General features: G+C 49.7%; 52 protein-coding genes, 1 tRNA gene and 1 pseudogene (2 of these 54 cut by a window edge). 31 read left to right on the plus strand and 23 right to left on the minus strand.

Annotated elements, in window-relative coordinates; all coding sequences use genetic code 11:
- Nucleotides 1-945 carry the 3' portion of a malonyl-ACP O-methyltransferase BioC gene (bioC, locus tag ACG1BZ_RS01970; protein ID WP_413664191.1) on the plus strand. Its footprint begins 600 nt before the window's first position, so only the last 945 of its 1,545 coding nucleotides appear in the window; its start codon lies off the left edge, out of view; the stop codon is at nucleotides 943-945.
- A gap of 46 nt (nucleotides 946-991) precedes the next feature.
- Here bioC and ACG1BZ_RS01975 read toward each other — a convergent pair whose 3' ends face one another.
- The gene (locus ACG1BZ_RS01975) at nucleotides 992-1,531 is read right to left on the minus strand and encodes a L,D-transpeptidase family protein (RefSeq protein ID WP_413664192.1); all 540 of its coding nucleotides are present in this window, start codon (nucleotides 1,529-1,531) and stop codon (nucleotides 992-994) included.
- Between the two features lie 181 nt (nucleotides 1,532-1,712).
- Here ACG1BZ_RS01975 and bioD point away from each other — a divergent pair, with 181 nt between their 5' ends.
- Entirely contained in the window at nucleotides 1,713-2,411 is a 699-nt protein-coding gene (bioD, locus tag ACG1BZ_RS01980) for a dethiobiotin synthase (protein ID WP_413664193.1), read from the plus strand.
- Between the two features lie 65 nt (nucleotides 2,412-2,476).
- On the opposite strand, the gene ACG1BZ_RS01985 is transcribed toward bioD, so the two are convergent.
- Nucleotides 2,477-3,076 (minus strand): 3'-5' exonuclease, encoded by a 600-nt coding sequence (locus tag ACG1BZ_RS01985; protein ID WP_413664194.1) that lies wholly within the window; start codon nucleotides 3,074-3,076, stop codon nucleotides 2,477-2,479.
- Between the two features lie 212 nt (nucleotides 3,077-3,288).
- Here ACG1BZ_RS01985 and ACG1BZ_RS01990 point away from each other — a divergent pair, with 212 nt between their 5' ends.
- From ACG1BZ_RS01990 to ACG1BZ_RS02020, 7 genes are all read left to right on the plus strand, one after another.
- Entirely contained in the window at nucleotides 3,289-4,320 is a 1,032-nt protein-coding gene (locus ACG1BZ_RS01990; RefSeq protein ID WP_413664195.1) for an amino acid--tRNA ligase-related protein, read from the plus strand.
- On the plus strand, nucleotides 4,317-5,207 hold the full coding sequence (locus ACG1BZ_RS01995; RefSeq protein WP_413664196.1) for a hypothetical protein: 891 nt from the start codon (nucleotides 4,317-4,319) through the stop codon (nucleotides 5,205-5,207). Before ACG1BZ_RS01990 ends, ACG1BZ_RS01995 begins: the two co-directional genes overlap by 4 nt.
- 83 nt (nucleotides 5,208-5,290) lie before the next feature.
- A complete protein-coding gene (locus ACG1BZ_RS02000) occupies nucleotides 5,291-6,298 on the plus strand; it encodes a S66 peptidase family protein (protein WP_413664197.1) in 1,008 nt (335 codons plus the stop codon).
- 142 nt (nucleotides 6,299-6,440) lie between these two features.
- Complete coding sequence (locus ACG1BZ_RS02005) at nucleotides 6,441-6,755, plus strand: hypothetical protein (protein WP_413664198.1); 315 nt, start codon at nucleotides 6,441-6,443, stop codon at nucleotides 6,753-6,755.
- A gap of 88 nt (nucleotides 6,756-6,843) precedes the next feature.
- Nucleotides 6,844-7,239 (plus strand): HIT family protein, encoded by a 396-nt coding sequence (locus ACG1BZ_RS02010; RefSeq protein WP_413664199.1) that lies wholly within the window; start codon nucleotides 6,844-6,846, stop codon nucleotides 7,237-7,239.
- Between the two features lie 175 nt (nucleotides 7,240-7,414).
- Entirely contained in the window at nucleotides 7,415-9,196 is a 1,782-nt protein-coding gene (locus ACG1BZ_RS02015) for an acyl-CoA dehydrogenase C-terminal domain-containing protein (RefSeq protein WP_413664200.1), read from the plus strand.
- Between the two features lie 109 nt (nucleotides 9,197-9,305).
- Nucleotides 9,306-9,497, plus strand: coding sequence for a DUF3094 family protein (locus ACG1BZ_RS02020; protein ID WP_413664201.1), 192 nt, complete (start codon nucleotides 9,306-9,308; stop codon nucleotides 9,495-9,497).
- On the opposite strand, the gene ACG1BZ_RS02025 is transcribed toward ACG1BZ_RS02020, so the two are convergent.
- Entirely contained in the window at nucleotides 9,494-9,964 is a 471-nt protein-coding gene (locus tag ACG1BZ_RS02025) for an EVE domain-containing protein (protein WP_413664202.1), read from the minus strand. The two genes, ACG1BZ_RS02020 and ACG1BZ_RS02025, sit on opposite strands and share 4 nt — an antisense overlap.
- A gap of 121 nt (nucleotides 9,965-10,085) precedes the next feature.
- Here ACG1BZ_RS02025 and ACG1BZ_RS02030 point away from each other — a divergent pair, with 121 nt between their 5' ends.
- The 11 genes and pseudogenes from ACG1BZ_RS02030 (at nucleotide 10,086) to ACG1BZ_RS02080 (ending at nucleotide 25,533) form a co-directional block, all read left to right on the plus strand.
- Nucleotides 10,086-11,174: a sensor histidine kinase gene (locus ACG1BZ_RS02030; RefSeq protein WP_413664203.1), complete on the plus strand. Its 1,089-nt coding sequence runs from the start codon at nucleotides 10,086-10,088 to the stop codon at nucleotides 11,172-11,174.
- Between the two features lie 4 nt (nucleotides 11,175-11,178).
- Nucleotides 11,179-11,994 carry a LytR/AlgR family response regulator transcription factor gene (locus ACG1BZ_RS02035; RefSeq protein WP_413664204.1) on the plus strand — a complete coding sequence of 272 codons (816 nt, stop codon included), beginning with the start codon at nucleotides 11,179-11,181 and terminating at the stop codon, nucleotides 11,992-11,994.
- Nucleotides 11,995-12,225: 231 nt separating this feature from the next.
- Complete coding sequence (locus ACG1BZ_RS02040) at nucleotides 12,226-15,321, plus strand: efflux RND transporter permease subunit (protein WP_413664205.1); 3,096 nt, start codon at nucleotides 12,226-12,228, stop codon at nucleotides 15,319-15,321.
- Nucleotides 15,318-16,436 carry an efflux RND transporter periplasmic adaptor subunit gene (locus tag ACG1BZ_RS02045; protein ID WP_413664206.1) on the plus strand — a complete coding sequence of 373 codons (1,119 nt, stop codon included), beginning with the start codon at nucleotides 15,318-15,320 and terminating at the stop codon, nucleotides 16,434-16,436. Before ACG1BZ_RS02040 ends, ACG1BZ_RS02045 begins: the two co-directional genes overlap by 4 nt.
- Nucleotides 16,437-16,674: 238 nt before the next feature.
- Nucleotides 16,675-18,774, plus strand: a complete 2,100-nt coding sequence (locus ACG1BZ_RS02050) for a TonB-dependent siderophore receptor (protein ID WP_413664207.1) — start codon at nucleotides 16,675-16,677, stop codon at nucleotides 18,772-18,774.
- A 77-nt stretch (nucleotides 18,775-18,851) separates the two neighbouring features.
- Nucleotides 18,852-20,108, plus strand: coding sequence for a PepSY-associated TM helix domain-containing protein (locus ACG1BZ_RS02055; RefSeq protein ID WP_413664208.1), 1,257 nt, complete (start codon nucleotides 18,852-18,854; stop codon nucleotides 20,106-20,108).
- 116 nt (nucleotides 20,109-20,224) lie between these two features.
- Complete coding sequence (locus ACG1BZ_RS02060; protein ID WP_413665835.1) at nucleotides 20,225-20,809, plus strand: DUF6515 family protein; 585 nt, start codon at nucleotides 20,225-20,227, stop codon at nucleotides 20,807-20,809.
- 99 nt (nucleotides 20,810-20,908) lie between these two features.
- Nucleotides 20,909-23,071 carry a mechanosensitive ion channel domain-containing protein gene (locus ACG1BZ_RS02065; protein WP_413664209.1) on the plus strand — a complete coding sequence of 721 codons (2,163 nt, stop codon included), beginning with the start codon at nucleotides 20,909-20,911 and terminating at the stop codon, nucleotides 23,069-23,071.
- A gap of 138 nt (nucleotides 23,072-23,209) precedes the next feature.
- On the plus strand, nucleotides 23,210-24,613 hold the full coding sequence (locus ACG1BZ_RS02070) for a rhomboid family intramembrane serine protease (protein ID WP_413664210.1): 1,404 nt from the start codon (nucleotides 23,210-23,212) through the stop codon (nucleotides 24,611-24,613).
- Between the two features lie 53 nt (nucleotides 24,614-24,666).
- Complete coding sequence (locus tag ACG1BZ_RS02075) at nucleotides 24,667-25,134, plus strand: cupin domain-containing protein (protein WP_413664211.1); 468 nt, start codon at nucleotides 24,667-24,669, stop codon at nucleotides 25,132-25,134.
- Between the two features lie 34 nt (nucleotides 25,135-25,168).
- Nucleotides 25,169-25,533 (plus strand): annotated as a pseudogene (locus tag ACG1BZ_RS02080) (thiol-disulfide oxidoreductase DCC family protein).
- Between the two features lie 57 nt (nucleotides 25,534-25,590).
- Here ACG1BZ_RS02080 and ACG1BZ_RS02085 read toward each other — a convergent pair.
- Nucleotides 25,591-27,009: a hypothetical protein gene (locus tag ACG1BZ_RS02085; protein WP_413664212.1), complete on the minus strand. Its 1,419-nt coding sequence runs from the start codon at nucleotides 27,007-27,009 to the stop codon at nucleotides 25,591-25,593.
- A gap of 165 nt (nucleotides 27,010-27,174) precedes the next feature.
- Between ACG1BZ_RS02085 and pepB the strand changes: the two genes are divergently transcribed.
- From pepB to ACG1BZ_RS02100, 3 genes are all read left to right on the plus strand, one after another.
- Entirely contained in the window at nucleotides 27,175-28,464 is a 1,290-nt protein-coding gene (pepB, locus tag ACG1BZ_RS02090; RefSeq protein WP_282934502.1) for an aminopeptidase PepB, read from the plus strand.
- 231 nt (nucleotides 28,465-28,695) lie between these two features.
- The gene (locus tag ACG1BZ_RS02095; RefSeq protein ID WP_413664213.1) at nucleotides 28,696-29,850 is read left to right on the plus strand and encodes a DUF3667 domain-containing protein; all 1,155 of its coding nucleotides are present in this window, start codon (nucleotides 28,696-28,698) and stop codon (nucleotides 29,848-29,850) included.
- A 671-nt stretch (nucleotides 29,851-30,521) separates the two neighbouring features.
- The gene (locus ACG1BZ_RS02100; RefSeq protein ID WP_413664214.1) at nucleotides 30,522-31,247 is read left to right on the plus strand and encodes a CARDB domain-containing protein; all 726 of its coding nucleotides are present in this window, start codon (nucleotides 30,522-30,524) and stop codon (nucleotides 31,245-31,247) included.
- 62 nt (nucleotides 31,248-31,309) lie between these two features.
- Here the strand turns inward: ACG1BZ_RS02100 and ACG1BZ_RS02105 are convergent, their stop codons facing one another.
- Entirely contained in the window at nucleotides 31,310-31,585 is a 276-nt protein-coding gene (locus tag ACG1BZ_RS02105) for a hypothetical protein (RefSeq protein ID WP_413664215.1), read from the minus strand.
- Between the two features lie 126 nt (nucleotides 31,586-31,711).
- On the minus strand, nucleotides 31,712-32,800 hold the full coding sequence (locus ACG1BZ_RS02110; RefSeq protein WP_413664216.1) for a hypothetical protein: 1,089 nt from the start codon (nucleotides 32,798-32,800) through the stop codon (nucleotides 31,712-31,714).
- A gap of 509 nt (nucleotides 32,801-33,309) precedes the next feature.
- Between ACG1BZ_RS02110 and ACG1BZ_RS02115 the strand changes: the two genes are divergently transcribed.
- The gene (locus ACG1BZ_RS02115) at nucleotides 33,310-34,254 is read left to right on the plus strand and encodes a GlxA family transcriptional regulator (RefSeq protein WP_413664217.1); all 945 of its coding nucleotides are present in this window, start codon (nucleotides 33,310-33,312) and stop codon (nucleotides 34,252-34,254) included.
- Nucleotides 34,255-34,312: 58 nt separating this feature from the next.
- Here the strand turns inward: ACG1BZ_RS02115 and ACG1BZ_RS02120 are convergent, their stop codons facing one another.
- The gene (locus ACG1BZ_RS02120; RefSeq protein WP_413664218.1) at nucleotides 34,313-35,326 is read right to left on the minus strand and encodes a zinc-dependent alcohol dehydrogenase family protein; all 1,014 of its coding nucleotides are present in this window, start codon (nucleotides 35,324-35,326) and stop codon (nucleotides 34,313-34,315) included.
- Between the two features lie 807 nt (nucleotides 35,327-36,133).
- Between ACG1BZ_RS02120 and ACG1BZ_RS02125 the strand changes: the two genes are divergently transcribed.
- On the plus strand, nucleotides 36,134-36,529 hold the full coding sequence (locus ACG1BZ_RS02125) for a hypothetical protein (protein ID WP_413664219.1): 396 nt from the start codon (nucleotides 36,134-36,136) through the stop codon (nucleotides 36,527-36,529).
- A 57-nt stretch (nucleotides 36,530-36,586) separates the two neighbouring features.
- Nucleotides 36,587-36,895 (plus strand): hypothetical protein, encoded by a 309-nt coding sequence (locus tag ACG1BZ_RS02130; RefSeq protein WP_413664220.1) that lies wholly within the window; start codon nucleotides 36,587-36,589, stop codon nucleotides 36,893-36,895.
- Nucleotides 36,896-37,310: 415 nt separating this feature from the next.
- Here ACG1BZ_RS02130 and ACG1BZ_RS02135 read toward each other — a convergent pair whose 3' ends face one another.
- The 7 genes from ACG1BZ_RS02135 to rpsU form a co-directional block, all read right to left on the minus strand.
- Nucleotides 37,311-37,478 (minus strand): hypothetical protein, encoded by a 168-nt coding sequence (locus ACG1BZ_RS02135; protein ID WP_413664221.1) that lies wholly within the window; start codon nucleotides 37,476-37,478, stop codon nucleotides 37,311-37,313.
- A 270-nt stretch (nucleotides 37,479-37,748) separates the two neighbouring features.
- Nucleotides 37,749-37,825 (minus strand) — tRNA-Ile (locus ACG1BZ_RS02140).
- Nucleotides 37,826-38,109: 284 nt separating this feature from the next.
- Complete coding sequence (locus tag ACG1BZ_RS02145; RefSeq protein WP_413664222.1) at nucleotides 38,110-38,529, minus strand: diacylglycerol kinase; 420 nt, start codon at nucleotides 38,527-38,529, stop codon at nucleotides 38,110-38,112.
- A gap of 90 nt (nucleotides 38,530-38,619) precedes the next feature.
- The gene (rpoD, locus tag ACG1BZ_RS02150) at nucleotides 38,620-40,491 is read right to left on the minus strand and encodes an RNA polymerase sigma factor RpoD (RefSeq protein ID WP_413664223.1); all 1,872 of its coding nucleotides are present in this window, start codon (nucleotides 40,489-40,491) and stop codon (nucleotides 38,620-38,622) included.
- A gap of 196 nt (nucleotides 40,492-40,687) precedes the next feature.
- Entirely contained in the window at nucleotides 40,688-42,652 is a 1,965-nt protein-coding gene (gene dnaG / locus ACG1BZ_RS02155; RefSeq protein ID WP_413664224.1) for a DNA primase, read from the minus strand.
- A 15-nt stretch (nucleotides 42,653-42,667) separates the two neighbouring features.
- On the minus strand, nucleotides 42,668-43,114 hold the full coding sequence (locus tag ACG1BZ_RS02160; protein ID WP_108731584.1) for a GatB/YqeY domain-containing protein: 447 nt from the start codon (nucleotides 43,112-43,114) through the stop codon (nucleotides 42,668-42,670).
- Between the two features lie 197 nt (nucleotides 43,115-43,311).
- Nucleotides 43,312-43,527: a 30S ribosomal protein S21 gene (rpsU, locus tag ACG1BZ_RS02165; RefSeq protein WP_020411530.1), complete on the minus strand. Its 216-nt coding sequence runs from the start codon at nucleotides 43,525-43,527 to the stop codon at nucleotides 43,312-43,314.
- Nucleotides 43,528-43,700: 173 nt separating this feature from the next.
- Between rpsU and tsaD the strand changes: the two genes are divergently transcribed.
- The 3 genes from tsaD to folK are packed head-to-tail and all read left to right on the plus strand — an operon-like array spanning nucleotide 43,701 to nucleotide 45,663.
- Nucleotides 43,701-44,735, plus strand: coding sequence for a tRNA (adenosine(37)-N6)-threonylcarbamoyltransferase complex transferase subunit TsaD (gene tsaD / locus ACG1BZ_RS02170; RefSeq protein WP_413664225.1), 1,035 nt, complete (start codon nucleotides 43,701-43,703; stop codon nucleotides 44,733-44,735).
- A gap of 44 nt (nucleotides 44,736-44,779) precedes the next feature.
- Nucleotides 44,780-45,169, plus strand: a complete 390-nt coding sequence (folB, locus tag ACG1BZ_RS02175; RefSeq protein ID WP_413664226.1) for a dihydroneopterin aldolase — start codon at nucleotides 44,780-44,782, stop codon at nucleotides 45,167-45,169.
- Nucleotides 45,170-45,171: 2 nt separating this feature from the next.
- Nucleotides 45,172-45,663: a 2-amino-4-hydroxy-6-hydroxymethyldihydropteridine diphosphokinase gene (gene folK / locus ACG1BZ_RS02180; RefSeq protein WP_413664227.1), complete on the plus strand. Its 492-nt coding sequence runs from the start codon at nucleotides 45,172-45,174 to the stop codon at nucleotides 45,661-45,663.
- 69 nt (nucleotides 45,664-45,732) lie between these two features.
- Here the strand turns inward: folK and ACG1BZ_RS02185 are convergent, their stop codons facing one another.
- Complete coding sequence (locus ACG1BZ_RS02185; protein ID WP_413664228.1) at nucleotides 45,733-46,845, minus strand: NADH:flavin oxidoreductase; 1,113 nt, start codon at nucleotides 46,843-46,845, stop codon at nucleotides 45,733-45,735.
- Nucleotides 46,846-46,993: 148 nt separating this feature from the next.
- Here ACG1BZ_RS02185 and ACG1BZ_RS02190 point away from each other — a divergent pair, with 148 nt between their 5' ends.
- Nucleotides 46,994-47,455 carry a winged helix-turn-helix transcriptional regulator gene (locus tag ACG1BZ_RS02190; protein ID WP_413664229.1) on the plus strand — a complete coding sequence of 154 codons (462 nt, stop codon included), beginning with the start codon at nucleotides 46,994-46,996 and terminating at the stop codon, nucleotides 47,453-47,455.
- A gap of 21 nt (nucleotides 47,456-47,476) precedes the next feature.
- Here the strand turns inward: ACG1BZ_RS02190 and ACG1BZ_RS02195 are convergent, their stop codons facing one another.
- The 5 genes from ACG1BZ_RS02195 to ACG1BZ_RS02215 all read right to left on the minus strand — a co-directional run bounded on the left by ACG1BZ_RS02195 (nucleotide 47,477) and on the right by ACG1BZ_RS02215 (nucleotide 52,714).
- The gene (locus ACG1BZ_RS02195) at nucleotides 47,477-48,535 is read right to left on the minus strand and encodes a type 1 glutamine amidotransferase domain-containing protein (RefSeq protein WP_413664230.1); all 1,059 of its coding nucleotides are present in this window, start codon (nucleotides 48,533-48,535) and stop codon (nucleotides 47,477-47,479) included.
- 202 nt (nucleotides 48,536-48,737) lie between these two features.
- Nucleotides 48,738-49,985, minus strand: coding sequence for a sensor histidine kinase (locus ACG1BZ_RS02200; RefSeq protein ID WP_413664231.1), 1,248 nt, complete (start codon nucleotides 49,983-49,985; stop codon nucleotides 48,738-48,740).
- Nucleotides 49,969-50,664: a response regulator transcription factor gene (locus tag ACG1BZ_RS02205; RefSeq protein ID WP_413664232.1), complete on the minus strand. Its 696-nt coding sequence runs from the start codon at nucleotides 50,662-50,664 to the stop codon at nucleotides 49,969-49,971. Before ACG1BZ_RS02205 ends, ACG1BZ_RS02200 begins: the two co-directional genes overlap by 17 nt.
- A 108-nt stretch (nucleotides 50,665-50,772) precedes the next feature.
- Nucleotides 50,773-51,510 carry a pteridine reductase gene (locus ACG1BZ_RS02210; protein WP_413664233.1) on the minus strand — a complete coding sequence of 246 codons (738 nt, stop codon included), beginning with the start codon at nucleotides 51,508-51,510 and terminating at the stop codon, nucleotides 50,773-50,775.
- Entirely contained in the window at nucleotides 51,494-52,714 is a 1,221-nt protein-coding gene (locus ACG1BZ_RS02215) for a multifunctional CCA addition/repair protein (RefSeq protein ID WP_413664234.1), read from the minus strand. The genes ACG1BZ_RS02210 and ACG1BZ_RS02215 overlap by 17 nt, the downstream gene beginning before the upstream one ends.
- A 532-nt stretch (nucleotides 52,715-53,246) precedes the next feature.
- On the opposite strand from ACG1BZ_RS02215, the gene ACG1BZ_RS02220 reads away from it, so the two are divergent.
- Nucleotides 53,247-53,819 carry a helix-turn-helix domain-containing protein gene (locus ACG1BZ_RS02220; protein WP_413664235.1) on the plus strand — a complete coding sequence of 191 codons (573 nt, stop codon included), beginning with the start codon at nucleotides 53,247-53,249 and terminating at the stop codon, nucleotides 53,817-53,819.
- A 76-nt stretch (nucleotides 53,820-53,895) separates the two neighbouring features.
- Here the strand turns inward: ACG1BZ_RS02220 and ACG1BZ_RS02225 are convergent, their stop codons facing one another.
- The 3 genes from ACG1BZ_RS02225 to ACG1BZ_RS02235 form a co-directional block, all read right to left on the minus strand.
- Entirely contained in the window at nucleotides 53,896-55,485 is a 1,590-nt protein-coding gene (locus ACG1BZ_RS02225; RefSeq protein WP_413664236.1) for a SpoVR family protein, read from the minus strand.
- Entirely contained in the window at nucleotides 55,485-56,762 is a 1,278-nt protein-coding gene (locus ACG1BZ_RS02230) for a YeaH/YhbH family protein (RefSeq protein ID WP_413664237.1), read from the minus strand. Before ACG1BZ_RS02230 ends, ACG1BZ_RS02225 begins: the two co-directional genes overlap by 1 nt.
- Nucleotides 56,763-57,000: 238 nt before the next feature.
- Nucleotides 57,001-57,671: the 3' portion of a PrkA family serine protein kinase gene (locus ACG1BZ_RS02235; protein ID WP_413664238.1), read on the minus strand. Its footprint extends 1,252 nt past the window's final position; only the last 671 of its 1,923 coding nucleotides appear in the window; the start codon falls outside the window, past its right edge; it ends in the stop codon at nucleotides 57,001-57,003.

Below are 57,671 nucleotides of genomic sequence, written 5' to 3' on the forward strand. Positions count from 1 at the left end.
GTTCCCATTGAAGCTGCTCGGTCCATTGAGGCGTGTGGGGGCACCGTCAAAGTCATACCCGAGACGGGCCATTTACCCCATTGCACCAAAGCTGACATCGTCGCTGAATATCTATTCGAGCTTCTCGAGTCTATTGGAAATCCCCCGGCTGAGCCGTTTGATAAGGCTGCGGTAGCTCGCTCTTTTACCCGGGCAGCACAGGGCTACGATGATTGCGCCCATCTGCAGCGGGCAGTCTGCCGGCAACTGTTGGCCCAAGCCGATGACAGCTGGGCACCCCGTACGATCCTCGATTTGGGCAGTGGCACCGGATTCGGTACTGAACTGTTACGACGGCATTTTCCTAAGGCGCAAATTATTGCCCTGGATCTGGCGGAGGGGATGCTGAAATTTGCCCGGACGCAAAGACCAGAAGCTGATGGTTACGTTGCGGCCGATGCCGAACAGTTACCCCTGGCGGCGGGTAGTATTGATTTGGTGTTTTCAAGTATGGCGCTGCAATGGTGCTACCGCCTGCCGCAATTGTTTGCTGAGTTGCAGCGAATACTGGCCCCTGAAGGGCGGTGCTTGGTTGCCACCCTTGGCCCTAAAACCCTGGTGGAATTGAAACAGAGTTGGGCTCAAGTGGATGGGGGTGTACATGTCAATCAGTTCCTGCCCGCCGAGCAATGGCGTGAAGCGGCACTGCACAGTGACCTCAGCGGATTGGTTACGGATGAATTGCGCCTACTGCACTTTGATAGCCTGCGGCAGTTGATGCGGGAGCTTAAGGAAGTGGGTGCACACAATATTAACCGGGCGGCGGATAAAGGTATGACAGGTCGTCGCAAACTGCAGCACTTGTCCGTAGCCTATGAAAATAAGCGGGAAGAGCGAGGATTGCCGGTAACTTACGAGGTGATCTATATGAATCTCACCGCTTGCAGGGCAAAAAAATCCGGCTGACCTGCGCCTATCGCAACGCAGGGAGCCGGGTGCAAGATTGAAGAGATCAGGGGTAGATGTCGATAGGGATTGGCGTCTTCACCAGAGCCCAGATTTCGTCCATTTCACGGTTGGAGGCCACCGCGATGCAACCATCGGTCCAGTTGGTGCGGCGCAGATGTCTTTCCATATAGGACCACTGGGGCTTGATACCGTGGATCATAATGTCACCGCCGGGACTGACCCCCATTTTGGCTGCCCGTGCACGGTCCTGCTTGTTGGGATAGGACACGTGGATTGAACGGTAAAAGCGGCTGTTGGGATTCTTCCAGTCCAGTGTGTAGCGGCCTTCAGGGGTTCGCTCGTCCCCCTGGCGAACCTTGTGTCCCCTAGGGTTATCGCCAAAAGACACGGTATAGCTTTTCACGACACGGCCGTCCCGTATCAGCTGCATGAGTTTCTTGGATTTATAAACCACGACGTGGTCAACGGGATCAACTTTCGCTGAAGCAAAGATTGGCACCAGCAGGAGCAGGGCAAAGGTCAGGTATCGCATGGTCTTTAAGCAGTTCGGGTAGTTGTCGGTTATTTCGCAATGACACCGCATCCCTGCTGTCTGTCCCCTTTAAAAGGGGGTTATTGTGTGAGCGCAACCCCGTGCCTTCTTATCGATGTACGGCTTGATTTGTTCGAAATTTGCGCTACCCGGTTAATTTATCACCATCTGAGTGGCGTGAAAAGTCACGTTATGAAAAAAGTTAACTTTTATTGGAGGAGGGAGTTAGGCCTTGGCAAAAACCTATTTTATCGCCGGTACTGACACCGAGGTCGGCAAGACATATGTGAGCGCCGCACTGTTATCGGCAGCGGCGGAGGCAGGCTTGCAAACGGCGGCAGTGAAGCCTGTGGCGTCTGGGTGTGAGCACACGGATGATGGCCTGCGCAATGAAGATGCCCTTTTGCTCCAGGAAGCGATGACTCTGAAGCTGCCTTACCAGCAAGTAAACCCTTTTGCCCTGGAGCCCGCTATTGCTCCGCATATAGCGGCCGCAGAGGTGGGAAAGCAGTTAAATGTTGCGCGGATGGCTGGCGTCTGCCGGGGAGTGATGTCTGCAGGGGCCGACCTGGTTTTGATTGAAGGTGCTGGTGGCTGGCGCACCCCGCTGGGCCCAAGAAGCTTTCTGTCCCAGTTGCCCCGGGAACTAAACCTACCGGTCATACTCGTGGTGGGAATGCAACTTGGCTGTATCAACCATGCATTACTCACGGTAGAGGCAATCCGCCGTGATGGGCTTCCGTTAGTGGGTTGGGTAGCCAACTTTGTACGTGGTGAGGGTATGGCTCGCGCAGAGGAGAATCTGCATACCCTTAAGGCTCTACTGCCGGCTCCTCTTCTAGGCTCCCTTCCATTCGATAGCGCCGCGAACTATCGCAATGCTGCCCAGTACCTGGATATCGATGGGTTAATTGCCCAAGCCGATCACTGATGGGGCGGTAGGGTTAGGAGAAGACGCAGAATGCTGTTCTTACAAGGTGATATTACTAGGCCTGATTATATCTGATTTAAAAAACTAGTTCGCAGGGCGATATCATTTTCCAGAAGTTGGGCGATATTTCGTGTGTCATCGATACCGGAATGCTGTCGCCCTTTAAATTTAAGCCCCGATAGTTGAATAGCCTTGGCTAGGTCGACGCGGTATCCTTTATTGTCAGCGAATATTTGCTTCACATTAATGTGAGGCAGGTATTGTAAGGGGTTTACTATTTCCTTTCCGCCTGTTTCCATGTGCAATTGCCATGCATCAAAATTTCCCCAGCTGCCCCATGCGGCTAATTCATAGTTGGAAAGCCAATCTTTGAATTTATCCAGTACCCCGGGTAACAACGAGGCCTTATCAACCTGCTCCTGAGTAATACCCGTTAATTCCGTACAAAATAGTGTCAATTCTCTGTGAATAGTGGGTTTTACGTAAAGCTGCCTTTCATCTAATTGAACAAAAGCTTTTTGTGTCAAACTTCCCACTATCGCACCCAACTCTATGGTTTCGGCTTCCTCTGGAGGGAGGGGCGGCTCGTTATCACAAGTACATTCGAGATCAACCAAAAGAATATAAGTTTGATTTTTCATCTTTAATTGAGAAACTTTTTGCAAGAATATTCATGGCAATGTTTAATTTATAGTCTATGTAGTTATTCTGATAAAACTGTCGTGATTTTCTCTAATTTTTCATTATTTCCTTATTCGGCTATTGCAGTTATTGAATTTTTAAAGGGGGAGCTAAAATACGCAGCAAAAATTTGTATCACCCGGCAGTAAAAAGTAGATGGATATATTCTTATGGGGATATCTCTCTGATTGGGGTTGTGAAATTGACTACGAATGGGCATACAAATGGCTGGCAACCACCGATTCTTGAAGATCCCAGCAGATATTTGAAACTCGCAAATAATCCTTGGTTTAACTTACTGGTAGATTTACAAGACATACTTACTCGAGAGACAGCTGTGTTTTGGTGGAACCAGGGGATTGGCACCGTTCACTTACCTGTTACGACTGGCAGTATTTCAAGTCCAGTTGGGCTGGGAAGTGACTCAATTCCTGTATGTATTCAATTAAATGGTCAGGAAACATATTTAGCCGACTCCATGCAGTTTCAGCTTGAGTTGTGTTGTCGAATGAAGCCCCGAGGCGCTTATTATCTAATGCCGTCATTTCGTGGGGAGGACTGGGACGCTACACATCTCTGCCAGTTTATGCACAGCGAGGTAGAAATTAGTGGGGACTTGGCTGAGGCTATGTCTTTGGCTGAAGGGTATATCCGCGCGCTCAGCAAAGCGATGCTTAGGGAGCAAGCTGAGTCGATTACACGAGCAGCCGGCAGTCTAAGTCACTTAGAGTCAGTGGCAAACGGAGATTTAACTTTTAATTCTGTTACTTTTGATGAGGCCGCCAAGCTTCTTCAGGACAAGCCTGAGTTTATCGATAAAACTGATTACGGGCGAAATCTTACTAGAGCGGGAGAACGAGAGCTTATCAGAACTATTGGCCCCTTTGTTTGGGTTACCAAGTGGGATCATGGGGTTGTTCCCTTTTATCAAGCCATGGATAAAAATGGCTATAGCGCATTAAATAGTGATCTCTTATTTGGGTGTGGCGAAGTGGTCGGTTGTGGCGAAAGACATGTTGACGATTTGGCTGTTCTCACAGCTATGAAGGTGCATGGGGTAAATCCAGAATCCTATAAGTGGTATACGAATATGAAGCGGGTTTATCCATTGAGAACTGCTGGGTTTGGCATGGGTGTTGAACGATTTTTAATGTGGGTGCTCCAACACGATGACATTCGGGATCTCCAGATATTGCCTCGCAGAAACGGATTTGAATTGTCACCATGAGCTCTTCCGATAGGGACCCTTCAAGTTACAATATTTCTAAGCAGGTAAGAATAAGCTCATTGGGATTACCTGAAGATAAATTGCCTCAGCACTTACGCCCCATATTTTCATTTATCAACTCATGGGCAAATGGACAAGATGCACCAGTGACTATAACTATTGGTGGAAGCATCGCATCTGGCGAAGCCGATGCTTTTAGTGATTTGGATGTCACGGCAGTCTATATGTCGACTAATCCACTCAATAGGGCCAGAGCTGAATTTGAGCAGATGTTCACACAGCATTTTAATATTTGCGTGACATTCTCTGCTGTGCATGCGGGAATTCCAAGTTTACTTGTTTTCTACACTCGAAAAGATGACTGGATTGTAAAGTTAGATATAAGCTTTTTGTATTGTGCAGATCCACCTTGCTGTATCCCAGAACCATTCATCGTCTTGCGTAAAGATATTCCTATCAGCCAAAACACCATGTCTGGTGCGAAATCAATGTCAGTGCAGGAGATTATCCCGCGCTACTGTGGCTGGCTTTGGTATACATTTGCAAAAATTAAAAGAGGTGAAAATTTGGCGGCTTGTGACTCTCTCGCCTTTACACGTAAACATGCCATTATTCCACTTATTCAACAGGCTACAGGTGTTAAATTACAAGGGGATCGGCGATTAGAGCAGCGATTGCCGACCGACTGGGTAGAACAACTTCATAACACTCACCCTCGTACTTTGAAGTCTGAGGATCTTTATTTGAGTCAAGCTAGCCTTCATCAAATTTTCCTGCGAGCGGTTAATGAAATAGGAAAGTCTGATTTGTTACTAGAGGGGCAAAAATATAATCAGCTTATTGATGTGTTACGACGGCAGGGGCTAACCATTGACTGGCCTGAATAATGATGCAGTGTCGGTAAACTTTGGACGCTCTGGGCATAAGCCCAGAGAAACAATGTTTGAAATGAAAAGTTCACGCTATCAACATGAATAACAGGTTTTATCCTAAGCTAATACCGGGAAAGGCGATAGCAATATATTCACCCTCTTCAAATGTAGCAAGTAAATATCCTGACCGATTAATTCGGAGCGTTAAAGCCTTGGAGCGAACCTTGAATACAAAGGTTGTACTGCCGGAGCAGGTGTGCTTTTCAAGAGGGTTTACGGCAGGGACTGCATTGGAGCGGGCTCAGGCGCTTGAGAGTTTATTACTCGATCACTCGATTGCGGGAATCATGTGCTCAATTGGAGGATTTAACTCAGCTGAAATATTAGAACACTTGAATCGAGATATTGTTTGCCGACACCCCAAAGTGTTAATTGGCAACAGCGATGCGACAGCCTTGATTTTAGGTATTTATAGTTTGAGTGGATGGACTACTTATTTTGGCCCCACACTGTTACCTCAGTTTGGCGAATACCCACAGCCTTTTGCTTTTACGGACGAGAACCTTTTTTCTGCCATCGGTAATAATGAGACCTTGACAGAGCTAAGAGATCCTGCTGCATGGACTCGTGAATTTACGGACTGGGGTGAAAGTCCGCAACGTCGTCGTTTGATGGAAAAAGACAGTCACCGAATAGTTTATCGAGAAGGGCTGGGTGAGGGGATATTGTTTGGAGGGAATATAGAGACGCTAAATATGCTTGTGGGTACGCCATATCTTAATATCCCCTCAGATATTATTTTTTTCTGGGAGGCCCATGCTGAAGAAGCGCGACTAGAGAGGGTTCGTCGTGCCCTTACCCATTTGCGTCAATCAGGGATACTCTCTCACGTTAGAGGTATGCTTATTGGACGCTCGCCATATTGCACTGATATAGCCGGCGTCACGCTAAAAGATACGGTTCTTGAGGCTTGTGCGGATTTCGACTTTCCAATAGTGGCGAATCTAAGCTTTGGGCACACAGATCCCATGTTGACTTTGCCAATCGGTGTTTTGGCTAATGTTTGTGTAATGAAAGGTAGTGAGGCCCGTATCACAATTGTCTAACTTACTTTTATCAAAACAGGGATGCCCATGCGGTTATTGCTTGAGTACCCCGGGGGAGAGGTCGCAATTTATTGTCTGCCAAAATGATGTTGCGACCGCACTAATACCGATACGGCCGAGAATTAGGGGGAATGTGGTGGTGGTGCCTCACGTCTATCATACGGATTTTTCCACATTCAATCAGAGTGAGTTCCGCGATCTATTTAAGTGTGTCAGGGAGTCTACTTTTGCAGTAGAAAACCTCTATGATCCGGATGGCACCAATGTCTGGTGTGATTGGGGGGAAATTACGGGGCGATCCTATCTTCACTTAGTTTGGGAGATTGTCCCCAGGAGTGACAGGAAAGCGGGTAGAAAATATCGCTATACGGATATTTTTTCGTGTCCGCAATGGAGTTCGCCGGAGAGGGCGAAGGAAGCTGCACGTCTACGCGGTGCTCTCAATTTCTCGAAATAACCCCTATTATACAACGATCATAACTTGTATTGAGTTTGCTGTGCCTTATACGTTTCGAGTTCGAAGGCCGTGCCCGCTATGTACACTGATGCATTCGAGTGTTCCGCTGGTAAAGGAGTTGAAGCACGCTTGCCTGGCGGTAAATCCGAGGCAGCGCAGTAAAGGCGCATTGTTAGTAATCCCTTCTTTGCACACGAATCATTTTACCGCTTGTGACTCGGTAGTTTTATCAGATGTCAGCAATTTGATCCTAACGGGTGTTGATATTCTGCGAGAGGCATTTCAGCCAGATGGTATTCATACATTCTGCAATTCTGGAGTGTCCGCAGGCCAGTCTGAAGATCACATGCATGTGCAAATCATCCCGCGATATGCAGATGAGCCCTATTCATTTGTACCCAGTGATGAGATTCCACTATTAGCTGAGGATAAGTTAGCCGAACTCGTCAGCGTTCTACTGCGAAGGAGCGCCAATGTAGACTAGCAGCAGTTTTTTCAGCCGGCTCTAGTGAGCGGTACAGCATCCATTCAACAGATTGTTCCCACTCTTTAGAACTGAGTGCTTGTCAGGTTCCTCAAAGCCCGAGACTGTTGACATTAGGGCGCTTCGGCCCTAGATTCAAACGAGCGTTTGAAACACTTGAATGAGGACCGGGAGCATGGCCGACTATAAGGCGCCACTAAGGGAGATGAACTTCCTACTTCACGAGGTATTTGCTGCGGAAAAACTCTGGGCGGAATTGCCCGGGTTGGCTGGAGCGGTAGATCGTGAGACCGCAGATGCGATTCTCGAAGAGATGGCCAAGCTGGCTGCCAACACCCTGGATCCGATCAATCGCACTGGCGACGAAGAGGGCTGCCAGTGGAATGACGGTGTGGTGACCACGCCGAAAGGCTTTAAAGAAGCCTATGCCACCTTCTGTGAAGGCGGCTGGGGTGGACTGCTGGGCAACCCGGAATACGGCGGCATGGGTATGCCGAAAATGCTGGGCGCTCAGGTTGAGGAGATGATCAATGCTTCAAATATCTCTTTTGCACTCTACCCGGTTCTGACTAACGGCGCCTGCCTGGCAATTGATGCCCACGCCAGTGATGCGCTGAAAGAAAAATACCTGCCCAAGATGTATGAGGGAACCTGGGCTGGTGCCATGGGCCTTACCGAGCCTCACGCCGGTACAGACCTGGGTATTATCCGCACCAAGGCCGAGCCCCGTGGCGATGGCAGCTTTAGCATTAGCGGCAGCAAGATCTTTATCACCGGCGGTGATCAGGATCTGTCCGAAAACATAATTCACCTGGTATTGGCAAAATTGCCAGACGCACCTAAGGGGCCGAGAGGCATTTCGCTGTTCCTGGTGCCCAAATACAAGGTGAACGAAGACAACAGCATCGGCGAACACAACGATGTGAACTGTGGGTCAATCGAGCACAAAATGGGTATCAAGGCCTCCGCTACCTGTGCGATGAACTTCGACGGTGCCCAAGGCTGGCTGGTCGGAGAGGAGAACAAAGGACTCGCGGCCATGTTCACCATGATGAACTACGAGCGCCTGGGTGTCGGTATCCAGGGCCTCGGCGCCTCAGATCGCTCCTATCAAAATGCTGTTGAATACGCTCGCGATCGTATCCAGAGCCGCTCTCCAGCGGGCGCCAAGCAGCCGGAGAAAGCCGCAGATCCCATCATTGTGCACCCGGATGTGCGCCGCATGCTGCTTACCCAAAAAGCCTTGGTGAACGGCGGCCGCGCCCTGTCCACTTACGTGGCCAAGTGGTTGGATATTTCCAAGTTCGGCGAGGGTGAAGAGAAAAAGAACGCGGAGAATATGGTTGCCTTGCTGACCCCGGTAGCCAAAGCCTTTACTACCGATATGGGATTGGATTGCACCATCCTCGGTCAGCAGGTCTTCGGTGGCCACGGTTATATCCGCGAATGGGGCCAGGAACAGTTGGTGCGCGATGTGCGTATTACCCAGATCTATGAAGGAACCAATGGTATCCAGGCTCTGGATCTGGTGGGCCGCAAGACTGTAGCCACTGGCGGTGCTCTGTTCGAGTTGTTTGCTGCAGATGTACAGGGCTTTATCGATGCCCAGATTGATCGCGAGGAAATGGCCGAGTTTATCCAGCCGCTTATCGCTGAGATGCAACGCCTGCGTGAAGCAACTGAGAATATGGTTGCCGCCACTCAGCAAGACCCCCACGCACCGGGTGCGGCTTCTGTAGAGTACCTGCACCTGTTCGGCTACGTCGCTTACGCCTTTATGTGGGCGAAAATTGTGTCTGCGGCGCTGCCGAAAGCGGAAGCGGACAGCTTCTACAACGGCCAGATAAAGACAGCGCGCTTCTACTTCGCTCGCCTGTTGCCACGCACCCAGGCATTGGCCGGCAGTGTCAATGCAGGTAGCGCTAGCTTGATGGACTTGGAGGAAGAGCTGTTCTAACCGCTCCCTGCGAAAGTGTTAAAAAGCCCCGCATTGCGGGGCTTTTTTGTGGAGCTGTAGAAAGCTTTCTCCTAAACTCAGGGCACAAAAATAACGAGCGAAAGTGCCCATGTTAGATCCCTCCGAAAAGAAACTCTCCGATGAAGACCAAGCCAAGGTCGATAAATACCTGCAGTCCGGCATCAACAGTGTCGAACGCAAGCCTTTCCGCCCCTGGGTACTGTTACTCGGCTTGTTAGCGTTATTGACCCTGCTATCGTTGCTGAGCCTGTATATCGCCCAGACAAAAGGTATCGTTTAGCGCGGAGTAGAGCTTCCCAAGTGCTGGAGTAGTTGCCATTCGTCATCGGAAACTGGCTGGATAGACAGGCGCCCCTGTTTTACCAGCACCATCTCAGCCAATTGGGGGATGCCCTTGATTTCTGCGAGGGGCACCGGCCGTTGGAACTCACTTCGCCAGCGAATATCGACGCAGTACCAGCGCGGTTTATCCTCGCTGGCCTTGGGGTCAAAGTACTTGCTTTCCGGGTCGAACTGGGCCGGATCGGGGTAGGCAGAGCGAACCACTTCAGCGGTGCCCACAACTGCCGGCACCTTACAGGCACTGTGATAAAACAGCACGCCATCTCCTTCCTTCACCTTATCGCGCAAAAAATTGCGTGCCTGGTAATTGCGGATACCATCCCAGCGACCGCAACCGCTGGATTCGGCAGCGAGGTCCTGGAGGCTGTATTCATCGGGCTCAGATTTAAATAACCAGTAGGTCATGCGGCAGTTTGTCTCTTTGCTGCGCCGGTTGGTGTTTCGCCGGCTTTCGACGCCATTTAGTATGAAGCTGCCGATTAGTGTCAAATCGGAGCACAGATTTTTACCCAATAAGCGGGAGATTATGGGAAGCAAAACACTTCAGTGGCTCTCACAGAAGCTGGCTAGTCGTCGCTCACAGTACTGGGCCCTGCAGCTCTCTGGTTGGGGGGGCTATACGCTGTTGACCTTTGTGGGCAGTTTTTTCTGGGTGAATGACCACTGGATTCACTCGGGCTACATCATAGTTGCCACTACCGCGGGGGTTGTTCTCAGCGAGAGCATGCGCCAGGGGTTCCACCGCCTGTGGAGCAAGCCTCCAGTAATGCGATTAATAGGTTCTTTACTGCTGGTAGTGATGGCGGCGGTGATTTGGGCGGCAATAAAGTTCAGCGGCTCCCTGTGGCTGTATGGCCACGATGGTGATGAGCACCCGGCACTCCTGGCTATCTACTGGTTCACCTATTCATTTCTGATTCTGATGACCTGGGCGGCGCTCTATTACGGTATCAAGTATTACCGCTCCTCTCAGGCCCAGCAGGAAAAGGCGTTACGGGCTCAGTCAATGGCGCATCAGGCCCAGCTGAAAATGCTGCGTTACCAGTTGAATCCTCACTTCCTGTTTAACACGCTCAACGCAATCTCCACCTTGATCCTCGATAATGATGGGCGCACGGCCAACAATATGGTGACGCGCCTGTCTCAATTCCTGCGCCACTCCCTGGATAATGATCCTATGCAAAAGGTCACCCTGGCGAAGGAAGTTGAGGCGCTGATGTTGTATCTGGACATTGAAAAGGTGCGCTTCGCCGATCGCTTAGGGGTGAATCTGGATTTACAGGGGGAGTCCCCCCAGGCCTTGGTGCCGAGCCTGCTGTTGCAGCCGCTGGTTGAAAACGCGATCAAATATGGGATTTCACAGCTGGAGTGGGGCGGTGAGATTGGCATCAAGTCACGGGTTTTCGCCGGCGAATTATTATTGGAGGTCAGCGATAACGGCCCCGGCATGTCGGAAGAGGAGCTGCGCCTGATTGGCAAAGGCTACGGAGTGGGCATTCGCAATACCTGTGAGCGCCTTAAGGCCCTTTATGGCGATGACCAGAGAGTGCGTTTCCGCAACCGCCCAGAAGGGGGCTTGTCGGTAAATATTCGTATTCCCTTTGAACAGGAATAAAGAGATGAGTGGAGTAGAGACCCTGAGGGCGATCGTTGTCGATGATGAACCCCTGGCTCGTCGCGGCTTGCGGCTGCGACTGGAACAGATGGCTAATATCGAGGTGGTTGCAGAGAGCGGCAATGGTCGCGATGCGTTAGACAAGATACTGGAGCTGAAGCCCGATGTAGCATTTGTGGATATCCAGATGCCCGGCGTAAACGGTTTGCAACTGGTTCAGTTGATTCCGGTGGACTCTCTACCTCATGTAGTTTTTGTCACGGCCTACGACCAGTATGCGGTAGAGGCTTTTGAAATCAATGCGGTGGACTACGTATTAAAACCCATCGAAGAAGAGCGCTTGGAGTTGGCTCTCACCCGAGTCAGGGAACAGAGAGCTAACGCTGATATCGCTAACCAACGGGAGCAATTACTCGAAGCTGTTGCCGATTTGACCAAGGAATCCCCTGAGGTGTTGGAGCAGAAGCTGGTTAGCGGGCAATTTGCCGGTAGTGCCTATCCGGACAAAATTGCAGTGAAAGATGCGGGCAAAATAACTTTGGTGCCCTCCAGTGAAATCGACTGGATCGATGCTGCCGGTGATTATATGTGTGTGCACGCTCGGGGTGAGACCCATGTGATGCGTATCACCATGAAAGAGCTGGAGCAGCAGTTGGACCCGAAATTGTTCCAACGGATTCATCGTTCGACTATCGTCAATTTAAGTCGAGTACGGGAGATACGAGCCCATATTAATGGTGAATACCATCTGGTGTTAGATAGCGGCGAATGTTTAAAAATGAGCCGCAGCTATAAAAATAAAGTCCAGCACTTCCTCTGATCCATAAATTTTTTATGGCTCTCAGGTGAGGCAGCAAAGCAGGTGGGTTTTCCACTGTAACGCTGCCTCTTAAGGCATGGATTTCATTTTGTGAATTTTTATTTTCTTTCCGGTGAATAAACGGGCTCTTCATGGCCTGATCGAATTTTCCTGGCAACTAGTCGCAACTGCCTTGTAAGGAATTCATATTCCGCTAGCCTTCAGTCCCAATAAAAAACTGGGGCTGAAGTAATGGCATTAACACGCGCCGCTTTAAAAAATCCCGCTGCTGCGGGGGTCGCAGTGGTTATGGCTGTTCTGCTTGGAGCTTTCCTCGCCAGCCAGCTGCCGGTTCAACTTTTCCCCGATATCGACAATCCTCGTATCGCTATCCAGGCGGGCTGGAGAGCGGCCGCACCGAAAGAGGTGGAGGCGGAAATTGTCGAGCCGATCGAATCCGTATTACAGGGCCTCACCGGTCTGGAAATGATGCAAGTCAACGCCGGTCGCGGTGGCGCCTGGGCAAATCTGGAATTTGCCATGGGCACCGATATGAACAAGGTGCTGATTGATGTTATCAGTCGTATGAGCAGCCTGCCGCCATTGCCCCGGGATGCGGAGCCACCGCGAGTAATGCTGGGTGGCTGGGGTGGCGATGCCACAGCACTGACCTATTTCTTTCTGCAAAAATTACCTGATAACCAGAATAACCTGGATGACTACGCTGGCCTGATCGAAGATGTACTGCGCCCGGAGTTGGAGTCGGTGCCCGGGGTTGCCAGTGTCCAGGCCCAGTCTGGGAGTGCGGCACAGGAAGAGTTACAGATTATTTTTGATCCCTGGAAAGCAGCTGAACTGGGAGTAGAGCTGCCTACAGTGAGTCGGCAGCTGGCGTCTGCCAGGGATGTCTCCGGCGGATTTACCGACGTGGGGCGTCGTCGCTATACCCTGCGCTTTGTCGGCGAGTATGAACCCAAAGACTTATCCGAATTAGTGTTGGAATGGCGCAATGGACAGCCGGTGCGCCTGGGCGATATTGCTGAGGTCAAGGTGGGGCCTTCCGAATCCCGCGGTGTCACCACGCAAAATGGCAATCCGGCAGTTTCTCTCCGTATTAACCGTACCAACAATGCCAATATGCTGGCGACTTTGGAGCGGGTTAAGCAAAAAGTCGCTGAGCTGAATGAAACTAAATTGAAAGCTGAGCAGCTTGTGCTGGTGCAATCATTTGATGCATCGGTGTTTGTTTACCGGGCTTTAAACTTGCTCGGCGGTAATATGATTTTAGGCATCGTATTAGCTGTCGGAGTGCTCTGGTGGTTTATGCGACGCATGCGTGCGACTTTGATCGTTGCCGCAGCGATTCCAATTTCATTACTTTCGACCTTTGTGGTGCTGTCGGCCGCAGGCCGCAGCGTGAATGTAATTTCTCTGGCGGGGCTGGCCTTTGCTACCGGTATGGTGCTCGATGCTGCGATAGTAGTGTTGGAAAATATTGTGCGCCTGAGAGAAAAAGGTCGGGGGGCAGAGGAGGCTGCGGAGCAGGGTGCGGGCCAGGTGTGGGGTGCACTGTTGGCCAGTACTGCGACAACCGTTGCGATATTCCTTCCGGTATTTTTCCTTAACAGTGTCGAAGGGCAGGTCTTCGGTGACCTGGCCCTGACTATTGCTGTGGCTGTGGTGTTTTCCCTGTTGGTTGCGGTGGCTGTGGTTCCCCTGGCTGCGCGTCTGTGGCTACCCTCTATCTCTACTGAAGACCGTCTCTCCCGAGTATGGGAAAAAATAACTGCGCGGGTAATGGCTTTGACGAGTACCAGGACCCGCCGTTGGCAGGTGATCGGGGGGCTTTTATTAATGCCCATGGTTGCGACTTATTTATTCTTACCAAACCTGGATTATTTACCGCCGGTAAAAAGGGATGCAGTCGACGTGTGGATGAATTTCCCCGCATCCACTAATACCAAAACTTTAGAAACAGAAATTGTCAACGAGTTGGATAAGCGCATGGCACCCTACATGAGTGGTGAGCGCGAACCAGCCCTGAAGAACTACTACGTGATCACCTGGCCCAATGGCGGCACTATGGGAGTTCGGGTTAAGGATATGGATCAAGCCAAGGAGATGGAGAGAGTCCTGCGGGAAGAAATCCTGGTGGATATTCCTGATTTCCAGGGATTCGCCGCGCGGGGTAATCTGTTTGGCCAGTTCGGTGGTGACCGCAACATTGCTTTACATCTGCAATCCCGTGATGCCGAAGCATTGATGCGTGCGGCTGCCCTTGGAGTTGAGGTTGTTGAAGAGGTGATGCCGGGAACGCCGGTGCAGACCAACCCGGGCTTATCTTTATCAGAACCTGAATTGACAGTGCGCCCCAATGATCGCGCAATGCTGGAGCAGGGCTGGAATCGCCAGGATATGGGCGGACTGGTTCGAACGCTGGGTAATGGTCTCTATGTTGGCGAGTATTTTGACGGTGAAAAGCGCCTGGATATTATTTTTAAAGCGCAGCCCTGGAGTACTCCAGAACAACTGCAAAATACGCCGTTGGTAACGCCCCGTGGGGAAGTGGTGCCACTCAGTCAGCTGGCCAGTGTGGAGCGGACTGTGGGGCCGGGCAGTTTGCGCCGGGTCGATGGTAGGCGCACTATTACACTGAATATAGTACCGCCGGAAGATGTGTCCCTCGAAGAGGTGCGCGCACAGCTGGAAACGGATGTATTGCCGAAGATTCGCGAAGCTCTGCCCGCTGACGGGAGTATTTTGGTGGGGGGAAATGCCAGTGACCTGGATAAGGCGTTGGCCTCGCTTTCCAAGAATTTCCTGTTAGCGCTGCTAATTTTATTCCTGCTGATGAGTGCACTGTTCCGCTCCTTGCGGGATGCCTCTCTGGTATTGCTCACCGTGCCCTTAGCGACAGTGGGCGGCGTGTTGGCGCTACAAATTTTAAACTTGATCGATTTCCAACCACTGGATCTGCTCACCATGATTGGCTTTGTGATATTGCTAGGCCTGGTGGTGAATAATGCTATTTTGCTGGTACACCAGACGCGAGCGGCAGAAATGGCGGGTAGCACTCGGGTGGACGCTGTAGAGCAGGCCTTGCGCCTGCGTTTGCGCCCTATTTTTATGAGTACCCTGACCAGTGTATTTGGCATGTTGCCACTATTGGTTGCTCCCGGTGAGGGCAGTGTTATTTACCGCGGCCTGGCCGCAGTGATTGTGGGCGGCATGGCAGTGAGCACGCTCTTTACCCTGGTTTTATTGCCGGCATTACTGCAAACCGGCAGCCTGCCACTACCCAAATTTACGGCTATGCGCGAAAGGTTTGCCCTGAGGAGTTCACAATGAAGAAATTGCTCGCAGGTATCGTTTTATCTCTGGGCGCCAGTGGCGTTTGGGCGCAGGGCGATCCTATTGCGGTATTGGTGGATCGGGCCCAAGTTCGGGAAATTGCTCCGAGCCAGTGGTCTGCAGGTGAGGTGGTGAGCCGACGAGATATCCTGGTTTCTTCTGAACTGGATGGTGTGTTGGAATTTGTCGCTGAGCCCGGCAGCTTTATTAAAAAGGGTGAGCGCCTGGCCGAGCTGGACAGTACTCATTGGCGATTACAGCTGCGCAATAGTGACAGCCGTATCGCACAATTGCGTGCGCGGTTGACCTATATGGATGCTCAGTTAAATCGACTGAGTAAGTTGGCGGAAACCAATAGTACCTCTCGAGCCGCATTGGAAGAGCAGCAGGCTGAGCGCGAGGCAATGGCTCAGGACCTGATTGCGGCTCAAATTGAGCGCGACCGCCGGGCCTATGAATTATCTAAAACAGCCATTGATGCAACCTTTGATACTTTAGTGGTGAGCCGCGAATTACAGGCGGGAGAATATGTGCGCACCGGTTCGGAATTACTGCGAGCCCTGGATATGTCACAGATGGAAGTGGAGGCGGATATTCCCTTGACGGCTCTGCCGCTGATTCGCATCGGTGACACAGTGGCGCTGCGCAGTGATTCTGTCTCTCTGCCGGGAGAGGCACGGGTGGATGATCAATTATTTAGCGGCCGGGTACGTCAATTTGTGCCTGTGGCCAGCGATCGCTCCCGGCGAGTTAAGCTGATGGTAACTTTGCCACAGAGTGCGCCGGAGCAGTGGGACTGGATTGTCGGTATGCCGGTACAGGTCTCTGTGCCCATTGCGCAGGCGCAGGCCACCATGTCTGTGCCAAGGGATGCCTTGGTTTTAAGAAATGGCGATACCTTCGTATATCGAGTGGGCGAGGAGGATAAGGCTGAGCGATTATCTGTGCGTATCGGCAGTGGCGATGGTGAATGGGTGTCGGTAAGCGGTGATCTCACCAAGGGCGATCGTGTGATAGTGCGTGGTGCTGAGCGCTTGCAGCCTGGACAGGAAGTTAAAGTGCTGTCGGAAGTGGTGCGAGATAAAGAGCCATTACAGGCGGGCAGTGGCTAATTCCTGATTTTTCCTGAAGGCCTTCTGATCAAATACAGGGTGACTCGCTGCTTGTGATCGCCCTGGCCCTCCTAATCTTTCACCAAGTAATGATGTTCCCTCCCCATCCAAACTATTTGTGGGTACATCGACTAAATAATAATCATTCGCATTGACTGACGTATATTTCTTCAAATATCATCCGCTCCGTTTATGGTGCCCCTGCACCGTTCACTGATTTGGAATGAGGTTTTAGCCGATGAAAATTAACGGCTTAATGAAGAAAAAAGCGCTGTCAGCCTGGATTGCTGCCGCCGTGCTCGCCCCGCTGGGAAGTTCTGCTTGGTCTGCTGAAAGCGAAACTGCTGAAACCATGGAAGAAGTCAGTGTCTACGGAGAGCAGGAAGAGACCAGTACTGCCTCTCGCCTAAGCCTATCTGTTTACGATACTCCGCAAACGGTAACAACTGTATCCCAAGCTCAAATCCAGGACTTTGCCCTACAGGATATTAATGAGCTGCTGAAATATACCCCAGGGGTAACCGTAGAGAACGTAGAGACGGATCGTACTTATTACACCGCTCGCGGCTTTGATATTGTGAACTTCCAATACGATGGAATCGGTGTTCCCTTTTCCTCTGGTTTATCCCATGGGCATCAAGACACCGCGATATTCGACCAGGTTGAAGTGGTGAAGGGCGCAGCAGCTCTGACCACAGGTCTGGCTAACCCCTCAGCGACGGTTAACTTTATCCGCAAGCGTCCGACAGAAGAGTTCAAGGCGGGTGTAGATCTGGTTGTCGGTGAAGAGGGACGTTTGCGCACCCAGGGAGATATCTCAGGTTCTATCAGCGATAACGTCCGAGGACGGTTGGTGGTTGCAGAGGATCAGGCTGACTCTTATCTTGACCGCTACGAAACTGACGGCAGTGTCTACTACGGTATTGTGGAAGCAGATTTGACTGATTTCACCACCCTGACCTTAGGCCACAGCCAAAATCGCAGTGAAGCCGATGGCAGTATGTCTGGTGCCCTGCCACTTTTCTATACCAATGGCAGCGCTACCGATTTCGATGTTTCCACAAGTACGGCACCAGACTGGGCTTTCCGCAATGTAGACAGAATCCAGACTTTTGTTGAACTGAAACAGGATCTTTCCGCAAACTGGTCCGTCACTGCATTACTGACCCAGAATGAAATCGATATGGATGTCGAGGAGATGTATGTCTACGGCACTCCAGACAGAGAGACCGAACTGGGTTTATATGGATATGCGTTTGGCTACAAGTTGGATGAAAAGCAAAAGATTGCGGATGTATTCCTGTCAGGAACCTACAATTTGTTCGGCCGCGATCACGAATTGGTGGTGGGTGCCAACTATGCAGATATCGAACTAACCGGCCAATCTTTCTACAGCTACTCCGATGGCTATCCGGTTCTTGGCAGTGACTGGGCTAATGGCACAACGGCGCGGCCTGACTTTGTCGATACCGATGCTTATTACACTGGCCACTACGACGATCAAGAGCACAAGTCTTTATACTTTGCTACTCGCCTGAACGTTACTGATAGACTGTCCCTGTTGGCCGGTGCGCGCAAAATGGAAGTGGAACAATCCGGCTACAGTTATGGCGTTGATGCTGACACTTCGGCGGATGAAACTGTTCCTTATGTGGGGGCCACTTTTGACCTGAACGATAGTTTCTCCCTCTATGGTAGCTTTACCGAAGTCTTTACTCCGCAGTCTTGGGTTAACCCTGAATTTAAACCACTGGGCGCCGCAGAGGGAGACAGTTCCGAGGTGGGGTTTAAGTACTCCCTTGCGGGTGGACAAGCAACGGCTAGTGTTGGGCTATTTGAATCCAACCTGAATAATCTCGGTGAATACCTAGATAAGGTTGATGGAAAGAATGTTTACGAGAGTGGTGATTTCACTACAAAGGGCGTTGAGCTGGAGCTAATCGGTTCAATTACCGAGAATTTCAATATCAGCTTTGGCTTTACCCACTTAAGTGAAGTAGTCAATAAAGACGGTGAGGAAGATCGCACTTATATTCCGCGCAACACCCTGAAGGTGGCCGTGGCTTACGATTTACCTCAAGTTCAAGGCTTGAAGTTCGGCGGCGGTATCAATTGGCAGGATGATATTTACACTGAGCCTGCCGAGGGTGTTCGTGTAGAGCAGGATAGCTATGCGTTGCTCAGCGCCTTTGCCAAGTACGATATTTCTGATGCTTTAACGGTTGGCCTCAATATTGATAACCTGACCAACGAGAAATATATCAACAGCCTCTATTGGACCCAGGGCTATTACGGCGCTCCGCGTCAGGCACAGTTGAGTGTGAGCTGGCGCTACTAAGGCGCCTAGTTAACTCCGTTGCAGTTTAACCCGGTACTTGTGCCGGGTTTTCTGTTTTTTAGTTTTAGGTAAATGTTATGCGTCAAACCCTGGTTCTTTTACATCGTTACCTGGGGCTTGCTACTGCGGTCTTCCTGATAGTCACCGGGCTAACCGGCGCTATTATCTCCTGGGATCACGAACTGGATGAGTGGCTCAATCCCCACTTATATAAAACTACTTCCAGCGGCGAACCCTTAGCCTCTATCGAGTTGGCAGAACGGCTTGAAGAGTCCTTGCCGCAAGTCCAAATATCCTATTTTGAATTAGCACAGGAGCCTGGGCATACCCAGTATTTCTGGGTAGAGCCTCGAATTGACCCGGCTACCGGTCAATTCTTTGCGGTGGATTACAACCAAGTATTTGTCGATCCGACCAATGGGGAAATTATTGGTAAGCGCGAGTGGGGACGTGTCTGGCCAATAACAACTGAAACCCTGATGTCGTTTTTGTACAAGCTGCATTACAGTTTTCATATACCCGAATTTTGGGGCACTGATCACTGGGGGATTTGGCTGCTGGGCGTTATTGCACTGGTATGGACAATCGATTGCTTTGTGGGACTAGCGGTGACTTTACCTCGTCGCAAGAAATCCACCCGAAAGCCATCTCGGACTTGGTGGCAGCGATGGAAGCCCGCATGGATGATTAAGGCCGGCGCTGGGCGTGCCAGGCTCACATTTGATTTACATCGTGCGTTCAGTCTGTGGACCTGGGCGCTGCTGCTGACAATTGCATTTACGGCCTTCTCGCTGAATCTCTATCGAGAAGTGTTTTTCCCCCTGATGTCGCTGGTATCAGATGTGACTCCGTCGCCCTTGGAAGAGCGCATACCTAACGATCACAGCAATCCAATTACCCCCTCGTTGTCTTTTCGGGAAGTAGCCGCGATTGGAGAAAACCAAGCTGCGCAGATTGGCTGGCAGCAACCGCTGAATTCCCTGTGGTATGCCCGGGAGTGGGGGATATATCGGGCTGAATTTTTTGATGCCAGCGCAGGGCATGGTGCCGGGGGTGTTGGTCACAAGGCTCTATTTTTTGATGGCCACAGCGGCGAATATCTCGGAGACTTTATCCCCTGGGAAGGGACGGCAGCAGACTTATTTGTACAGGCGCAATTCCCTGTGCATTCCGGTAGGATCCTCGGTCTCCCTGGTCGCATACTGATTTCAATTACGGGGGTGGTGATTGCGATGTTGAGTGTGACTGGAGTTTTAATCTGGTTACGTAAACGTCGTGTGGCAGTCAGTAGTCGGATGGATAGCAGGTCTCCCTTGCCGAATACAGCTGTATAATTCTATTGGTTAGACCAGTGGTAATTGGAGCAATTTAATGGCGCTCTAGTTACCGCTTGGGATAGTCTTGGGGATGACTTGTTCGCACCATACCCTTAGCGGATTGCAATTTGCTGATGATATTAGCCATGCGATCCCTGCTTACCCTATTTCTTGTATTCTTCTGTTCTGTTTCGGAGTCTCAGGTTCGATCGGACCACCTGCCTCCCGGAGCTGAGCCTATCGAAGTGAATAACCAGACAGTTTTTTATAAAAATGGTTATTTCTACCGCAAAGGCCCCGACGCCTATACCCGGATTGAGCCGCCTCTGGGAGCTCGGGTCTCCCGAGTACCTTTTGGAACCCCCATTAACTTGGGTAACAAGCATTATATGCTTGCGGGTAATGGTACCTTTTTCTTATTAGACCCCAGGGACAATCAATATGTGGTGGTCACGCCCCCTCCCAATTGGCAGCATGTTAATCGCAATCCCCTAGCTCCGAAAAAGAAAATATACCCCCGAGCGTATCCGCCCCGCCATTTGCGGCACCGCTCAGAGGGTAAACGAGTCGATCGTAAGGATTGGGATATTTACTGTGAAGCCCGGGCGGCAAATTTGCTGCGCCGTACGGGTGAGCCTGGTAAAACAACCAGGCAGGCTATGCGTGAATATCGCAAGGTATACAGAAAATGTTTGCGTCAAAGTCGGCGCTTCAGGTAAATGCATGGGGCAGGGAAGTCCCTGGGCTACACTGAACAATATGGCCCAGTAGGCGCCAATTTTATTAGTGCCGGATTTTTTCACGGATAGAAGTATTTTATGCCGGGTGCCAGCCTTTTCATCCCTCGTTGTAGTGCCGGCAAAGAATTTTCTTTTCTTCACCTCGCCCTTTCATTTCTCCTTATCTTTAGTGTCGCCTGTCTCTCTGTTTCCAGTGTGGCCCAGCTTCCCGGTAGTAAACCCAAGGAGTTTAAGCCGGAGGTTCCGGATTTTGCTGATCCCTCTGCAGATTGGTGGACTGGATGGACCAGTGCTTCTCCCGAAGAGCGAAGAGAATGGCTTAGCTTGGTCACAAAGAGTTGGGAGGAGTGGGAAAAGGATTTGCCGGAGGATGAGGCCTTACAGGACGGCGCAGAAAAGATTAGCCAAAGTTTACAAGGGATCGCAATTACCTGGAAAAAACGAGAGGAGTACCTGAAAGTCCCTTTAATGCCGGATGTGGATTTTCCAGAGAACCCAACGGTATTGAACTGGGCCAAGGCCGATTCTGCCATCAGCCGTGGCCGACGTAGGTTGAAAGGCGTAGAACTGGAGGCTCGCCAACTTAAATCAACCCAGTCCCAGTCTCTATCTTTACTGCGTAAACAAGTGATTGTACTGCGCGATTCCAGTGGACGAGAGGAGGATGAGGCGGCGCAGGCTCTACTTTTAGCTCAAATAAATCACCTAAATATTATTGAGCAGCTGAGTACCGTTAATACTTTCCTGGGAACCTGGCGGGAAAAGATTAACAGCGCAGAAATTAAATTGCGGAGACTTCTGGATACCCTCGTCTACTCCAGTAAAGATGCAGAGGAAATAGATAAGGATATTGCCGCGAACGAAAAGAAAATCGAACGTATTTCTGCGACCCGCACCAGTATTCAAAGCACTACAGAACCCTCCACTGACCCCACCATCAATATGCAGAAAGACCTCACCCTGATGCAGCTTGAAGTGGACTTGTTGGAGGAGCAGCTGGAAAAACGCAAAAGTGAGTTGCTGCAATCCATCAATGAAGTCCTGAATGAAGAGGGCGAAGAGCGCCCCCTGATTATCAGTCGGGATTTATTGGAAAACGCCAACTCTGTGATTGAAAGTGCGTCACGGGAGCTGGCGGTGCGCCAGCGCCAGGTGGTGGCCTGGCGTGAAGATGAAGAGAATGAAGACCTGAGTCGCTGGTGGTCTTACTTTGAGCGTATTGGCAGTGGTTTAGCCCGCGCCAATGACCTCGAACAGGATATTCAGCGCTATGAAAAGGCTCAGCTGGAAGTTTACAAGGAGCGCCAGGGTTGGTGGGCAACAGTGCGCGAACGAGTCGCACTGGGCGCAAGACAAGCTTATAACCGCTGGCGTAAGTTGGCGGACTATCAGCTATTTACTGTTGCCCAGAACCCGATAACCCTGCGGTTGATCGCCAAGATGATTGTGGTCTTGGTGGGGGCCTGGCTATTGTCTGGACTCACCCAGGCCTTCCTGCGCCGGCTTGTGCGCAGGGAGCATGCCAGTGAATCCTCCATGTACAATCTTGGGCGGGTGTTGCACTACATCTTTATTTCTGCGGCCCTGATTGTGGTGCTCAGCATGTTGGGCCTGGATACCTCCAAGTTGGCCCTGGTCGCTGGAGCCCTGTCGGTAGGTATTGGCTTTGGGCTCCAGGCGATCTTCTCGAATTTTATCTCCGGTTTGATTTTGCTGTTTGAGCGCCCTCTCAAAGTGGGTGATCTGGTGGAGCTGGAGTCGGGCGTTTTTGGCCGCATCCGCGATATCAGCGTGCGCTCAACCCGTATTACCACGCGGGACAACGTGGATATCTTGGTGCCCAACACTGAGTTTGTTGCGGGCCGGGTTATTAACCACACACTGGATGACCCTGTGCGCCGTATTCACGTACCCTTTGGTGTGTCTTATGCCTCGGACCCAGACTTGGTGCGGGAAGCTGCCCTGGAAGCTGCCGCTCGAGTCAATATCACCCATACCGACTGGAAGCGAAAAACCGAGGTGTGGCTTATGGGGTTCGGGGATAATGCCCTCGACTTCAAGTTGGTGGTGTGGGTCAACAGCAATATGGTGACTTCCCTGGGAGACTCCTATGCCCTGTACAACTTGGAGTTGTTGCGGGAATTTCGCGATAAGGGTATTGAGGTACCTTTCCCTCAGAGAGATCTGCATCTGCGCAGTTGGGATGTTCCGGCGATCATTGGCCGTACCGCCAGGAAGTAAGTGAGGTCCGGCTGGCATGACACCTCCGGGATTTCATAGTATTTTCAGCCCACTGGCCTTTGTGTCGGTGCAAGTTCATTTACCGGTGTTACTGCGTTTTCTCACAGGGCGCTGATGAAATCACAATAAGGGAAGCCCGTGCTGATCATCCCCATCCAAAACAAACCCGACTGGCGCCGGCCGCCATTAATGTGTTTTGCGTTGATTGCCCTTAACTTGCTGATGTTTGTTTTCTATCAAGGGGGGGATGAAGCTCGCTGGCAGGAAGCTGAAGATTACTATTTTGAGAGTGACTTACCGGACCTCGAAGAGCAACGTTTTCTTGTGTATGTCAATGAAATGCACCCAGAGTGGAGAGCGCAGATGGGTGTGGAAGGGGAAGAGTTTTTTTACCGGGAATCCCTCGGTAACCCTGAATTCCACCACTGGCTGTTGCCGAAGCTCGAAGCCGAGGGTGAGACCGAGTGGTTACGACAGAGGCAGGAGTTTGCCCAACTGCGGGATAGGGTCAGTAGCAACGCACTGGGGCTGATACCGGCAGACCCGAGTATTGCTGGGGCCTTTGGCCATATGTTTCTACACGGAAGCTGGGATCACCTTATTGGCAATATGGTGTTTCTGCTGTTGTTTGGCTTGTCTGTTGAGTTGGCCCTGGGAGGGTTGTGGTTTATAGGGCTCTACCTGGTGGGAGGATTGGCGGCAGCAGGTCTGCATGTGCTGGTGGAATCCGGCAGCCATGTACCGATGGTGGGTGCCTCCGGTGCGGTCTCGGCAATTATGGGTATGTTCGTCGCGGTTTACGGTGTGCGCCGGCTACGTTTCTTTTACACCATTGGTTTTATGTTTGGCGAATTCAGTGCACCGGCGCTGCTGGTGTTACCGCTGTGGTTGGGTAAAGAGATTTTCGGTTATTTGTATGGAGATGCCAGCATTGCCTACTGGGCCCATACCGGTGGTTTACTTGCGGGTTTTGCCCTGACTTTGGCGGTGTTGTATTGGCGCCCGATGGTGGAACCTATGCCGGAGGAAGAGGAGGCCCCGTCCCCCCAAAGGGTAGCCTTGGCACGGATTGATCGTTTTTTGGAAGAGGGAAAAATCTTGGAAGCCACTGAAGCGGCAGCCTCAGCGGTGCGGCAATATCCACAGGCGTTGACACTGATTGAGCGCTATATAGAACTGACCTCAGCGGCGCCAGAGAGTGAAGGTTACCACCGGGCCAATCTCGCTTTATTTGCCCAGGCAGGAAATCTGCAGATCGATGGCCATACCCTGGCAAGTGGCTATCGCCGCTACTTGGCGGCAACAAAAAGTCCAAAGGCCCTCACCGGAAAGGCAAACTTATTGATGGCACGGCGTGCAGCGGAGGAAAAGGACTGGCCGTGGCTAGAGGAATTACTGCGCCACTTGAAACAGCAGCGAGTGAATCACCCCTTGATTCCCAAGCTGGGAATGGTTCTGGTCAATTACTATCGTCGCCTGGGTGAGGAAGGCCGCGCGCGCGAGGTGAAAGAGATGACCCAAGATATGGCTGCCTCAGGTTGAAGAACATAATTTGGTATGTCTTATAAATAATTAAGTAATGTATTGGGGGCAGAGTGAGTCGCTATATTTTGACCGGGACCGAAATTGCAGGGATGGAGGGGGAGCGCAAGGTACATTTCCTCAATGCCAATGCGGTGCGTAAAAACAAGTCCCTGGGTGATCTTACCGGCATATCCGGCTTTGGTTTTCATATGATCGAAATCGAGCCAGGTTATGAATCCACAGAATTCCATTGTCACTATTTTGAAGACGAATGTGTTTATATCCTGGAGGGTAGGGCCGAGGTGCGGATTGGTGACGATCACCACCAGGTTTCTGCAGGGGATTTTATTGGCTACCCCGCTGGTGGCCCGGCTCATGTGATGCGCAATGTGGGGGAAGTGACCTTGCGCTGCATAGTTGTAGGCCAGCGACTGCAACATGATGTTGCCGACTACCCAGAAAAAAATCAGCGGATCTACCGAAATAGTGGCTTACCTTGGGAGTTGGTGAACCGCGATGATATTGACCACCCTAAGTAGTTTTCGCCGGTAGAAAAGAATGGATTTTTAGCTTATGCCTGAAAAGATTCGGGTCTTTTATAATTCCGCTTGTCCAGTTTGTAACGCAGGAATTTCAGCACAAAAGAAAAAATCCGTCACCTGCCAAGTGGATTGGGAAGATGTTCATATTGATGAAGATAAAGCGAAGGAACTGAATACAGATTTAGAGTTCGTCCGTGAGCGCTGCATGTATTGGATGCGGATGGAAATCTGAAAGTGGGCTACGAGGCTTTTATTACGATTTGGGAGAACTCTCCCAAGGAGCAATGGAAGGCTAGGGTGTCGAAGCTAGCCGGCCTTAGGTGGTTTTTGAATAAAGGTTACAACGTTTTTGCGCGAGGTTTGTATCTATGGAATCGGGCGCTAAAGCATTGGTAGCGAATGTCGGGCTAGGTTTAGGGTAGCCACCATAGATGGCTACCCATATTTTGTTATTTAGTGAATTTCGGCAGTGCTGTTAAGTACTTTCCACAGGGTATCGATTTCAGAACGCAAAGCACTCTCTGGAAATTTCTGTCGGACAAAGTGCAGTAGCTTTTTTGCCAAGTCTTCTCTATCCAATCCATCCATATACACTTGTGCCAATAACAGATAGGCAGCATCGAGTTGTGAATAGGCCTCTTTATGTAAATTATTGAGTAGCTGTGCTGCCAATTGGTACTTATGCTGTTGGTATAGCACCTTGGCTAGTGCATGGCGTATCTCGGGCTTAGCCACAGGTGGGCTGGGCTCTGTGGCCATATACAGTTCAGCTGCCTTATGTGGGCGATTTATCTGTACAAATTTTTCTAATAGATGTGGCCCCAGCTCCTGAAGGGCTTTTTTATCGTCGGTAGCAAGTAAAAGGCGGTAGTAGCGCTCATTAAGAGTTTCGTCGTTAGGGAAGCGGCGCAACCCTTCAACCAAAGCCTGGCGAGCGCCCTTGAAGTCCCCTTCGCGTAAAAATATTTGCGCTTCAGCCCGAGCGCGCTTACACAGGAATTCATTTTCCTCTAAGTAATTTTCATCATCTTCTTGTATTGAGGCTATTCCCAGTTTTTGCTGTCGAGTTAAGCAGATATATCCCATCACAGCACTTGAGACGATGGAAAAGTAAGAGACAATGGCTGCTGTGGTCGGGAAAATTGCCCAAGCCGGCAGTTTATCGCTGACCACGGCCATTAGTATATTGGGCGCGAAAGAAATGATATTGGTAATAATTAACAGCAACCAATAGGGCCAGCCAATGATTAGGGTAAATTCCAATAATTTGAGTGGGTTGATTGCGGACCTCAAACTATGGGTAAGCGCTAAGGCAATCATTGCAGCCGGCGCTAAAAATGACAGGGCGGCCGCATAAATCATTATGACATTGAGGCTCCCAGTAAATTGTACAAGCTTGTAGCCAACAAAACCGGCGATCAATGTCATTCCAATGACTTTCAGAAATAACATTGCACCATTGCCATCAAGTGCATCTGCCAGCGGAGGGGCTTCCAGTTGGCCTCCTGCGAGTCTTTCGATGACCAAGAGATTGTAGCGGGATACAACAGCTACAATGGCTACCAAAGCGACAAGGGTTAGAAGACCCATTGACGTTATTGCCATACTGCCAGCTGCTGCAACAGCCATGATTGTTAGAGGGCCAGGCTTAAAAGCATAGAGAAAGTAAAATAGCCCCATTTGCCAAAAAGGCTTGGCGTTGTTACTGGCTCCAATATATTCCAGGCTATCGCGGCAGAGCGGGCATTCGGGACCCTGCCCATGGTAATTGGCACTAGAACCCGGAATACACTCGCCACAAAACTGACGGTTGCAGGGCTGGCACTGCCAGGATGCAGTCTTGCTAGTGTGATAGTGGCAGGAATCAGCCATTTATTCTTCCCTAACGAATTTCTCTACTTAATAGTTATTTTGTCTTGGTTCACAGTTTATCTGTCGACTCGGTGGCGGTGCAATCATCAAGTATTTTTAATGTCCTGTTAGAATGCAGGAGAAATACCGATAAAATTGGTACACAAGTTTCAAAATAGGTGTTGTATGACAAAGGCTATGCATATTCATTTGGTTGAGGGCTTTGCGCCGGAACCCTGGGGAGAATCAGCTCTGCTGAGCTTTGATGGTAGCGCTGCCAATATTCATATTAGCGCTGCGAAAGGCGCTGTGTTGGTTGCAGCGCAGCGAGCTGCCCGAAAGCTCGATGGTATGGGGGTCAACGATGTTGTCCTCAAAGGAGAAAGCTGGAGCATTGAAAGCCGCTGGGCATTTTGGGCAGGTTTTTTTAACCCGCGTAAATCCAACAAAATTGACTGGGGGACTGATGACAGCGCCGAGTTAAAAGAACTCGCCGCCCGTGAAAATGCCAGTCGCTGGGTTCGTGAAATTACTAATGGTACTCCTGATGATGTGTCTCCGCGTGTATTGGCGGAGAGCGCTGCAGAAATGCTGCAAAAGCTGGCTCCCAGTGCGGTAACTTACCGTATAGTTGCCGGGGATGACCTGCTGCGTGAAGGGTTTGTCGGTATCCACAACGTTGGGCGTGGTAGTGTACGTGAGCCGGTGATGTTACAAGTGGACTTCAACCCGACGGGTGATGACCAGGCGCCGGTTGATATGTGTTTGGTGGGTAAAGGAATTACTTTTGACTCCGGCGGCTACAGCATTAAGCCGTCCAACAACATGGCCACAATGAAATCCGATATGGGTGGCGCGGCCATGGTAACTGGAGGCTTGGCTCTTGCAATAGCCAGAGGTCTCAACAAGCGGGTCAAACTCTATCTCTGCTGCGCAGAAAACCTGATCTCCGGTCATGCCTTTAAATTGGGCGATATTATTAAATATAAAAACGGAGTGAGTGTAGAAATACTGAATACCGATGCTGAAGGGCGTCTGGTGCTGGCCGATGGTTTAATTGCAGCTTCGGAAGAAGATCCTCGCTGGTTATTGGATGCCGCTACTCTGACCGGTGCAGCAAAGATGGCTGTAGGTCGGGATTTCAACTCTGTCTTTAGTTTTGAAGATGAAGCAGCCCAAAAGGTATTGTCTGCAGCTTCTGAGGAAAATGAAAAGGCGTGGAGGCTTCCTTTAGAGCGTTTCCACCTTGAGCAAACCCCGTCCAACTTTGCCGATATCGCCAATGTTGGTATTGAGGGAAGTCCTGGTGCATCTACGGCAGCCTCCTTCCTGGCGCGCTTTGTACGGGATGAAGGTCGCAATTGGGTGCATATGGACCTTTCAGGCTCTTACCAGCCCAGTGGCAATGATCAGTGGGCGCCAGGTGCTAAAGGGCACGGCCTGCGTACAATTGCACGCTTCCTTTTGGATAATTAGCAACCGGCAATTTATGCCAAATTCCCTTCGAAACGCGCCTAATAGTCGGCGCGTTTCTTTTACCTCTCCCTTAATACTTATAAGTCATAAAAAAATTGTACTCCAGCTGATATTCGGGATATTAGTAGAGTTCTGCTAATTGAGGTATTTCGGTTCTGGTTCGTTAGCAGATACTTGGGCCTGGAAGCTTTTGCCAGGTGAATAAGATAATCAGTGATTCGGTGAGCGGTAATGAGCACTGCAACCTCTACAAATAATTCGGATTATAATCCAAACCATTGTGCCAATTGTCATGCAGAGCTATTGGGGCCCCATTGCTATGCCTGTGGTCAGCCGGTTAAAGGCATGGTTCGTCATTTCTCCTCAGTAATTGGAGACTTTTTTGATACCCTGCTTGCTTTTGATTCCCGCACATGGAAAACAATACCCTCTCTGTTTTTTAGACCTGGATTTTTAACCGCTGAGTATTTCTCTGGTCGACGGGTGCGTTATGTCAGCCCTGTACGCTTGTTTATCTTTCTATGTATCACCAGCTTCTTTGTAACCCAGATAAACAGTGATTGGGCTATTAATTTTGGAAATGTAGACGTTGAGTCAGTCGATGTTGAAAAAGCGAGCCAAGGTTATAACGACGCCATCGAAGATATTCGAAAAGGCAAAGAAAAGCACGTTAACAATAGTTATGCTGTCGCTGTTTTGGAAGATGTTGAGAAAAATCTGATTAGCGGACAAGAGAAGCTTACCGGTGATTTGCATAAACTCAATGAAGATTTAAGTGAAATTGATGGAGGCCAGAATGGATCGGAAAACCTTTCTAAGGAGGAACTGGCCTCAGGATTGAATGAGACTATTAGTGAGTTAGATAGAGAGTTTCTTCAAGTTGATTGGCTTCCCAAACCATTAGAAGATTGGGTTAACCGTAAAGTAGAGAGCGCCCATAAAAATGTAGAAAGGGTGACCGATGATCCAAATCGTTTCAAAAAAGCATTCTTGGGAGCTCTTCCGTCAACTCTTATAGTCATACTGCCAATATTTGCCATGATGCTGTGGGTGCTTTACGTCTTTAAACGCAGACTTTATATGGAGCACCTGATTGTAGCGTTACACAGCCAGGCTTTTATCTGCCTGAGTATTCTGATTGGCAACCTGTTTTATAGTATTAGTAGTCAACTGGAAGGATACGCATTTATATCCTCATCTCTTAACATCTTGATGGCACTATTAGTTCTTTGGGTTCCTATATATCTTTTTTGGATGCAAAAGCGTGTATATCAGCAGGGTTGGATCATGACCCTGTTTAAGTATTCTTTTTTGGGTTTAGCCTATCTAGTTTTATTATCTGTTGGTGCGGCTCTTACTGTATTTTGGAGTTTAGCAGAGTTGTAAGGATATATTCTAATAGGATTCCAACCATTAAACGCATAAGCGTTAAATGGTTGGTGTTGGGGAAGTTGTGTTGTTTGGGCTCTAAGCTATCCAGGCTAAAAATTTATTTTCAGCACTACCGACATTTAGAATATTGTATTGCAAACCTTTATGTCCGTTACTCAATTCAGAACCGGCTTTATTAGCTCCAGAGGTTCTCATTTTAAGGTGTCTATCTGGAAGGTGAATTCGGTTTGTAAACCTGGCGAAGTTGTTTGTTGCGATGGCTGGCTATTAGCCAGTGTTAAATACGCTTTGTTATGCTTATTTTATCTGCTACCAATTCTATTCGCTCAGCTGGTAATAGTATTTTATAGCCTGATCTAATTATAGGTGATTAGATATTCCATTTGAGAATTCTTTAAGCTGCCTTCAATCTTTCAGTATTAATAACCTTTCTAAGGTTATGTTGGCGGTTCTAATTGATTTTAGAAATTTATAGGGTGGTAATATTTTGTTTGTTATTAAAATGATCAAATCGCAATAAAATTCCCGCCATAATTTTGTCTGTCTTGGTAGACCTGCAGTAAAGTCTGCATACAATCTCCCTGCCCAAAAGTTCTATTTTTAGTGTGCATATACATTATCTTGGGTAAATCAAATATGTATTTTTTAATTCAAAGGAGGGCGTTATGTTTAAATTTGTTTTTCGTATGCTCACAGCAGTTGCTACTTGTTTTATTACGGTTATCAGTTATGCAGACCCAATTCAAGATTTAAGTATGCAAAACTATGAAGCGGGTTGGTTTCCAAATTATTGGCAGGGGCAGGGCCCACTGACATGTCGTCGGACTTGCGCAATTTGGGTTGGAGGGGTGCCTGAGTCAGAGGTTGCTACTGACTTGATAGATGATTTTGAATCTACCAGTGTTTGTAAGGTAACTCGCGACCCTGAAATAATCGAGAAACCTGTCAATGACCCATCATCTCACTGGCTCTATGGCAATCAGTTTGACGATAAGCCGGTTTGCTATGTCGGAACCCCTTATGGTGTCAAAGAAGATGATCACTATATGTGCCTATGTGTATGTAATAAACCTGACCTGATAGTGAGCCAAATCTATGATCCGATCTGGAATCCTGGAACCGGGCAATCCATTATCGTAGTCGATATCACTAATATAGGTGCTCTGGCAGCGCCAATCAGCCAGGCTCGCCTTTTAGATATTGATACACTAGCCAACGATGTACAGGCGACGCCTGCAATTCCAGCAGGTGGTACTGTAAGTATCGTATTCACTTTGGGTTACTGGGTTTTTGATCCGGATGCGGTTTTAGAGGTAACTGCTGACTTTACCAATCTCGTCGATGAGTGTAACGAAAATAACAATACACTGACTTATGCCCAGCAAGGGTAGTAGTAGATAGGGGGAGAGCTCCCGGAACTAAGCCGTAGGGAGCTTTGAGATACTAAATAAGATCAGCTCGAAAGAAACACATTAATAACCTGGCAGCTTTCTTTATCCACCGCAGCATTAGGCTGTTCATTACCGACTGTTTGCTCCCCTGGTATTTTAGGTAGCACGAGATACATTCGTGGATAGTCTCGGACTATATAATCTTTTTTATCTGCACTCAGCCAAGGGTATTCAGCGGCAATGGCTGTTACTCCATGGAGTAAAGCGATACCATCTGTGCAACTATTAGGAGTAGTAGCTGTGGTGAGCATGGCAAAAGCTAATGAAGAGAAGTTCATAATCTCTGCTATCCCAATGGGTCTTCAGACTGACGTTAGTTTATTCTGGGGACAGTATAGCTGAGCTTGATTATGAGCAACAGATGCTCTATTAAAGCGGCCAGCCGAAGCTGGCCATCTTCTGCACTATGCGTGCTCTACAGAGGTTTCTTCGACTTTCTCCCAGAGGCGTGTCTCTGTCGGACTAATTAATTTGGACAAAAGATTCGGGGCCACAGAGGTTAGCCCAATAAAACCAACTATCGCACGGAAAATAAATGAGTCAAGCCAGTAGATAAGGCCTATTAACAGTATTGCTATCACAAGTGATGGTAGAGTGGCTTGCAAACGAGACCGCTGAATATGCTGATAATCCATTGTCTCAGGTAGTTGTTTCTCGATACGTTCTAATGCGTGCGCTTTTACTGTTTGATTTAAGAACTCAACAGAATGGGTCTTATCCCCGTGCTTGATAGTTATTACATCTGAATTGTGGTCACTGCTAAGTGAATTTATTTCATTGAGAGGGATTCGTGCTGCGGTATCAGGTTTACACAAATGATATATTTCTTCAGGGGATTTCCCCGCTTGATAGGCGGATTGAGCAGTTGAAGCCTGTTTTTTCGGGATATCAAAATAGACGAGTTCATCTCCTTCTAAGGCGACGAGGTAGTTATCATCGATATCAAGCCAGGACGTCTCAGTATAAAAGCCCTCGGGTAGTGCTTTTTTTGACTCCCTTACAAACAAGAAGCTTAAAATCCAATATAAGACGAGGCAGATACCTATAGTGATAGGTGCTGCTTGAATCAGGTTTCCTACAGGTGTGTTATTTTCGACATCTCTTTGAGCATTTTGCGCTAATACATGCCCGTAGATGTCGCCCTCTGGAAACCATACTTCGATAGGTTGACCTTGTTTATATTGACTATAAATTCCTTTTGAAACCTCTGCGGAGGATTCAAAGTCTTCATCTTCATAGTTAAACTGGTAGTCAATATAGTAATTTGTACGATAGCGCTTTTTACCTTTGCGGCCACGATACTCTTCTTCCTCCTCTCTTAACGCTACTACTTCAGCATCTAGAGCTTGATGATTTTCGATCCAACTTAATGATTCATTGTTGGCACGAGAGTAATAGTTTGACAGAAAGTAAGTCAGAATAAGGAAAACTAAAATGCATACTGTACGTACCATTGATTTTCTTTTTTGTCCGGGGGACTTCTGTAACGCCATTTAATACATCCTTACTGTATTTCTTGTACTTTAGGTATTGGTACTTTTGGAGTAATAAGTTGTTTTTTATGGGGTGGAAACTGGGTGTGGGTAAAAGATACAACTGCAGTTTGTTTGATGAATAAAACTGAAGGTTAACTCTAAATTAATTTTTATTACTTGACCGGCATCATGGTTGGTTCAGTTGCATCTTGAGTATTTTTATAATGCTTATTTGTTATTGAGTAAAACTTCCTATTTAGGATAAGAGCTGACCAATTTGGTACGAACAGTTTGAATAATAAGAGCCTTACAAATATTGAGCAGCTGAATGGTAGAGTTTTAATTGCTTTGGGATTTGGACTGACTAGCTAATCTTTTGCCAGCCTTATGAGGTTGGGTGGTTCAGTTTCATGGAGGTAGTTCTATGTTGAACTAGTTTAGGTGAAGTACCAATGTCGTTTTGTGTCGTAAATGTGTCATAGCAGACGCGCCCACTGGAGTACAATTCCCTGTGTGGAGGAGATGCTATGACCAAGAAGATAGGTTTTTTTGTTGCAGATAGATTCCAGGCGTTAGACCTTTTTGGGCCCTTGGATGCCTTTATGGAGACTAATAGTTTCGTTAGTGAGGCCTATACAAGTCGTTTGATAGGTTTAACCAATGCATCAGTTAAAACCGCGTACGGCCAAGCCCTATCAGTGGATTTTGATATTTACCAGGATAGGGAAATTGATTACCTGGTCATTACTGGCGGTACTGGGATGCGGCAGCTGCGCTTAAGTCCTAAGCAGGTAAATGCGCTGCGTGCAATTGCAGACAAAGCAGAGCGTGTCTTGAGTATCTGTACAGGTGCATTCTTACTAGCAGATATATTTCCGGAACAAAAGCACCGTATTACCACTCACTGGCGGCATTGCCGGCAGCTTGCCGAGCAAGCAGTCAATTATCAGGTTGAGCAGGACCCTTTGTTTATTGAAAGCGGAAAACTGTGGTCTTCAGCGGGAATTCTATCTGGAGTCGACTTGGCCCTGGAAGTGATTCGCCAGGATTATGGTAATACTATTGCAGCCAGTGTGGCTAAAGACCTGGTGGTTTATCTGCAACGCAGGGGAGGGCAGTCCCAGTACTCTGATCTGCTTAAAGTGCAATCCAGTGACAGTATGAGGCTCAATCCTCTATTGGAGTGGCTGTCGGAGAATTACCAGAAATCAATCAGCGTTTCCGATATGGCGGAGCGTATTTCTGTTAGCGATCGCCAGTTAACTCGCTTGTTCAAGCAACATCTTAATAGCACCCCCGGACATTATCTAAACCAACTCCGTTTAAACCGGGCGCGGGATTTAATCACCTGTGAATCAGCAAGTCTTGTTCAGGTGGCTCGGCAGGTAGGGTTTGCAAGCTATGATAGCTTTCGCCGGGCTTTTTATGGCCAATTTGGTGTGTCCCCCTCATATTTCAGTAGGAATCGTTAAGCCGCGCTCTCACAAGTGTCTTAGCTTTAAGAGTGCGGCGAGATTGAGAGCTATTCCATTACCACTCGACGCAGATCTTGCCAAAGTGCGACCCGCTGGCTTGGTACTCAAATGCCGCAGCCAGTTCCTCCATAGGGTAAGACTTATCAATCACTGGCTGTATCTGGCTGGTTTCCAATGCGGTGATATATTCCCGTTGATCCCTACGGCTTCCAACGATCAAGCCCTGTAACCGGGCCTGCTTGGCCATCAACTGTGCTGTGGGCACTTCTCCCGAGCGGCCAGTTAAAACACCAATCAATGAAATATGGCCGCCAACTCTGACTGAATGGATCGATTGCTCTAGTGTACCGGGGCCACCGAGCTCAATAATATGGTCCGCACCTTTGCCTTCCGTCAGCTCCATAACCTTTGTTGACCACTGTGTATGAGTGCGATAGTTGACGCCATGATCGGCGCCTAATTTTTTAGCGCGCTCCAGTTTCTCGTCGGAAGAAGAAGTAACAATAACTTTGGCCCCCAGTATTTTGGCAATCTGAATTACCGTAATAGATACTCCGCCAGTGCCTAGAGTCAATATTGTGTCGCCAGGTTTTACCTTGCCGTCTACTACTAATGCCCGCCAAGCAGTAAGGCCTGCGGTAGTAATGGTTGCCGCCTGAGCGTGGCTCCAGCCTTTTGGGGCAAGGGTAAAGGCGCTCTGATCGCGCACAACAAACTCAGCGGCCATCCCATCGATACCGTCACCAGGCGTATTGGCAAAGTTACCCACGGAAGCCATAGGCGTACCTGCTGTCCACTGTGGGAAAAAGCACGACACAACAGAATCGCCGACCTGAAAATCGGTAATATCCTCACCAACTGCATCCACGATACCGCCGCCATCAGACATCAGAATGCGGCTGTCTTCTGTAGGAATACCGCCATTGGCGACTAAAAGATCGTGGAAGTTGAGAGAGGAGGCTTTAATTGCAACACGGATCTGGCCTGGGCCGGGTACTCCCGGGTCATCGATGTCGCTAACCGAAATATTTTCTAGTCCGCCTGGTGTTTTTAGCGTCAATGCCTTCATAGTTTTTTCCTTTTATTGATTTCTTAGTTCACTAGATAATAAATTAACTTTGATATGTTTGATAAGTTGGGAAATATTTAGATTAATTGTGAAATCAAAGAGAACTAGTCTCTCGGCATCTAAAGGAAAGGCCTTTTTAGGTAATCGAATCTATCGTTGATTCAAGTGAAAGATATCCACAATGGAAGGTCGGCCTGTAAGGCTGTTATTGATTATTTATTAAATTATCCACTTGGATATTCGCATTGATATCTTTCAGTGGGGTTAAGTGCTGCTTGAATTTAGGAAAGGTCTTCCTCTTTACTTACTTCTACGTAATATAAGATTTTTAAATTTTCTAAGCTTCAGGATAGGCATATAATAGCCTAGTGATACCCTCTGGATTCTTTAGAATTTCAGAGTCAAGTAGAGCTTTATAGTGTTTAATGACCTAGAAGATTGTCTGCAAGAAGGAAAGTAATATCCCATTATCTTTATAGAAATTTATATTCCTTATGAGTCCATTTCCTGTTGCAAATGCATTAGATACGTCTAAAAGTCTTCAAGCACTAAAACATGCGGGTGCAGGACTTTTTATGTCAGTACTGCTATTTCACTTTGGAATGGTGGTCAGGCCTTAAGTAATGGGAATGGCTTTGGTGTATTTAATGCAGGCGTTGACTTAGCGTTTGGTGTAGCGGGATTTGCAGGGGGTACTGTGGGTGCTGTTAGCTATGGTGGAACATCAGCAGCTATTAAATATATTCCTGGAGTGTATGATTATACTGTCAAGCCTGGAACAGATTTCTTATGTTGGTATACTGAAAATTGTTAGATCAAAATATGCTTAATTCTTTTTATTTTAAATTTTTTGCGCTCTCCGAAAAGATCAATGGTGTGGGCAGACATAATCACTACTATGCCTGTCTGTCCCTCTCTTTCTTTGAGGTTGCCCTTTTTATAAACGGAGCTTTGCTTGCTCATATGTTTTTAGGGATAGGAGAGGTTTTTTCTGGTGTTACCAAATTTTCGGCAGTATTATTTTCCATTACTGTTTTTTTAGTAAATTATATACTTTTTTCTATTCGAAGTCGCAGTAAGGGTTTTTTAGTTAAGAAAAAGGTTGTTCTCTGTCAGCCTTCTGGGTATGTGGGTGGAGTGTTGAGCTTATTGGTTCCTATAATTTGTATATTTTTTCTAGCATACTTCTTGACTGAAAGATGAGCTGCTGCACAAAAGGATGGTCTTTGGAATTCTGCTAAAGACTATGTTGATGCATTCTTGGATGGTGCTAAATGGCGTTATAACGCGGTAGCAAATGGGTCAAGTCAAGATTTCTTTGAAGGCATTCTTGAGGGGATAATTAATTTTACTGGTGGTTGGACAGAAAGTTCTTTTACTACTGCCATGAAAAATAATTTCATGACAACAAGTATTGCAGTTGGTATTCTGAAGTCAGTAGATAAAAAAGTAGTGGGATTATTTGTCGGTAGTGCAATTGTACGTGAAACTGGATATATGACGTTTGGACAGTTTTTTAAAGGTGGTTTAAGCCGACAGCCCACTTGGGAGCAAGGCTTTAAACTCTAGGTCATGTGTCTACAGGTGCTGTAGTTAATGGTGCACTTTTAACGGCTGCATATGAAGCTAGAAAATTTTTTCTCATTTGTTCGTATTGCTGTAAATAGAATAGCAATTTGGCTATCTGAATAGTAGGTTTAAGTTTGGTGGAGAATCCAGTTGAGTGAAATTGATCCGATAGGCTCTTCTAGAGTGAAACCAGTTTATAGAAAGCTAGCTTTAGTTCTTGCAGTATTATTTATAATTGCGATTTGTGGAGTAATTGTATTAGTGATTGCGGAAAGGTTTGATTGGTTTCTTATTTTTGGGCTTGTAATTTGTTCATGGTCGGCTCGATTCTTTATGAGGGTTTTCAGAAGCTAAAAATACGGACATTAGTTTGAGTGCTACCGAATAAGAAAAGTAGATCGCTAACTATCAGTAGTTAGCGATCTAATGGCCGCATGGCATGTTCCACTTGGCTCTGGGCGATAATCGCAACAATCACCCGCATCACCGTGTCCTTGTCTTGATCATCAAAAGTCCCCAGCAGCTTGAAATGCTTAAATAGCACCATCGCTGCGGATGGGGCATTTTTCATCGACTGGCCCATTATCAGATAGTCCAGTGACATCTCAAAAATAATAGAAATATTCAGGGATTCGTGAATTACACGATTTTCCTTACGAATCCTTACACCGCATCAATAATAGGCCAATAAATACTTGAGCTTTAAGCAATTGGCGGGCCCTAGAAAGCTACGAATATTTCTTTAGCTAATTTTTTGTAAGGTGGCGAGTAAGTAATCGCTTCCCCTGAAAGCTAAGGACAGCGGGGGAGTTGAATTACCTAGAAATGGCTTGGGTTCATAGGGGATTAAAAATGGTGGGCCCTCCGGGACTCGAACCCAGGACCTGCCGATTATGAGTCGGATGCTCTAACCAACTGAGCTAAGGGCCCACACATTGCTTGCGAGGATCGTTGCAAGCGGTTGGGAAAAGTACAAGATTTTCCCTTGCAAATCAATGCCTTTGTTAGCACTCAAAGCCGATATGGGCAAATTCTAGAAATCTTCTTTTCCTGTTGCTCAAGCTTTCGCCAACAACTGATCTTTATGGAATAGATGCTCACCTTGAGAGAGCTGCCAAACAGCTTAATTGGTTCGAGTGTCTTAACTAGAGACTTTAATTGGTACAGATGTCTTATTTATGCGAAATGGAGGCCAAAATCTCATACTAAAGTATTTAAATCGACAGTTTGGGGATAAGAATACAGCACCAAACCAGGAATGCAGCGAAGAGGGCGACGGCCACGGCGGCGGAGCCCGTGTCTTTGGCAATCTTGGCCAGCGGGTGTTTCTCGGGGCCGATGCGGTCCACGGTCGCCTCAATAGCGCTGTTGATAAGTTCGATTGGGAGGACAAACATCACGGCTGCAATCAATATGGCGCGCTCAGTAGGTGTCTCCCCGGCCCAGAGTGCGAGAGGCACCATTAGGCAGGCGGCAATCACTTCCTGGCGAAAAGCTTCCTCATTGCGCCATGCAGCGACGAGCCCCTGACTGGAGTAGCTAGTGGCAGCCAGGAGGCGAGCAAACCCCTTCTTGCCGGGCTTGTTGGCAAGCTCTTCAGATTTTTCCTGCTTATTCGCCATTTCTTTTTGCATGCTTATCTCCTGCTTTCACTAAGCCTGCGCGGGGAGGTCATCTTTATGTCACAAAAAAAAGCCCGGTTGAACCGGGCTTTAGTCTAGCGCTTACTCGTCGAGGAAGCTGCGTAAATGCTCCGACCTGGAGGGGTGTCGCAGTTTGCGCAATGCTTTCGCTTCGATCTGACGGATACGCTCGCGGGTTACGTCAAACTGTTTGCCCACCTCTTCCAGAGTGTGGTCGGTATTCATATCAATACCGAAACGCATACGCAGTACCTTGGCTTCACGGGCGGTGAGGCCGGAAAGCACGGAGCGGGTGGCGTCGTGCAGGCCAGTTTGAGTGGCGGTATCCACCGGCGAGGATTGATTTTGATCCTCGATAAAGTCACCCAGGTGGGAGTCTTCGTCGTCGCCGATAGGCGTCTCCATGGAGATTGGCTCTTTAGCGATCTTGAGGACTTTGCGCACCTTGTCTTCCGGCATTTCCATGCGCTCGCCCAGTTCTTCCGGAGTGGGTTCGCGACCCATTTCCTGCAGCATCTGGCGGCTGATACGGTTGAGCTTATTAATAGTCTCAATCATATGTACCGGGATACGGATGGTACGGGCCTGGTCCGCAATAGAGCGGGTAATGGCCTGGCGAATCCACCAGGTGGCATAAGTGGAGAACTTGTAACCTCGGCGGTATTCAAATTTATCCACAGCCTTCATCAAGCCGATGTTGCCCTCCTGGATCAGGTCCAGGAATTGCAGGCCGCGGTTGGTGTACTTCTTGGCGATAGAGATAACCAGACGCAGGTTGGCTTCGACCATCTCTTTCTTGGCACGGCGTGAACGGGCCTCACCAATGGACATGCGGCGGTTGATCTCTTTGATCTGGCCTACGTCCAGCTTAGCGCGCTCCTGGAACTGAGCCAGTTTGCGCTGGGCGCGAACAACTTCGTCTACGACGTGGCGCAGGGCATCGGAGTAATCGCGCTTTTTCTTGATGATTGCGGGAATCCAATCATCATTGGTCTCGTTGCCGGGGAATTCCTTGATAAAGGTCTTGCGCGGCATACGGGCGCGTTTGATACACATGGCCATAACCACGCGCTCTTGTTCGCGCACGCTGTCGAGTACGTAGCGAACTTCGCCGTACAGCGGGTCGAACTGACGGGGAGCCAGTTTAAAGAAGCGGAATACATCGCCAACGGCTTCTAGGGCCTGGCCGGCTTCTTTGGAATCGCGACCGTGGGCGGCGATGGCTTCGTCGGCAGCTTTTTGTGCGGCGATCAGCGCGTTCATGCGCTCGGCGAGCTCTTCGGGGTCGATACCGCCGGTAGCTTCCTCTTCCTCGTCGCTGCTGTCGTCATCGCTGTCGTCGTCATCGCTGTCGTCGTTATCGGAATCTGATGATTCCGGCGCGCTGGCAGCGGCGGCGGCTTGGCCGGCCTGGGCTCCGGGCGGAACCTCGTCGGCGGGGTCGAGCCAACCAGAGATAATATCGGGGATGCGGCGCTCTTCTTTCTCGATCAGAGCGTACTCATTGATGATCTGCTGCACTGCACCCGGCCAGTAGGCTAGGGCGGCCATCAGTTCGCGCAGGCCCTCTTCAATACGCTTGGCAATGGCGATCTCGCCCTCGCGCGTGAGCAGCTCTACGGTGCCCATTTCGCGCATATACATGCGTACTGGATCGGTGGTTCGGCCTACGTCGGACTCTACGGCTGCCAGGGCAGCGGCAGCTTCGGCTGCGGCGATTTCATCAGCGGAGCTGTCGCCTTCAGCCATCAACAACTCTTCGGCATCCGGTGCGGTTTCAAACACCTTGATGCCCATGTCGTTGATCATGCCAATAATGTCTTCCACCTGATCGGGATCGGAAATATCTTCCGGTAGGTGGTCATTTACCTCGGCATAGGTCAGATAGCCCTGCTCTTTACCGCGGGCGATCAGTTCCTTAATGCGGGACTGTTGCTGGGTTTTGTCGGTCATGCACAACCCTGAATTCTGGGAATGAAAATACGGGACAAAGACGCGGGATTATAGCGTATTTGCACTAGCAATAACCACTCTAGCTGTCAAGTAACGGCGTAGGTGCGATGTTTAGGGTGCTGGGGTTCCCGATCCCGCCCGGCGGGGGTGAGTGAATATAGTGCTGAGCCCGCAGTTTTCAAGGGGTTGGCGCTTATTAATTCTGCTTTTTTCGCCAATTGGCTAATAGAGCCAGTTGTTCTTCGGGGCTCAACTGGGCGCTGTTCTTAAGTTGATCGAGTAAATTGCGGTTGCGCTGCTTGTCTGCAGCTTGTTTCAGGCGCAGCAGACAGTCGTTAAATTCGGTGTGCGGATCGTATTCCAGGTTGCTGTCATCCTGGGCGAGTTGCCGCGCGACCGAAACCAGTGGAGAAATAGCGAGCTTGGCCAGGGTATCGCAAGATTCTGCGCTGTGGTGTGCGCGCCAGTGGCCGATCAATTGATAGAAATTTAATTGGGGGCGGCTTTTGTACAGCTCTACCAGCTGGATAAACAATGCCAGGTCTGCATTGCCCTCGATGGGGAATTGCTGTGGATTTTCGATTTGTGCTGCCAGCTCCGGGTGGTGCAACAGCAGGGCGATCAGCATGCGCTCCGGTGGCAGGAGATATTGGCTCTGGCGGCGCGGACTGTCGTAACTCGGTGCTGCACTTTCACTGAAGTTACTGTCGCGCTGCCAGGGTTCCGGCGGTGTGCGGTGCTCCAGCTCCTCGTGAGGGGAGGGTGCCTGGCTTGGCTCTCCCTGTGCAGCTGTAGGTTGCGGGTGGGGCTGTTGTGGCGCGCGAGCTTTTTCTGTGCGGATAACCTCTTGCAGGGTTTCCTTGTCGAGTCCGGTGCGCGAGGCCAGTTGTTGGAACATCAGCTGGCGGTAGACACCATCGGGCAGCAGGTCCAGCAGGGGGGCGGCGAGTTTGGACAGGCGCGCGCGGCCGTCCATGGTCTGCAGGTTGATATCTTCGCTCAGTAGGTCGAAGAGAAAATCTTCCAGCGGTAGGGATTGCTCCTTAATTAACTGCTGGAAACGTTCACCGCCCAGTTGGCGTACCAGGGTGTCCGGGTCCTCGCCTTCTGGCAGCAGCAGGAAGCGCAGGCTGCGCCCGTCCTGCATCTGCGGCAGGGCCGACTCCAGAGCGCGGCGGGCGGCAGCGCGGCCGGCACGATCGCCGTCAAAGCAAAATAGCAGTTCCGAGGTGTGGCGGAAGGCGAGTTGAATATGGTCTTCGCCACAAGCGGTGCCCAGGGTGGCGACGGCGCAGCGGATATCGAACTGGGCCAGGGCCACCACATCCATATAGCCTTCAACCACAATCAGGCGCTCTAAATTGCGGTTGGCCTGGCGCGCTTCCCACAGACCGTAGAGTTCGCGGCTCTTGTGGAAAATCGGGGTTTCCGGGGAATTTAGGTACTTGGGTTTGTCGTCGCCCAGTACCCGCCCGCCAAAGGCGATGGCGCGCCCGCGCTGGTCGCGGATCGGGAAAATAATACGGTTGCGGAAGCGGTCATAGTGGTGGCGCGCGTTGGGCTTGGTGTTGCCATCACTGTCCTGGCGGCGAATGGCCAGGCCTGCCAGTTCCAGTTGATCCGCTTTCTCGGGGGTATCGGCTAATGCATTGAGCAGGTTGTCCCAGCCGGGGGGCGCAAGGCCGATACCAAAGTCCCGGGCAATCTCACCGGAGAGGCCGCGATTACGCAAGTAGGCCACCGCATTGCCTGCGGCGGGGTGGTTACGCAGTTGTTCACGGTAGTAGTCGGCGGCTTTCTCTGTGAGCTGGTAGAGAGATTGACTCTCCCGCTGGCGCTTTTCTTGCCCCGGTGCCAGTTGTTCCCTGGGAACTTCCAGTCCACGGGTGGCCGCGAGTTTTTCCACCGCTTCTGGGAAGGGCAGGCGGTCGTACTCCATGAGGAAGCCGATGGCATTGCCATTGGCGCCGCAGCCGAAGCAGTAATAAAACTGCTTGTCCGCACTCACGGTAAACGATGGGGTTTTCTCGTCGTGGAAGGGGCAGCAGGCAGAGTAGTTTTTGCCGGTTTTACGCAGCTTGACCCGGCTGTCCACCAGCTCGACGATATCTGCCCTTGCGAGCAGATCGTCGATAAAGTGCTGGGGTATCTTGCCGGCCATGGGAATTCGCTCAGCTTAGGCCAGTTGGGCCTTCACCAGTTTGCTCACCGCGCCCATATCTGCACGGCCCTGCACCTGGGGTTTAACCTGGGCGATGACTTTGCCCATATCCGCCATGCTGTTGGCACCGGTGTCTTTGACGGCGGAGGCAACGATATCGGTGATCTCAGCTTCGCTCAGCTGCTTCGGCAGGAATTCCTGGATAACTTCAATTTCAGCCTGCTCTACTGCTGCCAGCTCAGCCCGGCCAGCTTTCTCGTACTGGGTAATGGAGTCGCGGCGCTGCTTGGTCATTTTGTCCAGCAGGGCAAGGATGCGGGCGTCATCCAGGTCGATTCGCTCGTCGACTTCAACGCGTTTGATCTCGGCGTTGATCAGGCGCAGGGTGGCCAGGCGCTCTTTGTCTCGCGCTTTCATTGCGTCTTTAGTGGCTTGAGTCAGGGTTTCCTTGAGAGTGCTCATAGTGAGTGTTCCGAGATTGTTGGCAATGAATTTTGGATCAGGGGCTTAGGATAGCTTGTCTGTTGGGCGGGGGAAATGTGTTAGCCCAAACGAAAAACGGCGCGCGAGTATGGCTCGCACGCCGTTCTTTATAGCTCCGCTACGGGCTAAGCCCGTCCGGCCGCCTCGCTGCGACAGGCTTATGCAGCCTGCGGCTCTTAGTAGAGACGCTGGAACTTGCGGTTTTCGCGCTGAAGCTTTTTAGCGTGACGCTTTACAGCGGCAGCAGCTTTGCGCTTACGAACAGCGGTGGGCTTCTCGTAGAACTCGCGACGACGTACTTCAGACAGTACGCCTGCTTTTTCACAGGAGCGCTTGAAACGGCGCAGGGCGATATCGAAAGGTTCGTTGTCTTTGATTCGTACAGAGGGCATTAGGATACCTGTTAAAATTCGTTTCTCTCGGCCATTCCGGCAATGCTCTCGCAGTTGCATCCGGTGGCCGGTTCACAGCGAGGGCGCAAATTCTAAACACTCCTATACGGGATCGCAACCCCATTTTCCAGTATGATAACCACCCCTCGAAGTAGTCACGAGAATGAGATCAAGTGCGCGTCCTTGGTATAGAAACTTCCTGCGATGAAACTGGCGTCGCTATTTACGATTCTGAGTCCGGTTTGCTCAGCCATGCCCTGTTCAGTCAAGTGGACCTGCATGCCGATTATGGCGGCGTAGTCCCCGAGCTGGCGAGCCGTGATCATGTGCGCAAGCTCTTGCCGCTGGTTCGACAGGTAATGAAGAAGGCCGATACCAGCCCTTCAGACCTCAATGGTATCGCCTATACCGCAGGCCCCGGTCTGGTGGGAGCGCTGATGGTCGGGGCCTGCGCGGCCCGTGCACTGGCCTATGGCTGGGATATTCCGGCGGTGGCGGTGCACCATATGGAAGGCCACCTGCTGGCCCCAATGCTGGAGGATAATCCGCCCGCCTTCCCTTTTGTGGCCCTGCTGGTTTCCGGCGGACACACCCAGCTGGTGGAGGTGCGGGGGCTCGGCGATTACGAACTGATGGGTGAATCCCTGGATGACGCTGCCGGCGAGGCCTTTGATAAGGCCGCTAAAATGCTCGACCTGGATTATCCCGGTGGCCCGCGTTTGGCTGCCCTGGCGGAGAAAGGAGATCCCAAACGCTTTACCTTCCCGCGGCCTATGACGGATCGACCGGGGTTGGATTTCAGTTTTTCAGGTCTTAAAACCTTCACCCTGACGACGGTGCGTAAACACGCCCTCGAGGATGGTTTGCCGGGCGAGCAGACTTGCGCAGATATTGCTGCGGCTTTCCAGGAGGCGGTAGTGGATACCCTGGTGATTAAATGTCGTCGCGCTATTAAGGCTTCCGGCTATAAAACCCTGGTGATTGCCGGTGGAGTTTCCGCAAATAAATTATTGCGTGAGCGTTTGGAAACGAGCCTGCGAAAGGATCACGCCAGCGTCTACTATCCCCGCCATGAATTCTGCACTGATAACGGCGCCATGATCGCCTACGCCGGTAGTTTACGTTTAAAAGCAGGGGAGCAGACGAGCCTTGCGGTAGATGTGCGTCCGCGCTGGCCTATGACAGAATTGCCCAAGACCGAACTTTAAAAATCCCAGGAATAGCCTGGCAGTAAAAAGAAAAGAGCCGATAAATGGATATTGTTTATATACGGGATTTAAAGGTGAATACCATTATTGGTATTTACGATTGGGAGCGGGAAGTGCGACAGACGGTCAGTCTCGATTTGGAGATGGCCTTCGATATTAGTGAGGCGGCGCGCACAGACAATATCGAGTACACACTTAACTATAAAGCGGTGGCCAAGCGCTTGATCGCTTTTATTGAAAGCAGTGAGTTTCTGTTGGTGGAGACCATGGCAGAGCAGGCTGCGGCAATTGTCAGGGAAGAGTTTTCTGTAAGCTGGCTGCGAATGCGGTTGTCCAAGCCGGGTGCGGTCAGAGGGTCCAGGGATGTGGGTGTCATTATTGAGCGCGGCGAGAGGCCGGCAAAAGGTGCAGCAGCGATGTCTGCGGGAGTGTAAACGTGGCTCAGGTGTATCTCAGCCTCGGCAGTAATATCAATCGTGCGCAATATATCCGCGCAGCGCTGGATGCCCTGGCCGGGCGGTTTGGCGAATTACAGGTGTCCCGGGTCTTCGAAAGTGAAGCGGTAGGTTTCCAGGGCGATAACTTTTACAACCTGGTGGTGGGGCTGCAAACTGACCTGCCGGTAGGACAGCTGGCCCTGTGTCTGCGCGGTATTGAAGATGCCAACGGCCGCCTGCGCTCCGGGCCCAAGTTCAGCGCGCGCACCCTGGATATTGATATTCTCACCTATGATCACCTGACGGGAACTGTCGACGGGGTAAAATTGCCTAGAGGTGAGATTGTAAAAAATGCCTTTGTTTTACAGCCCTTGGCAGAAATTGCTCCAGAAGTATTGCATCCGGTCGAGCAGAAAACATACCGCCAGCTGTGGGATGAGTACGACCAGGCTTCACAAAAATTGTGGCCGGTAGAATTTATTTGGCCGTGATTCCAATAAATTTTTAAAAAATGCAGATAAAAAAGCAGCCCTTTGAGGCTGCTTTTTTGTTAGGAATAATTAACTCAGGCTCATTAGCGCCTCTTTGGTAAACGGCGTGATTTCCTCCGCGCGATCTTCGCGCACCTTGGCGAACCAGTGTGGGTCTTGTAATAGCGCGCGGCCAACGGCAATCAGGTCGAACTCCTGGTTGTCCATACGGCGGGTCAGTTCGGCTAAATCGGTAGGGTTGGCAGTGCCGCCCATGCCCTGGTTATTGCCGCCGATAAAATCATCGTCGAGGCCGACACTGCCGACAGAAATTACCGGTTTTCCCGTCAATTCCTTGGTCCAGCCTGCCAGGTTGAGATCAGAACCCTCAAATTCTGGCACCCAGAAGCGTCTTGTAGAGGCGTGGAAAATATCAACGCCAGCTTCAACTAGCGGTGTTAGGAAACGTTTCAGTTCTTCAGGGGTTTGCGCCAACTTGGCTTCGTAATCCTGCTGCTTCCATTGGGAGTAGCGCAGCACTATGGCAAAATCTTCGCCCACGGCTTCACGTACTGCTTTGATAATTTCCACTGCAAAGCGGGTGCGATTTTCGATGGAGCCACCGTACTCGTCATCGCGTTGGTTGGTACCTTCCCAGAAAAACTGGTCGATCAGATAGCCGTGGGCGCCGTGGATCTCTACGCCGTCGAATCCGATTTCCTTGGCTGCTTTCGCCGCGTCCGCAAAAGCTTGTACAACTTCCTGGATGTCCTCTTTGCTCATCGCCTGGCCATTGGGCTTGCAGGGTTTGAACAGGCCTGAGGGGGAGTAGCCGGGCACTGATTTATCCGGGCCTATGCCCTCTTTGCGCACGGAGCCTACGTGCCATAACTGCGGGATAATCTGGCCACCGGCAGCGTGTACTTCGTCTACCACTTTTTTCCAGCCGGCGAGAGCGGCCTCACCGTAGATTGCCGGAACATTCTCGTAGCCGTTTGCAGCTTTATGATTAACGAAGGTGCCTTCGGTAATAATTAGTCCCACTTCACCTTCAGCTCGGCGGCGGTAATAGCCGGCCACTTGATCATTGGCTGCATAGCCCGGTGACATAGTGCGGGTCATGGGGGCCATTGCGACCCGGTTGCGCAGCTTTAGGGATTTATGCTCGAAAGGACGCAGTAGGTTGTCCAGGGAACCACTCATATTTCTCTCCTGAATGTCTCGATTCAGCACTGGGACTCACTGGTCCCACTAGGTCACAATTAAAACGGTTGCGTTATAAGACCTTATTTTGGTGGTGAGTTCAATATCTAGTTTCGTATTGCAACTTTTTTGTCGGTATACTAGGGGTATGTCACGTAAACGCTTTGATGATCTTGATTGCTCCCTGGCTTGCGCCCTAAATGAGGTGGGGGACTGGTGGTCCCTGCTGATAATTAAGCAGGCGATGCTGGGTACCCGCCGTTTTGTGGATTTCCAAAGAAACCTGGGAATTGCCAAAAATATCCTTGTGGATCGGTTATCACGTCTGGTGGATAACGAGGTGTTGGTACGCTTTGATGCGGGTGAACACGGCACTCGCTACGAGTACCGCTTAACGGAAAAAGGTCGGGACCTGTTTACGGTGGTAATCGCCCTGCGCCAATGGAATCTGCGCTGGAACGGCAATAAAGATGGGATGCACCTGGTCGATAAAAACAGTGGTGAGCCTATCTCTGAAGTGGCTGTACAGAATGTCCAGGGACAAAAACTTAGCATTCGCGATGTATTATTTGTGGATGAAAATGGCCAGCCCCTAGAGCAGGCTGGCTAGCTGGCTTTTTGAGGGACTCTATCAATCCTGGCTCTTGGACAGCAGTCTGATTATGTCCAGAGCCCTGCCCGGCTCCCAACGCATAACAGAGACAACGCCGTGCATGGCCAGTAGGCGCTGGTCTATTTCCCCTTTCTCCTGCAGCTTGTGTAATTTCTCTGTGGCCTCGGTAAAGCCGCGCTGCTCATAAGTGAGTAGTAATCTGACGGTCTGTTCCGCCGGAGTGACTTGGCGCGGAACAGGGGTATACCCCATCGCGCTTACCATGCTCTCAGCCGCCAGCCAGGTGGACCAGGGGTTTTGCCCGGTAATAAGCTGGCCATCCACGCTGACTTGTTCCAGGTAAGTGGGCCCAGCCTGAAAAAGCGCGCCTTGCTCACGTAAGCGATCCTCAAGCAGGAATGGAAATCGTTGCTCGGCGTCAGGGATAAGAAAAAGCTCCTCTTCGTTAGTAAAAGCACTGATCTGCCGATCGGCGATTAAGGGCTTGCCATTATCCAGGGTGACATTGGCAAGGGCCGCTGGCCCGTGGCATACCGCTCCGATAATTTTGCCGCTGTTATAGATTTCCCGCACCAGGGACTGGATATGGGGATTGTCGGGGAAATCGAACATGGTGCCTTTACCGCCGACAAAAAATACGGCCTGGTAATCCTCTGCTGATACCTGATCGATAGGAATACTGTTGTTGACCTTTTGTTGTGCCTCCGGGTCATTGAGAAAGGCATAGTCGAAAGGCCCCAGATCATCTTTATCGATCACCGCAGGCGGTTTGCCGCCTTTGGGGCTGGCAATATCGACAATAAATCCGTTGGCTGAAAAAATGTAATAGGGGCGTGCCAGTTCAGTTAATTCATAACCAGTTGCCTTGCCACTATCTCCCATCGTTTCAGTACTGGTGACAACAGCTAAGATTTTTCCTCGGCTTTCCCTGGGTAATTGTTGTAAATACGGCAGGTCACTTACTATCGTAGTGGAAAAGTCCTGCTCTTGGGGTGGAATTAGGCCTTTAATCCAAATAATAAAACCAAAAAATACGGACAAAGTCAGTGCCAGGGAAATAACAATTTTCTTCAACATATTAATCTCCAAAATTGCAGTAGCAGACGGAAAATCTTCTAGTGAGTTCGTAGGAGAATAAGGGGTGGAAGGTGAAATTCAGGTGAGATTGCAATTGCTATTTAGGAAGAAAGAAAAAGCTGCGCTCGAGATCATATAAGGTATGGATGCCGATTCACTGTGCATATCGAGCGCATACGGTAAAAATTTGAATCTTAGAACGCTACTGTGTAAAAGATAGAGCGCACTGATAAATATTTTTTTTACACTGGATAGAGATGGTCCAATTTAAGGCTTCACAGATTCTCTTGGCCAGGAAAAGGCCTTGACCAATACCGTCACTGCTTTCCCTTTTTTGGCCGGGTAAGAGGGAGGTTTCTAGATCTAATTGGTTGTCTGTGGCGTTCTCAAAAAAGAGTGTGCCCCCCTTATAGGTAATAATCAATTCAGGGCTGGTAGCGTGCTGTAATGCATTGCTGATCAAGTTGTCGAAGAGCAGACTTACCAGGTGTCGATTGGCCAGGACTCTGACTTTGTGCCCTAACTTTAAATCAACATTAAAATGCTTTTGTACAATTAACTGGTGTTGAACTAAAAGACGTTCCTCTAGTAAAGCGCACAATGGGATATCTTCCGACTGTAGAGACTCAGAGCGGGCGAGGGCTAATAGTGTCTTAACGGTTTTTTCCATACCGGTAACAGTTTCTAATAGCTCATTTTTCTCAGCTAAAGTCATTTCCCGATTTTGACTGAGAGCCAGTGTGCTTTTCAGAATGGTTAGCCCTGTGCGCAACTCATGGCTTGTATCCCGGGTAAACTCAGTTTCCCTGCGCAATGTTAGCTTGAGCTGGTTAAGTGTATCTTGCAACGTACTTGCGAGATAACCGATTTCATCTTGTTCATTGTTATAGGGCAGGGAAATTTGAGAATCGCAGTTTCTCTGCTGCTGAACTGCTTTAGCAAGGGTTACTACAGGAGCGATGGTTTTACGGGAAATACGAAAAGCACAATAGAGGGCTAAGAGTAGGGTCAAGATACAGGCGCTGGCAAAGAGCCAAAGAAGTTTTGAAGATTGTCGGGTAACAGTGAGCAATTCACTGACTTCAGCTACGAGAATGGCGGAATGGTTGTCCGGAAAATGTACTCTGCGTAAATGGAAGTGATGTTCAGTATCACTAAACCACTCAGCCTTTTCTGCATAGCTTGGTAGGGCAGTGCGCAGTTCGGCCGGAATTATTTTGCTTTCAGTGTATAGCGTTAAATAGGGTAGGCGTGGCTCTGGGGTCGTATTAGTCAGTCTTGCCTGCTGTTCGAGGTAGCGGACTTCTCCGGCCAATAAGTTATCGAGTAAATGATCTTCAACTACATAGGCCACCATCATACAAATGGCAAAAAACACCAAGCATAGCAGCAGGGTAAAACTGCCAAAAATAGCGAAGACCTTCCTCTGTAAATTACTGGTTTCGCGCATTGGGAGTTTCCAACTGATAACCGAGATTGGTGATGGTTTTCAACATAGGGGCCTGGAAAGGCTTATCCAGTGTTTGGCGAAGACTATAAATGTGGGATTTTAAGGCGTCTGTTTCTGGGGGTTCATCACCCCAAATATGGTGGATTATTGCCGAGCGGCTTACTGGTGCTGGCGACGCCTGGGCGAGCATAGTGAGAATGCGAAAACCGATAGTTGTCAGGGGCAGAGGTTGTTTATCCCGGTAGGCCGTTTGCTGGCGCTGGTTTATCTGTAAATCACCGACCTTAATTTCTTCACTGGTATGCAGCTGGTGTCTACGTGCCAGGGCGCGGCATCTCAGTATCAGTTCCCTTGGTTCGAAGGGCTTACATAAGTAGTCATCGGCACCGATACCAAATCCGCGTTCTTTATCTGCGAGAGCATCTCGGGCAGTTAACATCAGAATTGGCATGTTAACTGGCGCTTGTGCCTTGATCTTTTCGCAGACCTCTAAGCCGTCCATATCCGGCAGGCCCAGGTCGAGAATAATCAGGTCGAAGATTTGTTCCAGGGCCAGCTGTAAGCCCTGGCGGCCCCGCTGGGCATAATCTATCTGCCAGCCCTCAGCGTGCAGGAATTCGGCAAGCTGGCGGGCGATAGTGGGGTTATCTTCAATCAACAATATCTTCAGTGAGCGCACCGGCAAATCTCTTTTGGCAGAGGAAGTTACAAAACATTCTGACAGAGTGCCGGTGAAATTGAAGTGAAGCCCCGTTGTTGGACTGTTTTAGATGTTGGTTGGACCGCTCTAGATATTGAGGTTGCGGCCGCCGTCAACGGCAATAACCTGACCGTTGATATAGGGGGCATCACAGGCAAGGAAGCGCACGGTCTTGGCGATATCGCTGGGGACACCGGTTCGAGCCAAAGGAATGCGCTGGGTGATTTTTGCTTTCTTGGCTTCGTTAGTTGCCTCTTGCTCCGGCCAAAGAATGGCACCGGGGGCGACTGCATTGACCCGCACCTGGGGCGATAGCTCCAGAGCGAGGCTTTTTGTCAGCATTACCAGTCCAGCCTTGGCGGCGCAGTAAATAGTATGCTTGGGCATCGGGCGCTCGGCGTGAATATCCGCCATATTAACAACGCAACCCTGCTGCTGGCTGAGTGTTTCTTTCAGGGCCTGAGTGAGAAAGAAGGGGGCTTTGAGGTTGCTGCCTACCAGCCGATCCCAGTCCTCCTCGGTCGCCTTTCCCACAGGTGTGGGGTGAAATGCTGAGGCATTGTTGACTAGAACATCAATACCGCCCCAGGCCTCTTGTGCACGCTGGGCCAGATTGGAACAGGCTTCGGCGCTATTCAACTCACTGTGCAGCGCTATGGCTGAGTTGGGGCGAAGTTGGTTCAGCTTGTTTGCCAGGGCCTTGGCAGCATTAGCCGAGTTGCGATAGTGAATAACAACTCTGTGATCTCTATGCAGCTCTTCAGCAATAGCACGGCCCAGGCGTGCGGCGGCACCGGTAATCAACACATTACGCAATGTAGTCATCCTTTACTTTGGCGATTGCCTTGATGCGCTCCCGGTCCAGTGCTTGCCCGAGTTTCGCACCCTGGTAGCCCTGTTTAATCAACTCCTCGGCAGTTACTGCCGCTGCCCCATCTCGAGCGGCACGCAAAAAGTCCACCTGTGGATAATCTCTATTCTCCAGCCCCTCACGACCTCGGGCATCTGCCTCACAGGCGCGAAGAAAGTTTTTAAATCGCTCGGGACGTCGCAAGGCATCCAGACTGCGGATCATTTTCATAATGGTCTGTGGGCGCAATTCGAAGGCTCTGTGGCAATGCAGATGATATTCGCAGACCCCGACAGCTAGTGCAGTCAGCTCCTTTGGGGTACGCCAGCGCTCACAGACGGCCTTTACCAGGGGCACGCCGGCGGCCTCGTGGCCGTGGTGGCTGGGAAGAATTTCCTCGGGAGTCAGTCCTTTGCCCAGGTCGTGTAGCAGAACTGCAAAACGCAAGGGGAGTTCTGCCGGTGCGGCGCGCAGGGCTAGCAGTACGTGTTCTCCAGTGTCCACTTCGGGGTGGTGTTTGGGCGGCTGAGGAACACCAAACAAATTCTCTAACTCTGGTAAAAGTACTGATAGGGCGCCGCAGTCTCGCAGTACCCGAATAAAAATATCGGGGTCTGGCTCGGTAAGTGCCCGGCTTACCTCTTTCCAGACCCTCTCGGCCACCAGATATTCCACTTCACCCGCTTCTACCATCTGGCGCATGAGTATCATGGTCTCAGGGGCAACGCTAAAGCCAAGGTGATGGTAGCGGGCGGCAAAGCGGGCTACTCGCAGTATTCTTAGGGGGTCTTCGGCAAATGCAGGAGAAACATGGCGCAAAAGCCGTGCCTCCAGATCTTTCTGCCCGCCGTAGGGGTCTATTAGCTTGCCGTCGATGTCTTCTGCAATGGCATTAATAGTGAGATCTCGCCGCAGGAGATCCTCTTCCAGAGTGATATTGGCATCGGCGTTAACGGTAAAACCGCCATAGCCGTGGCCGCTCTTTCTTTCGGTGCGAGCGAGCGCGTATTCTTCATCGGTCTCAGGGTGTAGGAATACTGGAAAATCTTTGCCGACTGGGCTGTATCCGAGGTCCTGCATTCTATCTGCATCTGCCCCAACCACTACCCAGTCACGCTCGGTGACTGGGCGATTCAAAAGTCTGTCGCGCACTGCGCCGCCAACAAGGTAGATCTTCAAAGCATTTGCTCCAGAGCTGGAGGGACCAGTGATCTGATAGGTGATTGTACTGCCATAAGTCCATTTGTTCCGGCGTTGTTCCAGGTTTGTCTGCTGGACGGAGGATGAGCGGTAGGAGTGTAAGAAGCTTCGGCAAGATAAAAAAAAGGCCCCGAAAAAACAAGGGGGCCCAGGGTCTTAGGGTATTCGCTTAGCAAACATTTCTTTGCCAACTGTGGGGGCTCTGACTTAACGGCCACGCCACTGGAAAGGATCGCGTGACAAGTCCCAAGTCACGAATCTAGTGTCATTCTAAGAAACCTGTCTTACCTGTCAACTATATCTATTAGTATTTTTTGAGGGGGTTGTTCCGCTGTTCGTTAATAAGTTACATGGACCGAATTTCGGGCTGGGTTTGCAGCATTAAACAGCATAATTTATAGGGGCGGTTCAGCTGGGCAGGATAATTTCACGTGTAACTCTGTGGGGCAGAGGATACCTTCGGGAAGTTGACTGTTCTTCTTTTTAATCGCAGTTGTTGGGGAGAATAAAGATGAGCGAATTACATGTGCTAACCACCGGGGAAGCAGCCAGGTACTGCGGTGTTAACTTCCGAACGGTGATTCGCTGGATTGAGCGTGGCCAGCTCAAGGCATACAAACTTCCAGGGCGTGGTGACCACCGTATCTGTGTTGAGGATTTCGTGGGGTTCCTGCGGGACAACTCAATGCCAGTTCCGAACGACCTGGCAGTTCCCAGTCGAAAAGTGCTTTTGTTAACGACTGATCCTGAGCTGACTTCAGGTGGACGCCAGGCGCTTCAGCAGATGGGGTGTGAAGTAGAAGTAGCCAGTGATAGTTTTTCCGCTGGTATCTTGATGGCGAGTGCCAAGCCGGCGTTGTTAGTGGTTGACACTGGATTGCTTGGGGAGAGTGGGTTTCAGGTGCTGGACTACCTCAGATCCCGCAGTGAATACTCGAACCTGAGCATTCTGGTTGTGCCTTCTGATGACGATGGCGAGAAAGCCCGTTGGCTGGATGCTGGAGCTGATGCTCTTTTAACTCACCGTTCTGAGCACGGTGAACTTTCTGCAAAGGCCAAGCTTTTGTTGGAAGCTGATGCCTAAGTAGCGCGATTCGCTAGTGGGTATTATTTCCCCATTCTGTGCGGGGCTGGTATTTCAACAGCTCCCGCGCTGAAACCTAAATGGGTTTTGGTATTAACATAGACTCTTCTTCACCCTCCGGTCGGTCCCGACCTTGCTCCGGGCAGTGACAACTGGCCGTTATTTGATCCCCGTTCAAGCTGTTCAGGTGAACATCGAAGCCCCATAGCCGGTGAAGATGCCTTAATACCTCTGCTGTATCTTTACCAAGAGGGCGACGGCGGTGTTGTGTGTGGTGCAGGGTCAGTGAACGGTCACCACGGGTATCTACTGAATATACCTGGATGTTTGGTTCCCGATTGCCTAGGTTGTACTGTCCCGCAAGGTTCTCTCTCAACTGGCGATAACCGCTCTCATCGTGAATTGCGCTGACAATGATATCGTTCTCTTTATCGTTGTCGCTGATACAAAATAGTTTCATGTCTCGCATAACCTTGGGAGACAGGAATTGTAAAATAAAACTTTCATCTTTGAAGTCGCGCATGGCGAATTGAAGGGTTTCACGCCAATTGCTTCCAGCAATGTCTGGGAACCAGCGGCGATCCTCTTCAGTGGGGCTTTCACAGATACGCCGTAAGTCAGTAAAAATACTGAAGCCTAGGGTATAAGGATTGATACCGCTGTAGTGAGGGCTGTCAAAAGAGGGTTGGTAGATAACATTGGTGTGGCTTTGTAGAAACTCCATCATAAAGCCTTCAGTCACCCGCCCGCGCTTGTACAGCTCGGTTAAGAGAGTGTAATGCCAGAAGGTAGCCCAGCCCTCATTCATTACTTGGGTTTGCCGCTGTGGATAAAAATATTGGGCCAGTTTACGTACAATACGCACCAGCTCCCGTTGCCAGTTTTCCAGGAGAGGGGCATTTTTCTCAACAAAGTACAGGATATTCTCCTGAGGCTCTTCGGGGAAACGTTTCTCCTTTGTCTCCTCTATACCGTCACCGAGTTTTGGGATGGTCCTCCATAAATCATTGAGCTGTCTCTGGCGGTACTCTTCTCGCTCTTGCTGTTGGCGTTCTTCTTCAATAGCCGAGATTGGGTAAGGGCGTTTATAGCGATCTACACCGTAGTTCATTAGGGCATGACAGGAGTCGAGAATGGCCTCGACTTCATCAAGCCCGTAGCGCTCTTCACAGCGGGAAATATAATTTTTGGCAAAGATCAGATAGTCAATAATACTGCTGGCATCTGTCCAGGAGCGAAATAGGTAATTCCCTTTAAAGAAAGAATTGTGCCCATAGGAGGCGTGAGCAATCACCAAAGCCTGCATTGTCATGGTATTTTCTTCCATGAGGTAAGCGATGCAGGGATTAGAATTAATGACTATTTCATAAGCCAGCCCCATCAATCCGCGCTGGTAATTATTTTCCACGCTGATAAATTGTTTGCCAAAAGACCAGTGGTGATAACCCACTGGCATTCCTACCGAGGAGTAGGCATCCATCATCTGCTCTGAGCAGATAACTTCAATCTGATTTGGGTAGGTATCTAACCCAAACTCTTCTGCCAGTGCGCCGATGGCGCGATCATATTCCTGAATTAATTCAAAAGTCCATTCTGAGCTTGTTGATATGGGCTGAGGCGACTCAGATTCAGATGCTTCAGCACCACTGGCAAATTTGTCGAGCATCAGGCAGTCACCTTTTGGCGGAACAGTTGTCGGAACACCGGATAAATATCCTGTACATCGACAATCTGCTCCATAGCAAAGTGATCGGGGAATAAAGTGCGGACACTTTCATACTCTTCCCACAGGGCCTGGTGATCTCTGGGAGTAATTTCCACATAAGAGTAATACTGCACATGGGGCATAATATCGTCGATAAGGATTCGGTGGCAGGTACTGGAGTCGTCGTTCCAGTTATCACCATCTGAGGCCTGGGCTCCATAGATATTCCATTCGCTGGCGGGGTAGCGATCTCTTATAATACGTCGCATTAATTTGAGCGCGCTTGAGACAATGGTGCCGCCAGTTTCCCGTGAATAGAAAAACTCCTCTTCATCAACTTCTTTGGCGCTAGTGTGGTGTCGAATAAAAACGACTTCTGTATATTCATAACTGCGCTGTAGGAACAAATATAAAAGTAAGAAGAAGCGTTTGGCCATATCCTTTGTGGCTTGGTTCATCGAGCCGGATACATCCATCAGGCAAAACATCACCGCCCTAGATCGAGGTTTTGGTTGTCGAATCAGCAGGTTATATTTCAGGTCGAAATCATCGAGGAAAGGGACTCGATTGATACGGCTGCGAAGTTCGGCGATTTGGTTTTTAAGAGCCTCAATTTTGCGCTGGTCTCGCAGAGCAGTATCTTTGTTTTCTTCTTGGGATAGGTCTTCCTCTAAATTGCGCAGGTTTCTTCGCTTATTACTGGTCAAGGCTATGCGTCTTGCATGGGCAGCCCTGAGTGAGCGGATCACATTGAGACGACCTGGAGTTCCTTCATTACTAATTCCGGCACGTACTATTTGAAAAGACTCGTTGCCGGCCAGGCGTTGCTTGATCATATTGGGCAGCTGGAGCCCCTCAAACATAAAGTCCAGAAACTCTTCTTGTGATATCTGGAAGACAAATTCATCAACCCCTTCCCCGCTATCACTGGCACCACCACCATTTCCATCACCGCCTCGCTGACCTTGACGAGGGATACGATCACCAGCAGTAAACTGCTTGTTTCCGGGTAAAACTCGCTCTACGTGCCCACCGCTACCGTGAGAAAATAAGGGTTCGCTGATATCCCGAGTAGGGATACTGATTTGCTCTCCCTTATCCATGTCCATAATAGAGCGGCTATTCATGGCGTCGCCGACAGCTTTCTTAATGTGAGCCTTATAGCGCCTTAAGAATCGCTGCCGATTAACGGTACTCTTTTTCTTTCCATTCAAGCGGCGGTCGATGATATAGCTCATATTTCTGCCTTTGTTCTGAATAAAGCTCACAGGCATTCATCGCCATAAATCTATTCAGAATATTTCCTGCTGAATCCACCAAACACAATTATTGGTATCTTCACTATAGCGAGCCATTGAGGGTCCCGATGAGATGCGGTGAAATCACTCAAGTGCTCACTAAAAGTTAATGATCTAATCAGTATCCGGGTTTGGCTTCCTCGTGTTTTTCCAGTGACCTTAATGGAGGAAAACCTTACTATTGAGATTTTCTCACGCGTAGATACCATTCGGATAACAGTCTAACCTGCTTCTCGGTATAGCCGCGTTCAACCATACGCGCAACGAAGTCTGCATGCTTGCGTTTATCATCTGCTGACGCCTTGGTATTAAAGGATATAACTGGCAGAAGATCTTCCGTATTGGAGAACATTTTTTTCTCGATAACGGCACGTAATTTTTCGTAAGATCTCCAGTCGGGGTTTTTTCCTTGATTGTTAGCCCTGGCGCGGAGTACAAAATTGACTATTTCATTGCGGAAATCTTTCGGATTGGAAATTCCTGCAGGTTTTTCTGTCTTTTCAAGCTCTTCATTAAGGGCGCCGCGATCCAGTATTTCACCGGTTTCTGGGTCGCGATACTCCTGGTCCTGTATCCAAAAGTCGGCGTAAGTGACATAGCGATCAAACAAGTTTTGGCCGTATTCAGCGTAGGATTCCAGGTAAGCTGTCTGAATTTCCTTGCCGATAAATTCTACGTATCTTGGAGCTAAATATTCTTTGATAAACCCAAGGTAAGTCTCTTGCACTTCCGGTGGAAATTGCTCCTGCTCTATTTGCTGTTCCAGAACATAGAGCAGGTGGACTGGGTTTGCCGCCACCTCAGTAGCATCGAAATTGAAAACTTTTGAGAGGATCTTAAAGGAGAAAC

This window comes from Microbulbifer sp. CNSA002, from assembly GCF_047324085.1.
In the GTDB taxonomy this organism is placed as follows: domain Bacteria; phylum Pseudomonadota; class Gammaproteobacteria; order Pseudomonadales; family Cellvibrionaceae; genus Microbulbifer.

Bases quoted from the DNA above. Each gene is read 5' to 3' on its own strand.
- ACG1BZ_RS01975 (WP_413664192.1), bottom strand. From the start codon at position 1,531: ATGCGGTGTCATTGCGAAATAACCGACAACTACCCGAACTGCTTAAAG.
- ACG1BZ_RS01995 (WP_413664196.1), top strand. From the start codon at position 4,317: ATGAGCTCTTCCGATAGGGACCCTTCAAGTTACAATATTTCTAAGCAG.
- ACG1BZ_RS02000 (WP_413664197.1), top strand. From the start codon at position 5,291: ATGAATAACAGGTTTTATCCTAAGCTAATACCGGGAAAGGCGATAGCA.
- ACG1BZ_RS02010 (WP_413664199.1), top strand. From the start codon at position 6,844: ATGCATTCGAGTGTTCCGCTGGTAAAGGAGTTGAAGCACGCTTGCCTG.
- ACG1BZ_RS02015 (WP_413664200.1), top strand. From the start codon at position 7,415: ATGGCCGACTATAAGGCGCCACTAAGGGAGATGAACTTCCTACTTCAC.
- ACG1BZ_RS02020 (WP_413664201.1), top strand. From the start codon at position 9,306: ATGTTAGATCCCTCCGAAAAGAAACTCTCCGATGAAGACCAAGCCAAG.
- ACG1BZ_RS02025 (WP_413664202.1), bottom strand. From the start codon at position 9,964: ATGACCTACTGGTTATTTAAATCTGAGCCCGATGAATACAGCCTCCAG.
- ACG1BZ_RS02030 (WP_413664203.1), top strand. From the start codon at position 10,086: ATGGGAAGCAAAACACTTCAGTGGCTCTCACAGAAGCTGGCTAGTCGT.
- ACG1BZ_RS02035 (WP_413664204.1), top strand. From the start codon at position 11,179: ATGAGTGGAGTAGAGACCCTGAGGGCGATCGTTGTCGATGATGAACCC.
- ACG1BZ_RS02040 (WP_413664205.1), top strand. From the start codon at position 12,226: ATGGCATTAACACGCGCCGCTTTAAAAAATCCCGCTGCTGCGGGGGTC.
- ACG1BZ_RS02045 (WP_413664206.1), top strand. From the start codon at position 15,318: ATGAAGAAATTGCTCGCAGGTATCGTTTTATCTCTGGGCGCCAGTGGC.
- ACG1BZ_RS02050 (WP_413664207.1), top strand. From the start codon at position 16,675: ATGAAAATTAACGGCTTAATGAAGAAAAAAGCGCTGTCAGCCTGGATT.
- ACG1BZ_RS02055 (WP_413664208.1), top strand. From the start codon at position 18,852: ATGCGTCAAACCCTGGTTCTTTTACATCGTTACCTGGGGCTTGCTACT.
- ACG1BZ_RS02060 (WP_413665835.1), top strand. From the start codon at position 20,225: ATGATATTAGCCATGCGATCCCTGCTTACCCTATTTCTTGTATTCTTC.
- ACG1BZ_RS02065 (WP_413664209.1), top strand. From the start codon at position 20,909: ATGCCGGGTGCCAGCCTTTTCATCCCTCGTTGTAGTGCCGGCAAAGAA.
- ACG1BZ_RS02085 (WP_413664212.1), bottom strand. From the start codon at position 27,009: ATGGCTGATTCCTGCCACTATCACACTAGCAAGACTGCATCCTGGCAG.
- pepB (WP_282934502.1), top strand. From the start codon at position 27,175: ATGACAAAGGCTATGCATATTCATTTGGTTGAGGGCTTTGCGCCGGAA.
- ACG1BZ_RS02095 (WP_413664213.1), top strand. From the start codon at position 28,696: ATGAGCACTGCAACCTCTACAAATAATTCGGATTATAATCCAAACCAT.
- ACG1BZ_RS02100 (WP_413664214.1), top strand. From the start codon at position 30,522: ATGTTTAAATTTGTTTTTCGTATGCTCACAGCAGTTGCTACTTGTTTT.
- ACG1BZ_RS02105 (WP_413664215.1), bottom strand. From the start codon at position 31,585: ATGAACTTCTCTTCATTAGCTTTTGCCATGCTCACCACAGCTACTACT.
- ACG1BZ_RS02110 (WP_413664216.1), bottom strand. From the start codon at position 32,800: ATGGCGTTACAGAAGTCCCCCGGACAAAAAAGAAAATCAATGGTACGT.
- ACG1BZ_RS02115 (WP_413664217.1), top strand. From the start codon at position 33,310: ATGACCAAGAAGATAGGTTTTTTTGTTGCAGATAGATTCCAGGCGTTA.
- ACG1BZ_RS02120 (WP_413664218.1), bottom strand. From the start codon at position 35,326: ATGAAGGCATTGACGCTAAAAACACCAGGCGGACTAGAAAATATTTCG.
- ACG1BZ_RS02135 (WP_413664221.1), bottom strand. From the start codon at position 37,478: ATGGGCCAGTCGATGAAAAATGCCCCATCCGCAGCGATGGTGCTATTT.
- ACG1BZ_RS02145 (WP_413664222.1), bottom strand. From the start codon at position 38,529: ATGCAAAAAGAAATGGCGAATAAGCAGGAAAAATCTGAAGAGCTTGCC.
- rpoD (WP_413664223.1), bottom strand. From the start codon at position 40,491: ATGACCGACAAAACCCAGCAACAGTCCCGCATTAAGGAACTGATCGCC.
- dnaG (WP_413664224.1), bottom strand. From the start codon at position 42,652: ATGGCCGGCAAGATACCCCAGCACTTTATCGACGATCTGCTCGCAAGG.
- ACG1BZ_RS02160 (WP_108731584.1), bottom strand. From the start codon at position 43,114: ATGAGCACTCTCAAGGAAACCCTGACTCAAGCCACTAAAGACGCAATG.
- rpsU (WP_020411530.1), bottom strand. From the start codon at position 43,527: ATGCCCTCTGTACGAATCAAAGACAACGAACCTTTCGATATCGCCCTG.
- folB (WP_413664226.1), top strand. From the start codon at position 44,780: ATGGATATTGTTTATATACGGGATTTAAAGGTGAATACCATTATTGGT.
- ACG1BZ_RS02185 (WP_413664228.1), bottom strand. From the start codon at position 46,845: ATGAGTGGTTCCCTGGACAACCTACTGCGTCCTTTCGAGCATAAATCC.
- ACG1BZ_RS02190 (WP_413664229.1), top strand. From the start codon at position 46,994: ATGTCACGTAAACGCTTTGATGATCTTGATTGCTCCCTGGCTTGCGCC.
- ACG1BZ_RS02195 (WP_413664230.1), bottom strand. From the start codon at position 48,535: ATGTTGAAGAAAATTGTTATTTCCCTGGCACTGACTTTGTCCGTATTT.
- ACG1BZ_RS02200 (WP_413664231.1), bottom strand. From the start codon at position 49,985: ATGCGCGAAACCAGTAATTTACAGAGGAAGGTCTTCGCTATTTTTGGC.
- ACG1BZ_RS02210 (WP_413664233.1), bottom strand. From the start codon at position 51,510: ATGACTACATTGCGTAATGTGTTGATTACCGGTGCCGCCGCACGCCTG.
- ACG1BZ_RS02220 (WP_413664235.1), top strand. From the start codon at position 53,247: ATGAGCGAATTACATGTGCTAACCACCGGGGAAGCAGCCAGGTACTGC.
- ACG1BZ_RS02225 (WP_413664236.1), bottom strand. From the start codon at position 55,485: ATGCTCGACAAATTTGCCAGTGGTGCTGAAGCATCTGAATCTGAGTCG.
- ACG1BZ_RS02230 (WP_413664237.1), bottom strand. From the start codon at position 56,762: ATGAGCTATATCATCGACCGCCGCTTGAATGGAAAGAAAAAGAGTACC.